Below are 57671 nucleotides of genomic sequence, written 5' to 3'. Positions count from 1 at the left end.
CTCTAAACTTTTTTCAAGGAAAGAGCTTGCTTTAGAGTGCTCTTCTTTTAAGGTGTAAATTGTCCCCATACCATAATAAACCTTGCCAGTATAGTAGCTATTAAGATTGAAATCCTTTGTTTTAAGTATTGAATTATAGTAATGTAATGAAGAGTCTGCATATTGATGCTTTTTTTTATCATTTTTGTATAAGGTTGCATAAATAGCAGCAACATTAAACATTCTTTTATATTTACTACTATAATACTTGTTAGAAAGAGCTTCCTTATTTTTTTCAATAAGTTTAAGTGTTTCTTTTGCTTTATTAAGAGCTTTATCTAGCTCTCCCATATCTTGATAAATAAGTGCTATATTCCCTTTTATTTTAATAGTTCGCCCAATATCTTTAGCTAACAAAGCATAATTTTCAGCTGTTATATAATTTTGTAAAGCAGGTTTAATTAGTTTTTTCCTTTTATTAGAATTACCTAATAATATATGGATGTCGAATAGTAAAGAAAAGTTTTTTTTGCTCTTGGCTATCTTGGGCAGATACTTATTTATACTATCCTTAAAAGGAATATTCATGGGGCGTTTCTCTCTTACTTTTAAATACTCAATAGCAGCATATCCAAAAGTTTTATAGGGAATATTGTCACTTTGTAAAAGATTGTTCATGTAGTAAAGAGAGCTATCAACACCTATTTCTCTATTCAAGTAAAACTTTCTTTTGAAATTTTTTAAATCACTCTCGTTATATTTCTTTGTTGTTTGAGAATAGGATACAAAACAAGAAAAAAATACTAGGAAGAGAAACGAAATTTGTTTTAACATGATTTTCTAGAGGAGTTAAAGAATTAATAGGAGCTGCAAAATAAAAAATATTTAAATATTTTGAGCTATTAAGTAGTTCATTGTTTTGTTCTTTTTTAAGTGGTTTATAGAGTGTTAGTAGTGTGATAATAGATTGATAAAGTAATTATAATTGTGTAAAAGAAAAGATCTTAGCTAATAATTAAAAATGATAAAATACTTTTTACAATTAAAAAACGTTGTTGTTTTAGTTATATTTAAAAAATTAAAAACAATATCAAATTTAAACCCTTAAATTTTATGAAAAAACTACTTTTATTAACAGGGCTTTTATTCTCTGTAGCCTCGTATTCTCAAATTGAATTTATTGAAACTACTAAAACTGAAATAGTAGGAAAGATAGAGTATGTTTATTTAGAGAAAATAGGAGATGAAGCTTATAACTTTTATTATAAGAATATTAATGACCCTATTCACGAGTACGTTCATTTTTCTTTTAAAAACTTAGACAATGATGTAGAAAAACTGCACCAAATAATTGTAAAAGGTTTTGAAGAAAATCCAAGAGACCCTTATAAAATTAAAGCAAACGGGGATGTAATTTGGTTAAAATATACTAAAGTTGATGGAGTTGTTATGTTACAAATTCAGCAGTATGTGAGTAGAGATCCAGATATTATGACAGTTTCTAAATTACTTACTTATGAAGAAGTAAATAAGTTATTTAGCAAGTAATAATTAAGATAATAAGTAAAAAAGCAGCCTTAAAGGCTGCTTTTTTTATGACTAGGCTTTTGGTAAAACCTTATTAATTTTTAGCTTTATTTTTAAAAGCATCAAATTTGTTTGTTGTTTGTTTAGGCCAGCTGTTATTTGAAGTATCAATATCAGCAGTTTCTAAATCAGGGTCTACAACAATACTTTTTATTTCTTGTGAAGAAGTAAATACTCTGAATACTTTACGTTCATCTTTTTTCCATATTTGAGCAGGGAAAGTTTCACGTTTTTTAGTACCATCAGCATATGTTAATTCTACAATAATAGGCATAACTAAACCACCTGGCTTTTCAAACTCAACCTGATACATATAGTTAGGAATATCTTTTAAGCTGGCTTTTTTATCTGAAGGTAAGCTTTTAATATATGCTTCTACATCAGATTTATCAGCATCTTCTTTATTAGTAGTTAAGTATACTAATTTACCTAATCGAGCAAAGTAAGAAGGGTATTGTTGTTGTAACTTCTTAGTTTCTTCATTTGGTTTGTTAGTTAAATATAAAGGCTTAACCTCTTTAATACCAATGTCGGTATAATCAGTTGTATAGAACCAACCTCTCCAAAACCAATCTAAGTCCATACCAGAAGCATCTTCCATTGTTCTAAAGAAGTCAGCAGGAGTAGGGTGCTTAAACATCCATCTTTTAGAGTATGTTCTAAAAGCATAGTCGAATAATTCAGGACCCATAATTGTTTGACGTAACATATATAAACCAGCAGCTGGCTTAGTATAAGCATTAGGTCCAAAATTATGTACATAATCACCTTGAGACATAATTGGACTTAACCTGTCTTGATCTAAACTCATGTAACGAACAATATCTTTAGGTAAGTTACCAGTGTTAAAATTTGGATCGTAATCTAATTCAGCTAAAATCTCTACAAAAGAGTTTAATCCTTCATCCATCCAAGTCCACTGACGCTCATCAGAGTTTACAATCATAGGGAAGAAGTTATGACCAACCTCGTGAGTAATTACTCCAATCATTCCGTTTTTAACTCTATCAGAATACGTTCCATCAGGATTTGGACGACCGTAGTTAAAACAAATCATAGGATACTCCATTCCTTGACGCTTTGCGTGTACTGATACAGCTTTAGAATATGGATAATCGAAAGTCATTTTAGAATACTCTTCTAAAGTATTAGCAACAACACGAGTTGAGTGCTCTTCCCATAACGGATTTCCTTCTTTTGGGTATAAAGACACAGCCATAACAGTTTTACCGTTAATGTTTACTGCCATAGCATCCCAAATATATTTTCTTGATGAAGCAAAAGCAAAGTCACGTACTTTGTTAGCTTTAAAGTGCCAAGTCTTAGTTTTAGTAGTACCTTGTTTTTCGTTTTCTTCAGCTTCTTTTTGAGTTACAATAAATACAGGGTTTTTATAAGACTTTCTAGCCTTTTCAAAACGTTTGCGTTGTTCTCTACTTAATACCTCTTTTTCGTTTTGTAATTCACCTGTTGCATCTAAAATATGGTCAGCTGGAACTGTGATTTTTACATCGTAATCTCCAAACTCTAAAGCCCATTCACTACGACCCCAGAATTGCATGTTTTGCCACCCTTCAACATTATTATAAACACATAACCTTGGGAAAAACTGAGCAATGGTATAGTTTTTATTTCCATCAGGGAAAGATTCAAAACCAGAGCGACCACCATCTTCAACAGAATTGTTGATTAAGTAGTTCCACTTAATTTTAAATTTAAAGATTTCACCAGGAGCTAAAGGTTTAGGTAAGTTAATACGCATCATAGTGCGATTAATAGTGTGAGGTAAATCTCTACCATCAGCATATTTTACGGCTTCAATGTTAAAACCGAATGCTTTTGGTTTGTCCATGTTTTCACTCACAAACTTATCAGGAGTTTGAAATCCAGTTGCTCCTTTAGATTCAGCTAATGGAGATTTAGAATCTGGAGCTCGCATATTTTGATCTAACTGTAACCATAAATACTCTAAATGGTCTTTAGAGTTATTGTGGTAAGTAATATCTTCATCTCCGTACAATCTATCTGTAGCTTCATCTAAGCGTAAGTTCATAACATAATCAACTTTCTGTTGTGTGTATGCATGACCTGGTGCTCCTGATGCAGTACGTTGATCGTTAGGAGTTGCTAGTACATCTTTTAATTGTCGAAATTTGTTTTGGTCGGTATGACCTTGCTGACGTTCTTTTTTGGGGGCTTCTTGAGCAAATAAAGAAGCTGATACAAAGAGTGCCGAAAATAATAGCGTAGAATATTTTCTCATTATATGCTTATTGGTTTTTGAATAAATAAGCGGAAAGTTAATGAAATCTTATTATTAAAAAAGAAGGTTTATTAAAAATTTAACAAACCTTTATAATTATCACTTGATAAAAACAAACTTTTGCGTTCTTTTTTAACGGTTGCTTTAATTAGGTTTTGTTGATCAGGGAAGTGGTTTACTAAAATATCGTTTTCTATTTTTATTGATTTTGGTAACGAAACATTTTCAATTTCTAAATAAAAGTAAACAATATTACCATCGTATTCTTTACCTATAAATTTATAGGTTTTTTCTTCATTGTTAATAATTACTTTAAAATGAGTTTTTAAGTATTTGTAAAAATGTTCATCAATTGACTTTAACTCATCTTTTGTAGCTATCTTTAGGTTGGTATTATGGTCTTTATTTATGGCAAGCTCAATATCATCCATAAAAACATTCATAATCATTTGTACGCTTTGTGTATCTTCTCTGTATTCAATTTCAGTTAATGCAACATAGTATTTATGCAGGGTAAATGATAGTAAAGGAAGTACAAGTAGAAGGACAAAAAGTTTTTTCATGGTTGATTAAAAATCAATTATTGCGCCAAATTAGTGTTTTTCAATAATTTTAAGGTATTCTGTATGCTCTTTTCTAAAGATTTTAATGACTTTTAACACTTCACGATTTTGGTAGAGTTTTTCTATACCTAACGGATTGCAATATTCTAAAAAGTGATAGTATTTATCTACGGGAATTTTAAGCTCAACAAAAAAGAAATCTTCACCTAACTCATTAAGCAATTTTGCTGGCATGCTTTCTTTAAAAGCTAATTCTTTACGAAGCTTCCATAGTTTTTCTGAATCTTTTACAGGAAACGTATTGGTAGTACCCATACCTTCAAAAGCTTTAGTTGGATCAACTCTAACCACATTAGGCTTTACGTGTTTGCTTATATGGTCGTTTGAATGATAATTAGTGTAGTTAACATTAGAAAAGTCGGTAGCATTACTAGCAATTTCTAAGTTTTTATCTCGTTTTACTTTTTTAAGATCTTTGGCTAACTCACCTGATAGTTCGTTGTTTCTTAGTAAAACCTCATCTAACTCATAATCTTGTTTTTCAAGAGTAGTTCTTTTTCTATAGGTATTAAAATCTTCTTTGGTAAGCTTTTCATAAATGGTTTTATAACCTATACTACTGTATCTAATAGAATCAGTAGGTCTAGCAAAAAGTCTATATTCTCCTTTTTCATTTGAAAATGTAGCTTGATTTGTTGAAAAGTTAACAATATGAGCATTTTCTAACACACCGTTTTCATCATATACAATTCCAAAAAGTGTTTTTCGTTCTTCTTGTGAGAATACTAATTGAGATAAAAACAATAGGGTTATTAGAACTTTTTTCATGGTACTTTATTAGGTTAGATTAGTATACACCTAAAGGTACGAAATATTTTAAGAAAGCGTAACCAAAATAACCAAATAGGGAAGAGGTTTTAATTGTACTTTTCAGGGTTAAGTTTCTTAAATTCTTCTGATTTCTTTTGTAAAAATGTAATCATTGCTACTTCATTATTTAAATAAAGAGTATTGAAGTCATCGGCAGATTCGGCAAAGTAAATGAACCTGTCAATATCCTCTTTTAATATTTTTATTTCATGCTCAATAACTATATGGTAGTTGTTACGTATATTTTCTATTCTTTTTTCTCTGTCTTCAATGGCTTTAAACTTTTTTAGTTTTTTTATTCTACCAGAAATCCAATTTAGTAAAGGGTCAATTGCTATACCTCCATAACTTGAAGTAGCCGTATGTAACCTCCTTTCAGCAGTAGTAAGTATTCTAGAACCTGCAAAAGGTAGGTTTAGTGTTTCAGCATTTATTTCTTCTTCAGACTTTATATGTTTTGTATCCGAGGAAATATGCCCGAGTAAATTATGTTTTTTTATCGCTACTTCATCCAGTTCAATAGGTACTTTTTTTAATTGAATGTAATTTTCTTGCATTCCGAAGTGATTGACATCTACTACAAAGTTTTTAGTTTCATAGCCCACAAACGAAATTTGTAAAGTATCATTTACTTTGGCTAAAATCCTAAACTCACCATTATTATTAGTAAAAGTTCCCTGTTTAGTGTTAAGGTTTATAACATGTGCGTTAGGAACAGTACTTACTTCATCTTGTATGGTAGCATAAAAGAATTTTCTACTTTCTTGTGCTGTAGCTTTTATTATAAAAAACAGACAAATAATTGAAGGGAGTATATTTTTCATGTGTTTAGTTACTAATTACTTTTAAATAGCTCTTACTTTCTTGTTGTAAGATAGCAATCACTTTTAAAAGTTGTTTTTGCTTATATAATTTTTCTATTCCTAACGGATTACAATATTCTAAAAAATGAAGATACTTGTCTTTAGGTATGTTAAGCTCTTTAAAAAAGAAGGATTCTCCAAATTCTGAGAGGAGCATTTTAGGAAAGCTTTCTTTAAACTGTATTGTTTTTCGAGTTCTTTTTAGTTGTTGTGAGTATTTATCAAGACCAGAACTAAAGCCTGTACCTGCGCCAGCAAACTTTGCTGTAGGGTCTGTTATTTTTAACATATTAGGAGCTTTCATTCTATCAATTTCATCAATATCTAAAATTACTTTTTCACTAAAATCAATCATGGAAAAATCTAGAGCGCTTTTAGCTTTTTCCATGCCAATATCTTTAGGAGTTTGTTTAGCATCAATAGCAATAGAACCTATTAAGTTGTGCTTTTTTACTTCCACTTCATCTAATTCAAAAGGAACTTTAATTAGTTTAATTTCGTTTTCTTCCATTCCAAAATGAAGACTCGTAACCTTAATTTTTTTAGTTTTATATCCTACAAAGGAAACTTGTAAGGTATCGTTAGGCTTTGCTAAAATTCTAAATTTACCAAAGTCGGTACTAAATGTACCTTGTTGGGTATTTAGGTTGATAATATGAGCATTGGGTATAGCACCAAGTTCATCATTTAAAGTTCCGTATACGAATTTTCGTTTTTGTTGAGCCGTAGCTCCTACAGTAATAAGAAGTAAAAGTGTGATGGGTAGTTGTTTTATCATGCAATTATTTTTTGGTAACTCTTATATTTTCATTTTCTAGTAGGTAAGGGGAGGTTTTACTATTTTCAATTAAAACAGCTGTAAGTTCTAAAACCTTGTCTTTATTATATAGGTTTATAATTCCTTTAGAAATACAGGCTTGTAAAAACTGATTGATATTTTCTTTCTTTATTTTTAGTTGATATACAAAAAAGCCATCTGTAAAGTGTTTTCTAATTTTTTCAATACTTCTATCTTCAACAGTAATCTTTTTTAATTGCTTTTTTCGTTTGTTTGTTCCGTTAAGAGCATTAATAAGTCCCGTTAAACTAACAGCAACACCCGATTCTATCTTTACTGTTTTTTCATCTTTTGGTTGTATAACATTAGCATAAGGTAGTTTTAAGGTTTTGGCATTCACTATAGGGGTATTGGTAAGAATATTAGTATCAATTTCTAAAATACTTTTTTGTTTTTCTAGCACAACTTCATCTAGCATGTGTGTTTTACTATCAACAAAAATTACAATGTTTTTAGTTTTAATATGCTCTTTGGTAAGGGTAACCTCTTTATACTCTAAATTAAGGTGAGAAATAAGTAAGACATTGTTCTCAGTAGCTAAAATTTCAAAGCGTCCGTTTTCATTAGAAACAGCTCCAATAGCCATTTTTTTATTAATAATATGTACATCTTGCGTGGCAATACTATCTATAAATACAGTACCCGTAATAATTTTTGGTGTGTTTTGTGCGATAGTTACACAAGAAAAACAAATAAAAAGAACAAGTAACAATTTTCTCATATCACAAATAAACCACCAAGCAGTCTTAAAAATGTTTTAAGAACATGGTAAATTTTTGTTAATTTGAAATATAGAAAGCATAATTAAGGGGAGATTTTAAGGAATTAACCCCCAAGTAAACAATCTCGGTGTAAGCACACGAGGCATTTATAAGAAAACAATTTTTGATTTCGAGGCAAGCCTCAGGGTATTATACCCTTTGGCGGTGCCAATAAACTAAACTTAAATAGATAGTAAAAAAATGAAAAAACTACTTATAGCTAGCACATCTACCGTTCATGGTAGTGGATACCTAGAATATATTTTACCAACTTTAACTAACTTTTTTAAAGAAGCCTCTACTATATTATTTATACCCTATGCACGTGCAAGTGGTAAAACCTACGATGAATATACTGAAATAGCTCGTAAGGCTTTTGCAACAATTAACAAAGAGGTAAAAGGGATTCACGAGTTTAATAATCCGAAAGAAGCTGTTCAGCAAGCGGAGGCTATTTTTACAGGAGGAGGTAATACGTTTGAGTTAGTAAACCAACTATATAAAAATGATATTATTCCTGATTTAACAAAAGCGATTGAAAACGGAATCCCGTATTTAGGTACCAGTGCAGGAAGTAATATTTGTGGAGTAACGATGATGAATACGAACGATATGCCTATTGTATATCCACCAAGTTTTAAAACCTTAGGGTTTATTCCGTTTAATATCAACGCACATTATTTAGATCCTAATCCAGATTCTACGCACATGGGTGAAACACGTGAAACACGTATTAAAGAGTACCATATATTTAATGGAACACCTGTGCTAGGGTTACGTGAAGGTAGTTGGCTAGAAGTTAACGGAGACTCAATTGTATTACGAGGAAATTATACCGCACGTTTATTTAAACAAGGAAAGGAAGCTGAAGAGCTAGAAACAAATACAGAGGTTAGCCAGTATTTTTTACAGTAATTAGCTTACAAAGGAAAACTCCAAACTATTGTTTGGAGTTTTTTTGTTATAAAAATTATTTACTAACTGTTTTCTTGTCTACGTTCGCAAGCTAATAAAGTGTTTTTTAGTAACATTGCAATCGTCATAGGACCTACACCACCCGGTACAGGTGTAATGTGCGATGCTTTTTCTGCTACTTCGTTAAAAGCAACATCACCTACTAATCTAAATCCTCTTTTCTTAGAAGGGTCAGCAACACGAGTAATTCCTACATCAATAATTACTACATCGTCTTTTACCATGTCACCTTTTAAAAATTCAGGAATACCAATAGCAGCTATAATAATATCTGCTCTTTTAGTCACCTCTTTTAAGTTTTTGGTTCTACTGTGTGTAAGGGTAACTGTTGCGTTTCCTACTTTTCTTTTTTGAGATAGTAAAATACTCATTGGGCTTCCTACAATATGACTACGACCAATAACTACAACATCTTTACCAGAGGTTTCAATATTGTAACGATCTAACAATTCTAAAATACCGAAAGGAGTTGCAGAAATATACGTAGGTAAGTTTAACGCTAATTTACCAACATTCATAGGATGGAAACCGTCTACATCTTTATCAGGATTTACAGCCATTAATACCTTTTGTTCATCAATATGATCGGGTAGGGGTAATTGTACTATAAAACCATCAATATCATTATCTATATTTAAAATAGCAATTTCGTTTAATAGTTCTTCTTCAGTAGTTTCTTCAGGAAGACGAAGTAAAGTAGATTCAAAACCTACGCGTTCGCATGCCTTTACTTTTGCATTTACATAGGTTAAACTAGCTCCGTCATTACCTACGATAACCGCTGCTAAATGCGGTGTTTTTTTATCGATAGCTTTTAATGCTGCTACTTCTAAAGCAATTTCTTCTTTAATGTCTGCTGATGTCTTTTTACCGTCTAGTAAAATCATAGTCTTGTTAAGTTTTCAGTATACAGTCTTCAGTATACAGTTGTTGTGTTGTAATTGTTGTGTTGTTATATTCCAAATTTATCAGGATTTTTAATCATATAATTGATTAGTTTCCCAACTTCTTTGCTTTTGTTTTTAATAGTAATATTTTAAAGGTTACTTCAGTAGAAGTATTATTTATTAATCATAAATTAAGTTAAAATACTATATGTCAGTTCGAGTATCGACCGGAGGGAGATGTATCGAGAACCAGTTCCAAATGTCTCGATACAATTTATCTTCCTTTTAGTCAGAAAAATCACTCGACATGACATAGAAAGAACTTAATAGTTTTAAAACTCATAAATACAGCTTACTGAATACTGTTTACTTTGGTACTGTAAACTAAATAAAAAAAGACAGGCAGAAGCCTATCTTTTTAATATTATCTCATGCCTTTCATCATTTGCATCATTTTTCTTCCGCCACCACCTTGCATCATCTTCATCATTTTGCTCATTTGGTTGAATTGCTTCATCAACTGGTTAACTTCTTGTACCGAAGTTCCGGAACCTTTGGCAATTCGTTTTTTACGACTCGCATTAATAACAGAAGGAGTACTTCTTTCTTCAGGAGTCATAGAGTGTATAATAGCTTCAATTCCTTTAAAAGCATCGTCGTCAATATCAACATCTTTTAAGGCCTTACCAGCACCAGGAATCATACCCACTAAATCTTTCATGCTACCCATCTTTTTGATCTGATTGATTTGATTTAAGAAATCATCAAAACCAAACTGATTTTTAGCAATCTTCTTTTGTAATTTTCTAGCTTCTTCTTCATCGTATTGTTCTTGGGCACGCTCTACTAACGAAACAACGTCTCCCATTCCTAAAATACGATCAGCCATACGACTAGGATGGAATACATCAATTGCATCCATTTTTTCACCCGTACCTATAAATTTAATAGGCTTGTCTACTACCGATTTAATAGATAAAGCAGCTCCACCACGAGTATCACCATCTAACTTAGTTAATACAACTCCGTCAAAATTTAATACATCGTTAAAGGCTTTGGCAGTATTTACAGCATCTTGCCCTGTCATAGAGTCTACCACAAATAAAGTTTCTTGTGGGCTTACAGCTTTGTGGATGTTAGAAATTTCAGTCATCATTTCTTCGTCAACAGCTAAACGACCCGCGGTATCAATAATCACCACGTTTTTACCGTTTGCTTTTGCATGCTTAATAGCATTTTGAGAAATTTCTACAGGATTTTGATTTCCTTCTTCAGCGTATACTTCAACACCTATTTGCTCTCCAACAACACGTAACTGGTTAATAGCGGCAGGACGATATACATCACATCCTACTAATAAAACTTGTTTAGTTTTCTTAGTTTTAAGATAGTTAGCTAGCTTACCAGAAAAGGTTGTTTTACCCGAACCTTGTAAACCAGACATTAAAATTACAGTAGGTGAACCACCTAAGTTAATACCAACGGTATCACCACCCATTAATTCGGTTAATTCATCCTTAACCAATTTTACCATTAATTGCCCAGGGTTTAACGTTGTTAATACGTCTTGACCTAAGGCTTTTTCTTTTACTGTTTTGGTAAAATTCTTTGCTATTTTAAAGTTAACATCGGCATCTAATAAAGCTCTACGAACTTCTTTTAAAGTTTCTGCAACGTTAACTTCGGTAATTTTTCCGTGTCCTTTCAGCGTATGTAACGCCTTATCTAACTTTTCGCTTAAATTATTAAACATGTATCGGCTTCATTTTTTAGAGGCACAAATTTAGTTATTAGTTGTTAGTTTTTAGCAATTTGTTAGTAGATTTTTTCTGCATTATTGTATAAAAGTGTCCGATTTTTAATAATTAGTAAGAGTAGTAGTCACTTTTTTTAGTTTTTGTATTGGTAACAAGAGGAGTAAATACTATAAATCATCCGTAAAATGTTTGCGGCTTTTCTCTTGACTAAATTTTTCTTGATTGAAGTTTTTAGAAGCATTTTTAGGAATGGATAGCGATACCCATTTTTCGTTTTGTAGCATTTTGCCTAAAAATACAATTTGCCCGATGTGATACGGATAATGACAAATTTGACGGTTAATTGCTTCGGTTACTGTGTGTCCTTGGTTTCTTATATAGATGATTTTTTCCAAATCAGTTTCTTCTAAAGAGTTAATAGTGTTTAAAAAGCAATCCCAACCTTTTTCCCAATAGGCAATCATTTCTTCTTTGGTTGTAAAAGTATTTACAAACTCATCATCTCTATTTCTCCACGATTTTTCTCCATCTTCAGTAAAAAAGTTAGTCCAACGTGATAGCATATTACCAGCAATATGCTTTGCTATCACAGCAATAGAGTTGCTTTCTTGATTGTATTGGTAAAATAGCTCTTCTTGGGTAAGTTGAGTAAAAGTTTTATCACCTAAACTTTTATAATAGGTTATTTGTTTTTTTATACTTTCTAAATAAGAGTTTTGCATGGTATAATTTTTTAGTAAACTACCTCGGGGAAAGCTCACGAGGCAATTATAGGAAAAAAGTTCTCTGTGCCAATAAAAAAGACTGGTTAAAACCAGCCTTAATTTACAATTTTATTTATTAGGGATGAACTCTAAAGCAACTCCATTAATGCAGTGACGTTTACCAGTAGTTTTTTTAGGACCATCGTTAAAAGAGTGTCCTAAATGTCCGCCACAAGTATTACACTTTAATTCTGTTCGAGCATATCCTAGTTTATAATCTGTATCTAGTTCTACATTTCCTTTAATGGCTCTATCAAAAGAAGGCCATCCACTACCTGAATCGTATTTGTTTTCAGATTTATATAATGGGGTTTTACAGGCTGCACATACATAAGTTCCTTCTTTCTTGTTAAAGTTTAAAGGACTTGAGTTTGGACGTTCTGTGCCCGCTTCTCTAAGTACAAAATACTGTTTTGGAGTTAATAACTTTTTCCATTCATTGTTGGTTTTGTCTACCGCGTACTTTTTCTTGTTTTGGGCATTTACAGTAGTGCTAACTGTTATTGCTAAAAGGAATAAAACAACTAATTTTCTCATGGTTCTTTACTTATAAAATCAACAATTTTGGAAGCAACTTTCGGATTACGAAGAATTTTGGTGTGTCCTAAGCCTTCCGTAATTAAAAGTTTTCCATTCTGTAAGTTTTGACGTATTGCTATTGCACAACTTACATCAACATCGCCATCAAATGAATCATGAACAACTAGCGTAGGTATTTTTACATTTTTAGCTTTTACGCTAGAGGAGTGTATATCAATATCTCGTTGCCATTTTTTATCAAACAAGCGTTTCATTTTATGAGCTATAACTGGTTTTACTTGTAAGTTTTTAGTAAAGTTTAAAATAACATCCGATATTTTATCAGCTGCACCAACAGTAACTAGTTTGTTTACAGCAAAATTTTCTGAAAGAGCGTTATACAAACATACTCCACCAAAAGAGTGCCCTATAGCAGCATCAAAAGGTCCAAATTGTTTGTTGAGTTCAGTAATGGTTTCTAAGAACTCTGGCATTTCGGTAGTTTTTCCTGTAGACTTTCCATGCGCAGGTCCGTCAAAAGAAATAACCATGTAGCCTTTTTCCAATAGTTTGTCAGCAATCATATATAATTGAGTACTTCTTCCTGCCCAACCATGTACCCATAATACTTTTTTAGTTGAATAACCATATGATAGTACTTGAATATCTCTTGAAATGGATGGCACATTTATTGTTTTCTTTTGAGCACTCTCTAACATTACTTTTTCTCTCTTAGGAATAGGAAAGTTAACAGGAGTTGTAAAAAGCCTTGTACCAAATTTAGCTGCTTTATTAGTAGATATAAACTGTAAAGCCTTAGCTGAAAGGATGACAGGTTTAGGAATTTTAATACTTGGTAAAGCTGTTTTTGAATGCGTAAAATTCATGAATTAGTTTTTAAGATAAAGATAGAATTTGTAGCTTTAAAGACATAATATATTATCAAGTTTGTGACAAATAAGTTAATTTCGTGTCATAAAAGATACAACCAAGAACATAGAATTTTAAACTATTGAACAATGAAAAAAATTATAGCCCTAACATTTTTAGCTGCTTTTTTAGTAGAGTGTAGCACTGTGCCAATTACGGGAAGAAAAAGATTAAATTTTGTAAACGATGCTCAAATCTTACCTGCAAGTTTTGCGCAATACAAAGGGTTTTTAGAAGAGAATAAATTGTCTACTAACACAAAACAAACAAATCAGATAAGACGTGTAGGAAAAAATATTTCAGCAGCAGTAGATCGTTTTATGCGTGCTAATGGAATGACTGCAGAAGCAAATTCTTATGAATGGGAATTTAATTTAGTAGAAGATAAAACAGTTAACGCTTGGTGTTTGCCTGGTGGAAAAGTTGTGTTTTATACAGGAATTATGCCTATTTGTGCTAATGAAGATGGGGTTGCTGCTGTGATGGGGCATGAGGTAGCTCATGCTTTTGCAAAACACGGACAAGAACGTATGTCTACAGGACAATTACAACAGTTAGGAGGAGTCGCTTTGGCTTTAAGTACTCAGAATAGTAAAAATGCTGAAATGTGGAATATGGCTTACGGTTTAGGAACGCAAGTAGGAGTAATGTTACCATTTAGTAGAGAGCATGAAACCGAAGCAGATAAGTTAGGGTTAGTTTTTATGATTATGGCAGGATATAAAGGAGAAGAAGCTGCTGAAGTATGGGTACGAATGAGTGAACGCTCAGGAGGAGGAGCTCCACCAGAATTTATGAGTACACACCCATCTAATCAAACTCGTATTCAGACTTTAAGAAACTTTTTACCAGAAGCTAAAAAGTTAGCAGCAAAATACAACGTGCCTACGAGTAAATAAGATTGATAAATTATAGTATATTGCAAACCGTTCATGTTACATGAGCGGTTTTTTTATTATAATTTATATGTACAAAATAGGAGATAAGAAGTTAATTAACGGATGGGCATTTTACGATTGGGCCAACTCAGTATATTCATTGGTAATTAGCACAGCTGTTTTTCCGTTGTATTACAGCGGAGTAACAGAAGGTAAAATTGTAAGCTTTTTAGGAATGGACTGGGAGCATCCAGATAGTTTATATAGCTATGCATTGTCTTTTTCGTTTTTAGTAGTAGCTTTTATTTCTCCAATATTATCGGGTATTGCAGATTATACTGGTAGTAAGAAAAAGTTTATGAAGTTTTTCTGTACTCTAGGAGCATTATCGGTAATGAGTTTGTACTTTTTTGATGGAATTGATACTGTATGGATAGGTATTTTATTTACTGTTTTAGCAAGTATAGGCTTTTGGGCAAGTTTGGTGTTTTATAATGCTTATTTACCTGAGGTAGCACATCCAGAACAACAAGATAGAGCTAGTGCTAAAGGTTTTGTATATGGGTATATTGGTTCTGTAATTTTATTACTCATCAATTTGGCGATGATTATGTTTCCTGAAATTTTAGGAATCAGTGCAGGAATGGCGTCTAGAATTTCTTTTGTTATGGTAGGTTTATGGTGGCTTGGATTTGCCCAAGTAACCTTTAAGCGATTGCCAGGAAACGTTTATAACAAAAAACCTGAAAAAGATTATATATGGAAAGGGTACAAAGAGTTACAAATAGTGATAAAAGAAGTATTAAACTATCCAACTTTAAAACGTTTTTTAATTTCTTTCTTTTTGTTAAGTATTAGTGTGCAAACTATTATTTTAATGGCTGCTATTTTTGGTTCTTCGGAATTAGGTTTGTCATCTACGAGTTTAATAATTACCATTTTATTAGTACAAATAGTAGCAATTTTAGGAGCGATTTTATTTTCAAGGTTTTCAGAAAAATGGGGAAATATTACTGCTTTGAAAGTAACTATTGTAGTGTGGATGTTAGTTTGTTTTTGTGCTTTTATGTTAGATAAATCTCAAGAAAATGTAGCAGTTTATTTTTATGGACTAGGTGGTTTATTAGGGCTGGTACAAGGAGCTATTCAAACCTTAACACGCTCTACATACTCTAAGTTGTTACCAGAAACAGAAGATCATGCTACTTATTTTAGTTTTTATGATGTTACTGAAAAAATAGCCATTGTTTTAGGAACTGCTGTATATGGAGCATTAAACGCTATTACAGGCTCTATGCAATGGAGTGTATTGTGTCTAGCAATTTTCTTTTTAGCCTCGTTTATCATTTTAAGCACACTTAAAAAGACAAAATACGTAGTATAAAATTGTGCAATATTAGCTACACAAATAATACTTAAAACTATTTTAAAATAAGTTTAAGGAATTTTTTGGCTATCTATCGCCCTGCGATTAAAAAGGTGCAGGGGAAGTAAAACTTACTTGTTTTTTTGAAGTAGGATGTACAAATGTGATTTTTTCAGCATGTAAATATAACCTATCTGCTTTGTTTCCGTATAAATCATCACCTATAATTGGAGTATTTAACCCTAAATTATGTGCAGCATGTACACGTAACTGGTGTGTACGTCCTGTTATAGGATAAAAGTAAACTTTAGTTTTATTGTCTACAGTTTCTATGGTTTCCCATTGAGTTAGTGCTTTCTTTCCGTGTTCATAACACACAAGCTGTTTAGGGCGGTCGTTTAAATCTACTCTAAGTGGTAACTCAATTTTTCCTTTATCTTCTTTTAAAATACCATCTAATAAAGCCACATAGCGTTTTTGTATAGTTTTATGAACAAATTGTGCTTGTAAAGCTTTATAAGTTTCTTCATTTTTAGCAACTAAGAGAATTCCAGAGGTTGACATGTCTAATCGATGCACAACTAACGGACCTGTTGCTTTTGGATATAGTTTTTGAATACGACTAAACACAGAGTCTTTTATTTCTTTTCCAGCTACCGATAATAACTCATGTGGTTTGTTGATGACTAACAAATCAGAATCCTCATGAATAATTGTAATTTCTTTTTCTTCCTTTAATAGAGCAACTGACGGATTCTCTTCTACAGTCACTCCTTGTAACATATGCGTTAGAATAGGTTTGCATTTACCAGTACAAGCAGGGTAATAATTTTGATGTTTTCTTATGGAAGTTTTTAAAGGTTTTCCCCACCAAAATTCAGCCATACAAATAGGTTTTAATTGATGTTTGTATGCATATTGAAGTAATTTAGGAGCGCAACAATCACCAGCACCAGCAGGAATGTTTTGAGTGGAGTCTGTAAAAATATCTAATAAGTTTTTAGTTTCTCCTTGATAGTTAAGAAACACATACTTTTTAAATATTTCTTGTTGCGCCCAAGCTGAAAGGTTTATACGTTGTTGTTTCAACTCCTCAATTTGATGTTGCTTTACTTGGTACGCTTTTTTTGATGTTGCTATTTTATCGTTTAAATACACTTCGTATTCACGTAAGTAAAACTCTTCATTTATGTTTAGTTGATTGTTTTGTTGCCCTAGCTTTTTTCTAAGTTTTCTTCGTTGTTTAATTTTTGATTGTTCTTCAGCTAAAAGCTTTTCGTGCAGTTGTTGCGTTTTTTGATATGCTTTTTTTGTTTCAATAAAACCAGCGGAACTTTCTAGACTTTCTATTTTATGGGTTAACTCATTAAGTCGTTCTTCTGTTGTAAGGTAGAATTCATTTTTATCTAAAACATCAAAAACAGGCGGAACAAAATGTTTGTGTTGTGTGCTTTCAGCAAGTTTACCAGAGAATGCAGCTAAATAGCCTAAAGTTCCATTTTGATCTTGCACGACTAAGACTCCAAACATTTTTCCTAGTGAGTTATTATCCACAGGGTTTTTAATTCCAAAGTTGTGCGAAAAATCAGTTTGATTTGTTAAATATTCTTGTAATTCTTTAGCAGCTATTTGTGCTAGAGTATGAGGTGAATAATTATAAGGATAATCGAATTTTTTAGGTAATTCAATAGTAGAAACATCCGAAGAAAAAGAAATAATTTTGGTCATAATAAAAAGAAAAAGTGTTGCTCTCACAACACTTTTTTAAACGATTAGTCTCTATAAATTTTATCGTATAAGTCTTTATACATTTCTTTGATAATGTTTCGTTTCATTTTCATGGTAGGGGTGAGTTGTCCTCCATCAATAGACCATTCTTCTTCAGTTAATTCAAACTTTTTAATAGTTTCCCACTTACCAAATTTAGTATTGGCATAGTCTACTTCTTCTTGAATTCGTTCTATTACTTTAGGGTTGTTTACCAAGTCTTTATTGTCTCCTACAGTAACGTTATGTCTTTGTGCCCATTCACGTACAAACTCAAAGTTTGGTTGAATAAATGCAGCAGCCATTTTTTCGCCTTCACCAATCACCATAACTTGCTCAATAAAGCGAGATTGTTTTAATTGACCTTCTAATAATGGTGGAATAATATATTTACCTCCAGACGTTTTAAACATTTCTTTGGTACGTCCGGTTATTTTTAAGAAACCATCTTCACATAATTCACCTTTATCACCTGTATGGAAGTATCCGTTTTGTAAAGCTTCAGCAGTTTTTTCAGGATCTTTATAATATCCTTGCATTATGTTTGGTCCCTTTACTAAAATCTCTCCATTATCAGCTATTTTAACCTCAACACCGTCAATCAGTCTACCAACAGTTCCTAGTTTAAACCCACCATCACGCATATCGTTTACAGCAATTACAGGAGAAGTCTCAGTAAGACCATAACCTTCCATTACAGGCATTCCAGCGGCTGTAAATACTCTAGTTAAACGTGGTTGTAATGCAGCGGAACCAGAAACCATAATTTTTAACTCTCCACCTAAAGCGGCTTGCCATTTTGAGAAAATAAGTTTTCTGGCAATGCTTAGTTTCTTTTCATACCACCATCCATTAGCTCCATAAGGCTCGTATTGTAAACCTAATTCTATCGCCCAAAAGAATAACTTCTTTTTAATTCCTGTTAAATCAGCTCCCTTGGCATAAATCTTATCGTAAATCTTTTCATACAGCCTTGGCACTGCAGTCATGACATGCGGCTTTATTTCTTGAGCATTTTCACTCAATTTATCAATAGCCTCAGCAAAATAGATAGAAATACCACAGTATTGATATAAATACAAAATCATACGTTCAAAGATGTGGCAAACAGGTAAGAAGCTTAGAGCTCTTCCTTGGCCATATTCTAGCGGAACACGTTTTTCACTGCTCAGTACATTTGAAACTACATTTTTATGACTTAACATTACTCCTTTTGGACGTCCTGTTGTTCCAGAGGTGTAAATTAAGGTAGCTAAATCATCAGTTTGAATAGCATTTTTACGCTCTTCAACTTCATTCTGATTGCTTTCATCTTTTCCTAAATCTAAAACTTCTTGCCAGCTTTTTTCTCCTTGGATATCATCAAAAGTAAAAACCTCTTTTAGCTTAGTATTCGCTTTTATTTGATTTAGTTTTTCTAGAATGGTATTATCAGAAACAAAACAATAAGTAGCTTCAGAATGGTTTAAAATATATTCGTAGTCTTCTTTAGAAATAGTTGGATAGATAGGAACGTTTTGAGCTCCTGTTTGTAATATTCCAATATCACAAACATTCCATTCAGTTCTATTATTAGTTGAAATTACAGCAATTTTATCGTTAGGTTGTACTCCTAATCGTAACAAACCTCTACTTATAGCATTAGCTTGTTTAATATATTCACTTGTTGAAATAGACTGCCATTTTCCATCTTTTTTTGTGGTAAATGCTTTATCTAATTTATATTTTTCTTGTTGATAATAAGGAAAGTCAAAAAGACGCGTAATTTCAATCGACATATGTTCAAATTTTTGGGCTTTGCAAAGTATGAAAAATACCTCGATTGCACAAGTTGTAGTTTACTGGTTGATTTATTGAGGATTATATATTTTTTGACACAAACTATTGTATTTTTCTAAGATTATTTTTCGTCTCATTTTCAATGTCGGAGTTAAATGACCCGAATTGGTCGTCCATTCATCAGGAGTGATTTCAAAGCGTTTTATTTGTTCCCACTTCCCAAATTTTTCATTGCAAATATCAATCTCTTTTTGAATTCGTTTGAGTAGTTTCTCATCTGTAGTAATATCCGCAATTGTATGGTTGTGTCTTTTTGACCATTCTTGAACAAATTCAGAAGCAACTTGAATTAATGCGGCTGGCATTTTTTCGCCTTCACCAATTACCATAACTTGCTCTATAAAACGTGATTTCTTCAACTCACTTTCTAAGATAGCAGGAGCTATATATTTACCTCCAGAAGTTTTGAAGATTTCTTTTTTTCGATCCGTAATTTTTAAAAATCCTTCATTGTCTAGTTCTCCAATGTCTCCTGTATGGAAATAGCTATTTATAATTGATTCGTTAGTTTTTTCTGAATCTTTATAGTAGCCCATCATTACATTAGGTCCTTTCACTAAAATTTCCCCATCCTCAGCTATTTTTACAGTTACATTTTCAATTACCTTCCCAACAGTTCCTATTTTAAATCCATTGTTTCGCATATCGGTAACAGAAATTGCAGGAGAGGTTTCGGTAAGTCCGTAGCCTTCAAAAACAGGAATGCCTGCCGCAGTAAAGATTCTTACAAGCCTAGCTTGAGTTGGAGCGCTACCTGCTAGCATAAATTCTAATTGTCCTCCTAAAGCTTCTTTCCATTTAGAAAAAATAAGTTTTCGAGCTATAGAAAGCTTGAATTCGTACCACCAACCGTTTGCTTTATAGGGTTGATATTGTTCACCTAATTGTAATGCCCAAAAGAACAATCTTTTTTTTAGACCAGATAAGTTACTGCCTTTATCTATAATTTTATCAAAAACTTTTTCTAATAATCGAGGAACTACAGCCATAAAATGAGGTTGAATTTCCCGTAAATTATCTCCAACCTTATCAATACTCTCAGCAAAATGAATTTCGAAGCCCATATATTGACAATAATAAGAGGCGGCACGTTCAAAAATGTGACAAATAGGAAGGTAGCTTATCACTTTTTTTTGATTGCCTTGTAGATTAAGTCTTTTTCCAACAGCAAAAACATTACTAACAATGTTATTATGAGAGAGCATTACTCCTTTTGGGGTACCTGTGGTACCAGAAGTGTAGATAATGGTAGCTAAATCAGATGGGTTTATAGACTCTTTTAATTCGTTTACTTTTGTTTGAAGAGCTGTTTCGTTACCAAGACTTAAGAAAGAACTCCACCCATAATCTACATCTAATTCTTCAAAAGTGAATACTTTTTTGAGCTGTGTTTGTCCTTGAATTTTGATTACTTTTTGATAGAGTTCATCATCAGAAACAAAACAATACACACTATCAGAATGGTTTAAGATATATGCATAATCTTTTTCTGAAAAAGTAGGGTATAAAGGAACATTTACTGCACCAATTTGCATAACTCCAATATCTAACAAATGCCATTTTGGTTGATTTACAGAAGTAATTACCGCTATTTTATCTCCTGGGTTCACTCCAAGACTTAATAAAGCTTTACTTATGATGTTAGCATCTTCAATATATTTTTTAGTAGAAATACTTTTCCATTCATTATTCTCTTTTGAAACTAAGCAATGTTGTTGTGGATAGTTTTCTAGTTGGTGATATGGGAAATCAAAAAGACGTGTAACTGTTGAAGATATATGCATGTAAATGGTTTTGTTGATGCATAAATCTATGAAAATAAAAGAGATAAAAGAAAAATAAAATAGATGTTAGTTGTAAAGTTTACTAACTAGGCTTTTATAGGTTTGACCAATAGGAACCTTATGCTCATGAATTATAATACGATTCCCCTCTATAAACTTTATTTTATCTACAGCAACAATAAACGATTTATGTACTCTTAGGAAATTGTTTTCATTTAAGATAGTTTCATAATGAGAAATCTTTTCGTGGCTTACAATCATTTCATCTATTAAAAATAGTTTAGTATAGTTTCCGTAAGCTTCTATAAATAACAAATCATTTAAATCAACTTGATGGTGTTTTTTATCTCCTTTGATAAAAATACGAGTATTGATTTGACTTGTCTGTATACTTTCTTTGTTGATTGTTTTAGTAGACACAGTATCAGATACTTTATTTACAGCTTTTACCAAACGATCAAAACTAAAAGGTTTTAAAAGATAATCTACAACATTGAGTTCAAATCCCTCAAGTGCATATTCTTTGTAGGCAGTAGTGATAATAGTTTTAGGTGGATTTGAAAGTGTTTTTAAAAAATCTAAGCCTTTCAATTTGGGCATATTGATGTCTAAAAACATAAAATCAACAGTATGTTCATTTAGAAATAGCATAGCCTCCATAGCATTATAGCAACTTTTTACTAATTGAACATGAGGGAGCATGCTACAAAATTCTGTTATAATTTCATGAGCTAAAGGCTCATCATCAATAATTATATATTTAAGCATGCTTTGGTATTTTTAACTGTGTTTTATAGATATTATTTTTAGAACTAATACTGAGCTCATGTTGTTGGTTGTATAGCAAAGATAATCTTCGCTCTAGGTTTTGTAATCCAATTCCTTTAGAATTATTGAGTTCACTAGCATCAAAATTGTTTTCTATGTCAAAGTAAATAAAATTATTGTCTTCATATAAATTGATATGTATAAAAGCATTTTCAGCTAGTGTTTCTATACCGTGCTTAAAGGCATTCTCAAGTAAGATTATATACAGTAGAGGCGGAATATTTAAATTAGTATCAATGTCATGATTAAAGGTGATTTCTACAGACTTTTTATATCGGATTTTATGAAGTTCGATGTAATTATTTAAGTATTCAATTTCTTCTGAAATTTTTACTGTTTCTTTTTCTCCATCGTAAATGGTATAGCGCATCATGTCAGATAGTTTTAAAATAACTTCTGGTGCTTGAGGGGAATTTTTGACTGTAAGCGCGTACAAGTTATTTAATGTGTTGAAGAAAAAGTGAGGATTTATTTGTGTTTTTAATAATGATAATTCAGTTTTAGATTTTTCTTTTTTTAACTCTTGTACCCATTTCCATTGTTCAAAAATCCAAAGAAAAAAGAAAATAGGAATAGGTAAAAAGAATATATAAAAAGGAGTTTCTTGTTTTACTTTTAAATAAGCTTCTAAATCACCAGAAAATAATCTGAGATAAAAAAAGTATAAGAGTAATGGTGTATATAGAAGGGCTATGAATTTCCAATATTTTTTAATGAAGTTAGGTACTAAAAAATAAGCCAATCCACACCAAAATATTATTAATAAAATAAATGTGATTGGATTATCTGGGAGCTTCATAAAAGAATCAATAACTATTGTAATAAAAAATAGCACAAAAAGAGCAGTAATACCTATTACAGCTTTCTTTTTCCTTTTTAAATATTGATAATTATGTATGGGTAATCCTACAACTAACGCCCAAAAAACAGTAATTACAATAACCTCAACTGGCTGGTCATTGGGGATATTTAGAACATTTATGTAATCCAATAAAATAAATAATGGAATTATAATTAAAAAGCCAATAAGAAAAGCTTTGTATTTCTTTAAAAAATCAATCATACTTCAAAATTACTCATGTAAAATTGTTCTCACAATTATATTGACAAACACTATTGTTTTTTAGATGAACAAGTAGCTTTTTTAGTTGAGTTTTAGTTAGTACTTAAATAAATATTATGTGTGTTAAAAATAAGCTGATATATCATTTTTAATTTATCAGAAAGGTAAGGTATTGGAGATTTGTAGAAAACAAATACCTAACCACATATGAATACATTAACAATTAGAAATCTTACAAAAACATATCCTAACGGAGTTAAAGCATTAAACGGAATTAACTTAAAAATTTCGAACGGAATGTTTGGCTTGTTAGGTGCCAATGGAGCAGGTAAATCTTCTTTAATGCGTACTATCGCTTCTTTACAAGAGCCTTCTTCTGGAGAGCTTGTGTTTAACGACTGTAATATTATCAATAAGCCAGAAGAAATACGAAAACACTTAGGGTATTTACCTCAAGAATTTGGTGTATACCCTAAAATATCAGCCGAAAGATTGTTAGATCATTTAGCCATTTTGAAAGGTATTACTAATAACTCAGCGCGAAAAGAGCAAGTAACTTCTTTATTACAGCAAGTAAACCTATACCAACACAGAAAAAAAGCAGTACATACGTTCTCTGGAGGAATGCGGCAACGTTTTGGAATTGCGCAAGCTTTGTTGGCAAATCCTCAAATAATTATTGTAGATGAGCCTACTGCTGGTTTAGATCCAGAAGAAAGCAATCGTTTTTTAAATCTTTTAAGTGAAATAGGAGAGAATGTGATAGTCATCTTATCTACACACATAGTAGAAGATGTTAGAAACCTGTGTACGAAAATGGCAATATTATCTGAAGGACAAATTATATCTCAAGGAAATCCAAAAGAGTTGGTAGCGAGTATTCAAAACAATATTTGGACTAAAATTATAGCTAAAAATGATATTAAACACTATAAAAAGACATATGATATAATTTCAACCAAATTAGTATCAGGCGAAACACAGATAAGAGTTTTTTCAGAAACTACATTACCAAATGGATTTGAAAGAATTACTCCAAACTTAGAGGATTACTATTTCACTACTTTGTTTCACCATAAAAAAGCCTAGTCTATGTTTAAGAAATTATTACAATTTGAAACGTATTATCAATTAAAACAACGAGCCTTTCCAATATTTTCAATATTATTTTTAGGATTAGGCTATTTTACGGGGAGTCAAGGTTATGCGCCTACAGGAGTAAACTTCAATTCTGTTTATCAAGTTTATTTTCATGCAGGTATTTTTACTCTAGGTAGTGTATTTATCATCATGTTTTTTACGGTGACTGCTATTCTAAGAGATAAGCAACATAACATGGAAGGCTTAATTTATAGTTCTTCAATAACAAAGGTTAATTACTTTTGGAGTCGTTTTTTGGGTACTTTCATTTTCAGTGTCTTGGCTTTTTCTCCTTTTATTATTGGTTATATTTTTGGAAATCATTTTTCGGGTTTAGATGAGGAAAGGTTAGGAGCTTTCAATCTACTTAACTACTTACAACCTTGGTTGTATTTAGTATTACCTAATATTTTTATTTGTACTGCTTTAATATTCTCAGTAAGTGTTCTAACTAAAAATAGTATTGCTACTTATGCAAGTGCAGTATGTATTTATATGCTATATTTTGTAAGTTCTATTTTCTTAAACTCACCATTATTAGCACAATCTGTTCCTGCATCACCTGAAATGATGTCGGTAGCTGCAATAGCAGATTCTTTTGGAATAGCCGCTTTTTTTGAACAAACTCAATATTGGACCGCTTATCAAAAAAATACGCAGTTGCTTTCTTTTTCAGGATTGTTTTTATGGAATAGAATACTTTGGATAGTTCTCTCTGTAGGGATATTGTTTATTACTTACAAGAGCTTTTCTTTTAGGAAAATTACGAAGAAAGTAAAGAAAGAGAAAACACTAAAAAATGAGACAAGACCACTAATTTCTTATAAACCAATAAAGGGAATATATGGTTTTACAGCACAAATAAAGTCGCTTTTGTCTTTAATTCGATTAGAATTAAAAAGTGTGTTTAAAAGCTTACCTTTTTTAGTAATTATAACTATTTGGTTGATAATTGTTTTTTCTGAATTGTATGCAAACGTTGTAGAGGGGCGCGAGTATGGAGTAAGTATATACCCATTAACAAATCAGTTGATAGAACTTATAACAAGTCCGTTAACCTTTTTCGGGCTAGTGTTACTAATTTTTTATGGTTCGGAAATTGTTTGGAGAGAGCATAGCGTAAATTTCAACTTAATTATTGGTGCTGCTCCAACCAAAAATTGGGTGTTTTTTACAGCTAAGTTTATCAGTTTGTCATTATTACCTATGTTACTAATTGCTTTGGGAATATTTATGTGTATTGCTTTTCAAATTAGTTTAGGTTTTGAAAGTATAAACATTGGTATGTATGCTTCTATGTTTTACTATTATGGTTTACAGCTTATTATATACGCTATGCTAGCCGTGTTTATAAATAGTATAGTTAAAAGCAAGTATGTAGGAATGGGAGCTTTTGGTTTGTTAGTTATAGTAAATATGAAAGCAAATCTTTTAGGCTTAGAACATCCTCTAACAAGTTTAGGTTTTATGCCTAGAGTAACTTTTGGAGATATGGCTATATACAGTAAAAATGCTAAACTTTTTAATGATTTGACTTTATACTGGTTGAGCATTGGTATCCTGTTAGTTTTATTAGCTTTTAAAATATGGAATAGAGGGATGATAAAAGGGTTTTCATATAAGTTAAAACAACTGAAACAAGGATATAATCATACAGAAAAAATATTGTTTTCAACATTTTCTTTATTGATTATTGGTGCTGCAAGCTTAGTGTTTTACAACACAAATATTGTTTCTGATTATCAAACCAATAATGATAACTTAAATTTTAGTGAAAACTATGAACGTACGTATAAACAGTATGAAACATTAGAAAAGTTATATCCAATTTCACAAAAAACAGAAGTAGCTATTTTTCCGAAGAAAAGAAAATATACTATCAAAGCGAACTATGTTTTAAAGAACAAGAGTAATAAAGCTTTATCTAAATTATTAATAACAGAAAGAATTCCTGTAAAACACATCAATATAGAAAACACTCGTTTGATTGTAAAAGATACGGTGAATGGAGCCTATGTGTTTGATTTTAAGAAGAAATTACAACCTAACGATTCAGTACAATATACTTTTACTATAGAAAAAGAAGTGAAAGGGTATGAGGAAGATAAAAGTATTGTTCATAACGGAACTTATATTACATCTAGGAATTTTAAACCTATTATAGGGTATGCTTCAGGATTGGAAATTAGGGATAGAATTGAACGCAAAAAGAGAGGTTTACCTAAACGTGAAGAAGAAGATAGTTCAGATTCACATATAGCATTAGAAGATATAAAAAATGAGAAAATACAATTTGAAACGGTTGTATCTACAAGTAACGATCAGACAGCTATAAGCTCAGGAGAATTACTACGAACTTGGTCTGAGAATAATAGAAACTATTACCACTACAAATCAAAAGGTAAAATATTTCCTGTAGCAGCTTATTTTTCGGCACAATATCAAACTCAAAAAACAACATATAACGGAATTGCAATAGAACAGTATTACAATTCGAGTCATAGTTTTAATATCAACACAATTGAAAATAGCGCAAAAGAAGCTTTAGCGTATTGCCAAGAGAACTTTGGTTCATATAATTTTAATTATGTGCGTATAGCAGAAGTGCCTTCACATTGGGGATTTGGTGGATTTGCACATCCGGGAGTTATTAGCATGACTGAAGATCGTCTGTATTTGTCAGATATACGAGATGAAAACACCTTTAATTTAGTCGCTAAAAGAACGATTCATGAAGTGGCTCATCAATGGTGGGGACATACATTAACAGCCAAACCAGTTGCAGGAGGTTCTTTATTAGTGGAAGGATTAGCAAAATATACTGAAGCTGTTGTGATGGAAAAGATGTACGGAAAGCGCGCTTTATACGAACTAGCTGAAGATGCACGACGAAGGTACTTTTTAGGAAGAGCATTTGGAGGAAATCCTGAACCTCCAATTTATAAAGTACAAGAAGAAGGTTATATTTCTTATGGTAAAGCTTATACCGTATTAATGGCATTGAGAGATTTACTAGGAGAGGAACAAGTAAATCAGGTTTTAAAAAACATTACAGAAAAACACCGATTAGATAGCACTCCTAAAGCACATACAATAGAGTTACTTGAGGAAATATATAAGGCTACTCCTAAAGAATATCATCACCTGGTAAATGATTGGTTTAAAAAAGTAATTACTTACGATATAGCTGTAGAAAAAAGTTCGTATAAGGAGTTATTTGATGGAACCTATGAAGTTAAAGCAACAATAAAAGCGAAACGTTTTGAAACAATAGAAAACGGAGAGACTAAAGAAATTGGTATTAATGAACCTATAAAAATAGGAATCTTTACAACGCATCCTTCGCAAGTAAAAGATAATAGTACTGTGTTGTCTTATGAGTCTAAACAAATCAACCGAGAACTTATAGAAGTTTCGTTCATAGTAAATGAAAAGCCTAATTATATTGCGATAGATCCTTATGGAACTAGAAATGATGAAAATTTAGTAGATAATGTGATAGAGCTTTAATTTTAGTTAAAGTATTTATAAAAAAGCTCAAATGTTAATTATATGGCAATCATATTTTTACATTTGAGTTTAAACTTTTTATCAAATGACTAAACATATTACGCTATTACTCACTTTATTTTGGTCCCTCTATTTATTTTCTCAAACACCAGAAAGAAAGGTAACCATAGGAACTAATTATACTATTAAATCAACTATTTTAAATCAAGATAGAGAGATTCAGGTTTATTTACCCGATAGTTATACTACTTCAAAAGAAGCATATCCTGTTTTGTACATTTTAGATGGTCAGTGGTTTTTTACCAATGGTGTAGCTATTCAGAAATCATTGAGAACACCTGGAGCAATTCCAGAAATGATTGTTGTAGGAATAAAAAATGAAAATCCTTTAAGAAGAACATTATTTAATAGAGAGAGACAAAAGTTCACCTCTTTTTTAAAAGACGAAGTAATCAAATTTATAGATGATAAATTTAGAACTACGAACGAACGTGTTATTTATGGTTGGGAGGCTGCTGCATATTATATAAGTAAACTTATTTTAGAGGAAAACGATTTATTTCAAGGAGCAATTATAACGGATGGAGGTTATGCTTCTGAAAAGCTAGTTGAAAATTTTAAATCAGATAGTGATATGTATTTATACATGGCTAATTCTAAAAGAGATATATATTATATTGAATCTACAGAAGAGTTTAATAAAATATTAAAAAAGCACAATCCTAAAAATTTACTTTGGAAGTATGAGTTGTTTAATGATGAGGTACATGAAACAATGCCTCATTTAGCTATGTACAAGGGAATCATGTATTATTATCACAACTACGATTCATTGGTGTTTGAAAGTATTGATGCCTATGAAAAAGCAGGAGGAATCCCTTATCTAAAATCTTATTTCAAAGAAAGAGCTAAACGTTTTGGTGGTGACGGAAAAATAGATAATAGCACGAAAAACGCATTGATTTGGTTAGCATGGAAACGTGATAACTTTAAATACTTCAGTTTTTTTATGGAAGAATTTAAAGACGTTTTAGAAACCAATAGATATAAAAGCGCATACTGGCAAAACAGGTTAGGACAATTTTATTTAAAGTATAAGGATTATAAAAATGCCAGCAAGTATTTTGAAAGAGGGATAAAAGACTATCCAAACTCTCAATTTAATGAAGTTATGAAAGAAGGCTTACAAGAAGCAAAGAGCAAATTATAAAAGAATTATATAGAAATTTAAAATGCCTCACATGTGAGGCATTTTTTTTTATTAAGCATTTAAAAAATCTTTCAATTCTTGATAGGAACTAATTTGTATAGCTTCTTTTTGTTTATCTATTACGGATACTATTTGAGGTGGAATTTCAACAGTTACATTTAATACATTTTCAACAACATCTAAAAACTTTACAGGATGGGCTGTTTCTAAGAATATTCCAAACTCGTTTTGTAATCCGTATTTTTTCAAACCTAAATATCCAACAGCTCCGTGTGGATCAGCAATATAATTAGAGTTCTTGTAAATACTTTTCATAGCTTCACGAGTTTCATCATCAGAAAAAGAAAAAGAAGAAAATGTAGTTTTTAAAAGCGCTAAATCGTTATTGAATAATTCTTGAATTCTGATAAAATTACTCGGATTCCCAACATCCATAGCATTCGATATGGTTGCTTTAGATGGTTTAGGGTGGTATTCACCACTAGTCAAATAATTAGGAACAGTATCATTTACATTGGTCGAAGCCACAAAATGTTTGATAGGTAACCCTAGTTTTTGCGCCATAATTCCTGCGCAAATGTTTCCGAAATTTCCACTAGGTACCGAAAAAACTATTTCTTTATGCTTTTTATAAACTTGTTTATAGGCAAAGAAAAAGTAAAACATTTGCGGTAACCAACGTGCAATATTGATAGAATTTGCTGAGGTTAACGTACGATTGATTTCAGCATCTAAAAAAGCAGTTTTAACCATGTCTTGACAATCGTCAAAAACACCATCAACCTCTAAAGCAGTAATGTTTTGTCCTAAAGTAGTCAATTGCTTCTCTTGAATATCACTTACTTTTCCGCTAGGGTAGAGGATGACCACATCTACACCTTTTACTCCTAAAAATCCATTAGCAACAGCACCTCCAGTATCGCCTGAAGTAGCTACCAATACGGTTACTTGTTGATTTTTATCGCGATTAAAGTACCCCAAGCAACGAGCCATAAAACGAGCTCCCACATCCTTAAAAGCCATGGTAGGTCCGTGAAATAATTCTAGTGTACCGATATTTTCTTCAATAGATACCACAGGAAACTCAAAATTGATGGTTTCTTTGATGATTTTTTGTAAAATGCCTTGCGGAATTTCATCACCTACAAATTGTTTAATGGCTTCATACGCAATTTCTTCATTAGAATACTCATCAATGTTTTCAATAAATTCTTTAGGTAATGGAGTTATGTTTTCAGGGAAATACAATCCTCTATCTGGAGCTAATCCGTTTACTACAGCTTTTTCAAAGCTAACGTTAGGTGATGTATGATTGAGACTATAATAGTTCATAATTTTGTGTTTGTTTTTCACTTCGACTACGCTTAGTGAACATTTAATATTAGTTAGTTTCTAAAATTTTAATTCCTTTTGTGTTGATTTTTGAAAGAATCATGTTAAAATCAATTTGTTTGTCTTGATACGTGTTTTGAATGGTTTTATAAACATTTTCAGCAGTTGCATCCCCTTTACATAAAGTGAAAATTGTAGGGCCAGAACCTGAAATTCCTGCCCCCAAAGCCCCTGCCTTAATTGCTTGCTGCTTCACTTCATCAAAATGAGGAATCAGATGTTTACGAGCAGGTTCAACAATGATATCTGTTAAAGAGTCTGCGATTAATTGATAATCGTTGGTATACAATCCACTAATCAATCCGCCAACATTGGCCCATTGTGTAACTGCATCTTTTAAAGGAACTTCTTTCGGCAATACCTCTCTGGCATCTTTGGTTTTTACTTCAACTTGAGGATGGATTGCCACCACTTTTAAATCAGCAGGTACAGGAATCTTTACTATACTCAAAGGTTCGTAACTACGTACCAATGTAAATCCACCATAAATAGCCGCAGAAACATTATCAGCTATCGGAGTTCCGCAAGTGGCTTCTTCTCCTAACATAGCAAATTGTGTCAATTCAAGAGGGGAGAAAATGTTCCCTAACAATTGATTTATACCAAAAGCAGCTCCGGCAGCACTGGCAGCGCTACTTCCTAAACCACTTCCAGGAGTAAATCCTTTGTGAATGGTGATGTCGATACCAAAATCAACTGGATGTTTTTCTAACATCGCTAAAGCGACTACTCCCGCAGCATTTATTTGTGGATCCAATGGTAAATCAGCCCCAGTTATTTGGGTAATTTTTACACCTTTTGTAGCTGTTTTGGTAAAAGTCATAGTATCACCAACCGTTTCGAGCGCTAAACCTAAAGCGTCAAATCCGCAGGAAACATTGGCTACAGTTGCAGGTGAAAATATTTTTAAATAGTTCATTTTTTTGCGATTAAAAACAAGTCGGTATCACCACCTTCTTGATATAGTTTGGTGTAATTTTCTAAAATTTTAAATCCTTGTGCTTCTAGAGCTTCAATCAAGTATTCTGGTTCATGATAAAGGATAAACATTGAGTTTTTTCCATCTGAGCTAGCAGTGATACGAGAGTCTTTTTTGTAATCTCCAATCATGGTACTGATGTATAGTAATCCGTTTGGATGTAATATCGTAGCGGCATCCTTTATAAGTTTTAGAGCATCCTCTTTGGTAAGATACGGAAAACAAAATCCGAAGATAATAACATCAAAACCTTGTTGTAAACTGTTAATTTCTCTACAATCTAGTACTTTAAATGAAGCTTTTGGATTGTTTTGTTTTGCTAAATCCACCATATTTTCAGCAGCATCCACTCCTAAAATACTAAGTGCAGGGTTGTGATGTAAGAGGTAATTCGTAATCTTTCCAAAACCACAAGCTACATCCAACACATTATGGTGAGTCGGTTCTATATGCTTTAAAAGGAGATCATAACTATGATTGTACACGGTATCATTGGCAAATTTATCTTGATACGCCTGTGCTACATTGTTATAGACCTGTATAATATTTTGATAACGTTTTTCCATACACTATTGATTTCCAATTCGTATCACGTCAGCAAAAATTCCTGAAGCAGTTACTTCAGCACCAGCACCAGCTCCTTTTATTTGTAGCGGATTTACAGGATACCTATCTGTAAAAAACAATACGATGTTGTCGCTTCCTTCTAAATTATAAAAAGGATGATCAAACGGAATGTGTTGTAAGCCAACACTTGCTTTTCCATCATTAAATTCAGCAACATATTTTAAGCGACAATTTTTATCGGCAGCTTCTTTGTATAATTGTTGAAATTGCGCCTCAAACTCAGTCAAAGAAGCATAAAAATCATCATTATTGGTAGTTTCTAAACTCTTTTTAGGTAAAAACGAATTGTTTTCTATCCCTGAAAGCTCTAAATCATAACCGCTTTCACGAGCAAGAATTAATATTTTTCTGGCCACATCAACACCACTTAAATCAATTTTAGGATCTGGTTCGGTGTATCCTTGTTCTTGTGCTTGTTGTACCACATCGTGAAATGAAGTATTCTCATTAAAATTATTGAAAACAAAGTTTAGAGAACCTGATAACACGGCTTGTATTTTATGTACTCGATCACCAGAAGCAATTAAGTTTTTAAGCGTATCAATAATAGGCAAACCAGCACCCACATTGGTTTCAAATAAAAATGGAACACTGTACTTTCTTGAGATGTGCTTTAACTTTTTATAATTATCTAATTCAGAAGCACAAGCTATTTTATTACAAGTAACCACCCCAATATTATTGGCTAAATAGTGTTCGTATATTTCAGAAACTTTCTGATTAGCCGTATTGTCAATAAAAACTGAATTACGAAGGTTTAACGCTTTTGTTCTTTCAAAAAAACGCTCTAATGAACTCGCTTCTCCGTTTTGCAATTGCTCTTTCCATGATTTTAAGCTGATACCACCTTCATCAAAAACCATTTGTTTAGAATTGGAAATCCCTACAACACGCACATTCAGTTTTAACTGTTCTTTTAAGTACTTTTTTTGTTGATGGATTTGCGCTAAAAAGCGTTCACCCACATTTCCTACACCCGTAACAAACAAGTTTAATTGTTTTACTTTTTCTTCAAAAAACTGCTCATGCAGCGTATTCAATGCTTTTTTGGCATCTGAACTATTGATAACAGCAGAAATATTTTTTTCTGAAGCACCTTGGGCAATGGCACGAATATTTACGTTGTTTTTGCCTAAAGAGCTGAACATTTGTCCGCTTAGTCCTTGGTGATTTCTCATTTTATCACCTACCAAAGCGATAATTGCCAAGCCTTGTTCTACAATAATCGGGTCTATTTTATGACGCTCTATTTCAAAGGCAAAAGCTTCGTTAATTTTTAAAGCTGCTTTTTCAGCATCTTCATCATAAATACCCACACAAATAGAGTGTTCTGAAGAAGCTTGTGTAATTAATACCACATTGATATTGTGTGTAGATAAAGTTTCGAACAAACGTTTAGAAATGCCAGAAACGCCTACCATGCCACTTCCTTCTAGTGTTAGTAAGGTAATATTCTCGATATGAGAAATTCCTTTTACAGGTTTTCCGTTTTCTGTAATTTTAGAAATGAGTGTTCCTACATTTTCGGGTTCAAATGTATTTTTTATTCGAATAGGAATCTCCTTTTCCAACACCGGTTGAATGGTAGGAGGGTAGATAACCTTTGCCCCAAAATGTGATAATTCCATGGCTTCTTGATACGAAATATGTGGAATAGGAAATGCCTGCTTTACCATATGCGGATTTGCAGTATACATACCACTAACATCTGTCCATATTTGTAATTCATCAGCATTGACAGCAGCGGCATAAATAGCCGCAGAATAATCGGAACCTCCACGTCCTAAAGTAGTTGATTTTCCTTCTTTTGTACGAGCTATAAATCCAGGTAACAAAGTTACTTGGTGCTTATTATTGTCAAAATAGGCTTTACAATTGGCATTGGTTAGCTGAAAATCAACTTGTGCTTTATCAAAAGCGTTGGAAGTGATGATTAATTCTCTACTGTCTTTATATACGACATCGAGTAGCTTACTAGCTATACTTGCTATGATATAAGATGATAACAACTCACCAAAACCACTAATGGTAGCTAAAGTCTTGGATGTAATTTCGTTTAGTAACAAACAACCTTCTAACAAGGTTTTTAACTGCTTAAAAAGCGATGTTATGTATGTTTTGACTTCTTCTTGCTGATTATCAGGAACTAATTTTTCAATTACTTCAAAATGCAATTGCTCAACTTCTTGGTAGTTTTCAAGGTAGTTAGTATTGTTTTGAGCAGCTTGTTCTGCCGATGCAATGAGTTTATTGGTTGTTTTTCCAAAAGCAGAAACTACCACAATAAGTGGACTGTTTACAGATGCATTGGCAATGATTTGTACTACTTTTTCTATGTTTTGAGGGTTGGCTACCGATGAACCACCAAATTTTAAAACGTTCATTTTAAAATGAATAATAAATTAAAAATAAGATTTTTTAAGCTATTTATCTGTTTTCAAGTCTTTTGAAAAAATAAATATATACGGAAATGATATGTAGAAAAATAACCCCTAAAGGGTTGTAGTAGTAATTGTAGTTGTAGTGCCAACAAAAGAAGCCGTAATATTTACAGCTGGAATAGAGATAATATGTCTTTTGTTGTTTAACATTGAGTCAAATGTATAAATTATGTTCTAAAAAACAAGAAAAGTTGTTCTTTTTTTAAGAAAACCTTTTTTGACAGTTTCTAAAATACAACTATATTGCTAAAAAATAAAGCGCATAATAATGGCTATAAGTAATTGCTTGTACTTGCTTGTTTCTTAAAATCCTAGTAAGTTTTTGTTTGGGAGGACTTTCAAAATTAATTACTCATATTTCACTAAATTTTGTGTAACAATTAATTAATTTTATTGTCTTTTAAAAAAAACGTTACTCACAATATGAAAAAATCATTAATTATTCTTTTTAGCTTTTTGTTTTTGGGAAACTCATTCTCTCAAATAGAGTCATCGAATACAACATCTTCTCAAGAGATGAATCAATCAATAGTACCTATAAAAACAGAAAATGTAATTTTTGAGAGTGAAGGAATTAAGCTGGTAGGTACAATTTACAGTCCTGAATATCCATACGCAGCCGTTGTGATTGTTCACGGTTCTGACAGAGTACCTCGAATGGCTAAATTTGCTCAACTTTTAGCTCAAAAAGGCATTTTGGTATTGACTTATGATAAACGAGGAGTAGGAGAGTCTGGAGGAGTTTATGCGGGACCTGAAGTAGGGACAAATAATATAAGTATTGAAAATCTAAACTTGTTGGCAAAAGATGCAAGCGCTGCTGTTAATGTAATCCATAAAAAAGAGAAAAATTTGCCTATTGGTCTAGTAGGTGCGAGTCAAGCAGGGTGGATAATTCCTATTACTGCAACTAATAACCCTTTGGTAGAGTTTATGGTTTTATTCAGCAGTCCTACAATAACTACACTTGAACAATTAAGATTTCAGTTTTATACAAATGGTAGAACAGATTTTTGGGAAAATCATACAGAAGAAGACGCACGTGAACATATTAAGAATGATCCTGACCGATATCAGTTTAAAGCTACTGACCCTAAAGATACTTTAAAAGAACTTTCAATTCCTGGTCTTTGGCTTTTTGGAGAAAAAGATATTCAAATTCCTGTAAAAATGTGTATTGAACATCTTAACACGTTAAAATTACAAAACAAACCTTTTGAATATGTTTTGTTTCCATCGCTAGATCATAACACAAATAAAGCAGAACCAATTGATATTTCTGTTAATTGGATAAAACAAAAATCATTAAATATCAAGAATCGTAAGGTAAGAGAACTCAAAGTAGAATGATAAGGAATTGTCTACAATAAGCTGTATAAATAATAACAAATATTAACTCAACTACAGTTTATCCAACTCTCCTAAAATAAGATTACACCCTTTTTCTAATTCTTCGTCAGAAATAGTTAATGGAGGTGTAATACGAATTGCTTTTCCTTCAAAAAGTAACCAGAATAAAATTAGTCCTTTGTCTAAACAGTTTAAAATTACTTGTGAGGCTACTTCTGGTGTATCTACCAATAGAGCTAGCATCAATCCTTTTCCTCTAATTTCTTTAACAGCAGGGTGGTTTTTAAATTTATTACGAATAATTTTTTCTTTTCGTAAGGTTTCTTCCATTAAGTTAGAAGTAGTAATTTCTTGTACGGTAGCTAAACCAGCACTTGCAATAACAGGATGCCCTCCAAACGTAGTAATATGTCCTAATTTTGGGTGCTCTTTTAAACAATCCATTACTTCAAAAGAAGCAATAAAAGCGCCGATTGGCATTCCGCCACCTAAACCTTTCCCCGTGATGATAATATCTGGAGTAACGTTATAATTTTCAAATCCCCAAAATTTCCCTGTACGTCCAATTCCAGATTGGATTTCATCCAAAATTAACAAGGCACCAACTTCATCACAACGTTGTTTTACTTTTAATAAGTAATCATTTTTAGGTTCGATAAATCCTGCACCTCCTTGAATGGTTTCTAGGATAACACCAGCTGTTTTAGACGTTATTTTTTCTAAATCTATTTCGTTGTTGTATTCAATAAACTTACTTCCTGGAATTAATGGACGAAATGCACGATTTTGTTGTTCGGCACCACAAACACTCATAGCACCTTGTGTATTTCCGTGATACGCATTTTTAGCGGCAAGAATTTCACTTCTACCTGTAAAACGTTTGGCTAATTTTAAAGCACCTTCAGTAGCTTCAGTACCAGAATTTACCAAATAAACTGACGATAGACTAGGAGGTAAGGTAGCTACCAATGTTTTGCACAATTCTAATTGTGGTTTTTGTATAAACTCACCATACACCATTACATGTGTATATTGTTCCAATTGATTTTTTATGGCTTCATTTACTTTAGGGTGATTATGTCCTAAACTATTTGCAGAAACTCCTGCAACAAAATCTAACATCGCTTTTCCGTTGCTATCATAAATATAACTTCCTTTGGCATGTGAAATTTCAATAGCTAAAGGATGTGGGGTTGTTTGCCCTTGATATTTAAAAAAATCGTCTTTCACAGAAATTATTTTAATTCTTTGAGGTTTGGCTTTTTTTGGTTCTCTTTCTTTTTTGTAGTTTCATTAATAAACTGCTCTCTAGCTTCTTTTACAACATCAGGTTGTTTTTTTGTTTTTGAAGAAGTTGTAGAACTGGAATCTTTTACAAAAATATCTTCTACTGTTTTAGGCTGTTCGTCACCACGCCATAAGAAACCTTTAAATTTTTTCTCTTCAGAAGGGAATTCGGAGGGAGGATATGTTTTTCCTTCAGACTTTTTAAAATAGGTAGTTTGAATAATCTCTCCATCTTCTAAAATGAATTCAATATCACTTGCAATTTCTTTGGTAATTGTTTCTAATTCTTGTGTTTTTTCGTTGTTACTGTAGTATAAAGACTCTGCATTCCCTTTAACCATCATGGTTCGTAAATCATCATCTTCAAACTTACCATAAATATTTCTTCCTTTAATTTGATTAAAGTTATCTTTATGAATAGAATCCTGTTGAATCATAAATGCATTTTGTAATACTTTTAAAGAATCTAACTTATTACTCTCTTTATGGGTAAGTAACTGAATACTATCACCTGTTATTTGACTGTTATTAGACCATAAAATAGGTCTGTTAAACATTCTGGTTAACCCTGTTTCTTGACTGGTATGAATAGAGTCGCATTTACCTTGTAAATCAGACTTAAATATTTTTACGTTGTTAAAAATGCGGGCAATACGTTTTTCTGGTTTTCCAGTAAGTAAAATTTTGTCGCCTGCTACATACATAGAGTCTTTTTCTAATACTGAAATGGCAACGGCCCTATCAATAATAAATAAAGAGTCTTTATGTTCATATAATTCAGCATAATTTCCTTTAGCTACCATATTTTGTACAGTATCTACCACTTTTATATTGTTGGTTGCTGAAGCAAAACCGTTTCGTTTATCATAATACAAACTATCAGCAGAAACAGTTCTTTCTTTTAAAAACAGTTTTGCGCGTTTTACAAAATAAGAAACATCAGTATTCGTGTCGTAAAAGCCTCTTTCAGAATATACTTTAGTACTATCTTTTAAATTGGTAATGGTACTTGGTCCGTATAAATAAGCCAAGTTTGTATTGGTATAATAATCTAAATGGTCAGATTCTAAATGATTCTCAGGATTTACAACTGTTACTTTAGACTGGGCAGTAAACTTTTTTTCTCTTAAAAGGTAGGTTCCTTTTACACTTTTCAAAGTGTTTTTTGTATCACGGATAGTTCCTCCGTTAGGGTAGTATAATACTTGGTTGATTCTGTCAAAATGAAGCGTATCAGTTTTTAACGTCATTTCTTTATCATTAATTTCTACGTTTCCCCAAGATTTTGCCTTTTTTGTATTTCCGTTATAAGTAGCAAAATCACTGTATTGAATAATACTATCTCCTTGTTCAATAATTACTTCACCAATGGCCTTAAATAAGTTTTTGTCTTTATAAAGCAATGCTCTTTTACAGTCTAGAGTAGCACCTTCGTGTGACATTTTAACTTTTCCTATCAGTATAGTAGCTCCAGGGTACTTACTTTCATCTGCAGTACTTAGTTCGGTAGAAAGGATTTTGATTTTTTTTGTTTGAGAAAAACTTACAACAGAAAATAATATAAAAGTTAGTAGAAATAGTTTTTTCAAAATAATACGATTTAATGCACAAAAATAATGAAAAGAATATGCCAAAATCTTAATAAAGAAATAAAATTATCAAGATAAATAAAAGGTTGTCATTTAGTAAATGGTTAATTTTGTAGCAAATTAAAAAATTATAAAGATATGAGCGCTCATTTTGATTTATCAAAAGAAGAGATGAAGTCTTACGGATATAAAATTGTAGATATAATTGCAGAACATTGGGCTACTTTAGAGCAAAAAAAGCCTGTTGCTAGTGCTTCTAGAAAAGAAATGGATAGTATTTTCTTACAAGAAGCCCCAAACAATGGTATGCCTGCTGAAAAGGTACTAGATTTTGTAATGGATAATGTAATACCTAACAGTACAGTTATTTCTCACCCTAAAGCTTATTCATTTGTTCCAGGACCTAGTAATTTTATCAGTACTATGGCTGATAGTTTAGCTACTGGATTCAATATTTTTTCTGGTGGATGGATGGTTTCTCCAGCAGCAGCTGAGTTAGAAATTGTAACAATGAACTGGTTACTAAAAATGTATAATTTCCCTGTTGAAAAAGGAGGGGGAATTTTTACGAGTGGTGGTTCTATGGCAAACTTAACAGCTTTGGTTACAGCAAGACGCTTAAAATGTGGTGATGACTTTTCTAAAGCGGTGATTTATTTGTCTGATCAGGCACACTCTTCAAATATTAAAGCAATTCGCGTTTTAGGGTTTAAAAAAGAGCAAATTAGAATTTTACCAACCGATTTAGAGTTTAGAATAAGTATAAACAAACTAAAGAATGCTATAGCAAAAGACCGACTAGAAGGGTTACAACCATTTTGTTACATCGCCTCTGCGGGAACCACCAACACAGGTACTGTAGATCCTTTAAATGAAATAGCAGACATTTGTGAAGAGGAAGATTTATGGTTTCATATTGATGGAGCTTATGGTGGAGCAGCTATTTTAGCTGAAAAAGGAGCAAAAGCTTTACGAGGAATTGAAAGAGCTGACTCTCTTACTGTAGATCCACATAAGTGGTTTTACCAACCTTATGAAATTGGATGTTTATTAGTAAAAGATGCTTCTTGGTTAAGTGGTACTTTTAGTGAAAAACCAGAATATTTACGTGATATTGAAGGAAATGAATCTGAGATTAACTTTTACGATTATGGAATCCAGTTAACAAGACGTTTTAGAGCCTTAAAGTTTTATATGTCTATTAAAACATATGGACTAGATGCTTTTAAAGAAGCTGTTACTTACAACATCCAATTAGCTGATGACGTAGAAAAAATGTTACGAAAAAGTAGAAATTGGGAAATTATTTCACCAGCTACGTTGGCAGTAATTAATTTTAGATATAATCCTATTGGACTAAACTTATCAGAAAAAGAAATTGATGAATTAAATCAGAAAATTTCTCAAAAGATAATGGAATCAAGGGAAGCGTTTTTAGTAACTACAATATTAAATAAGCAAGTAGTGCTTAGAATGTGTCTGATAAATCCAAAAACAACTATGGATGATGTGAAAGAAACCTTGGAGTTGTGTCATCAATTTGGTGAAGAAATTTTAAAAGAAAATAGATTAAAAGGAGCTTAGAGCTCCTTTTTTTGTTTTTATGATAAAAGTCATATTTCAAAAGCTTTTCTCTTAGTAGCTTTGTTTACATAAAAGATAAAAAAGTCTTTTATGTTAGATTATTAATAACTACATCAATAGAAGAGATGAAACAAGTGAAAACAATTTCAATGGTTTTAGCAGCTATGTTTTTAATGGCAAGTTGCAAGAATGAAAAATCTGAAAGTATTGCAATGAAAAGTGCTTCAGATATAGCAGTTAAGGGAACGATAGAAGCAGAATTAACAGCTCCGCCTTATGTTCCAGCACCTGTTGGTAATAGATCAGCTAAAAAGTTACTGGTAAATATGGAAATTCTTGAAAAAGAAGGAACTATGACTGATGGTGTAGAGTATGTTTATTGGACGTTTGGAGGTTCTGTTCCAGGTAGCTTTATAAGAACTAGAGTAGGAGATGAAGTAGAATTTACCTTATCTAACCACCCAGATAATAGATTACCTCATAATATCGATTTGCATGCCGTAACAGGTCCAGGTGGGGGAGCAACTTCATCATTTGTAGCGCCTGGTCATGAAAAAACATTCTCATTTAAAACATTAAATCCTGGATTATATGTATATCACTGTGCTACTGCGCCTGTGGGAATGCATATTGCTAACGGAATGTATGGTTTAATTTTAGTAGAGCCTGAAGGAGGTTTACCAAAAGTAGATAAGGAATACTATATTATGCAAGGAGATTTTTATACAAAAGGAGAAAACGGAGAACCTGGTTTACAAGCTTTTGATATGAGAAAAGCAGTAGACGAAGATGCAGATTATGTAGTGTTTAACGGAAGTGTAGGAGCCTTAACAGGAGATAATGCAATTACCGCTAATGTTGGCGAAACAGTACGTTTATTTGTAGGTAACGGAGGTCCTAACTTAACATCATCTTTCCATGTTATTGGTGAAATTTTTGACAATGTTCATGTTGAAGGCGGTTCTGTGATTAATAAAGATGTACAAACAACTTCTATTCCGGCAGGAGGAGCTGCAATAGTAGACTTTAAGGTAGATGTTCCAGGTACTTTTATTTTAGTAGACCATGCTATTTTTAGAGCGTTTAATAAAGGTGCTTTAGGAATGCTAAAGGTAAAGGGAGAAGAAAGCAAAAAGATTTATTCAGGAGTAAAACAAGAAGGTATTTACAATCCAGAAGGAGGTACTATTCAAGAAATGCCAAATGGTAAAGAAGATAAAGCAGTAGCTTCTAAGCAAGAAAAATCTTTAGCGCAAAAAATAGCAGACGGTAAACAGATTTATACGAAAACGTGTTTTGCTTGTCACCAAGCTAATGGTGAAGGAATTCCAAATGCATTTCCTCCTTTAGCTAAATCAGATTATTTAAATGCTGATGTAAAGAGAGCTATAGATATTATTTTACATGGTAAGACAGGAGAAATTACAGTAAACGGTCAAAAATATAATAGTGTAATGACCAAACAAGCGTTGAACGATCAAGAAGTAGCAGATGTACTAACCTATGTTTATAATTCTTGGGGCAATAATAAAACCAACGTTAGTGTAAATACTGTAATGGAAGTAAAAAGTACTCACTAAAATTGTAGTTAAACTCTAAATTATAAGAAATGAAAACTATTTTAAGATTGACAATTTGTATATTTTTCTTAGGCATTTCCAATATGAATTGTCAATCTAAAATGGTTCCTATTAAAGGAGGTAGTTATATTCCTTTGTACGGAAGAGATTCAGCAAGAGTAACGATTCAAGATTTTTTAATGGATGTATATCCTGTAACTAATGAAGATTTTTTACAGTTTGTAAAAGAAAACCCAAAGTGGAGAAAATCTAAAGTAATTAAACTTTTTGCAGATAAAAGTTACCTGATTAATTGGAAAAATGATACAGAAATAGGGGAGAAGGTTAACTTAAAATCACCTGTAACCAATGTTTCATGGTTTGCAGCAAAATGTTACTGTGAAAAGCAAGGAAAACGATTACCTACTGTAGATGAATGGGAATATGTGGGAATGGCAAATCAAAAACTATCAGATGCAAGAACTTTAAAAACGTATAATGAATACATTTTAGGATGGTATGAAAAACCAAGAACATTTAATAATGTTATAGGGTCAACATTTAAAAACTATTGGGGAGTGTATGATATGCACGGATTGGTTTGGGAATGGACCTCTGATTTTAATTCAGTATTAGTATCAGGAGAATCTAGAAAAGATGTTGATAATGATAGTAATTTATTTTGTGGTAGTGCAGCAGTAGGATCAACAGATTTAATGAATTATGCAGCTTTTATGCGTTATGCTACCCGTGGAAGTTTAAAAGCTAAATACACAATGAGAAACTTAGGTTTTAGATGTGTAAAAGATAAAAATATAGCACAATGAAAGTAGTAAAATATATAACGATACTTCTTTTCTCAATTACTTTATTAAGTTCTTGTAAAAAAGAGAAAAACAATACGAGTTTGGCAATAGTATATGAATGCCCTATGCTTTGTGAGGGAGGTAAAACATATACAGAAGAAGGTAGCTGTCCTGTTTGTAAAATGGATTTAACACAGAAAGATAAAAAAGAGGCTAAAGAGTTAGCTTTGGCTACTGATATTTCTGAAAGTTCTATATTCAATTTAGCATCAGAATGGAAAACCGAAGAGAATAAAACTATTCATTTAGAAGACTTAAGAGGGAAAACCTTGGTAATGGTTATGATTTATACTACGTGTAAAGCTGCTTGCCCAAGATTGGTTGCTGATATGCGTAATATTGAGGCTAAAATACCTAAAGCATACAACGAAGACTTACAATATGTTTTAATTAGTATTGACCCTAAAAATGATACTCCTGAACGATTAAAAGCTTTTGCGAAAGAAAACTTTATGGATGATGAGCATTGGACTTTTTTACAAGGTACAGAAGAATCTGTTAGAGAGTTTGCCAATGTACTAGCTGTGAAATACAAACAAATTTCTCCATTAGATTTTTCACACTCAAATATCATAAGTGTATTTAATCCGGAAGGGGAGTTAGTGCACCAACAAGAAGGTTTAGGTGTAGATAATAAAGAAACTATAGCGAGTATTTTGGAAACAGTAAAAAATTAGTTGCCATAAACATGTTTCCTATTAAAAACGTCTTTTAGAAATTTCTAAAAGGCGTTTTTTTATGAGTTGTTTTTTTCAAATTCAGCCTGTATAAACTCTTTAGATTTTCCTTTGGCAATAGAAGCTGTTTGCCATTTATCGTTTAAAATCATTTTACCTACATAAGCAATTTGACCAATATGATAAGGAAAATGAGCTATTTGCCTCGTAATACTTTCAAGTAACTTAACTTGTTTATTTCTGATAAGAATAGGTTGATTGAAGTTTTCTTCGTTTAAAGAGTTTAAAGCAGCAAAAAGACAGTTCCAACCCTTTTCCCATTGAGCAATCAATTCTTTTTTTGATAAATCATGAGTTTCAAACTCAGCATCTCTATCTCTCCATTCTTTTTCTCCATCAGAAGTAAAAAAGTCCGTCCAACGCGACAACATATTTTCAGATACATGAACAATAATAGCAGCTATACTGTTACTTTCTTCATTGTATTTCCAGTGTAAGTCTTTTTCTTCTAATTGAGCAATCGTTTTATCAGCAACTTCTTTATACGATTTAAACTGGGTAGTGATATTCTCTAAGTATTCTTTTACCATCATAAAAAAGGAGCTCAATTGAGCTCCTCTAAATTTTTATCTATTAATTGTTTGTTTTCTATCAGGTCCTACTGAAACTATTTTTACAGGTACACCAGTTTCTTTTTCAATAAACGCGATGTAGTCTAATAAGTTTTGAGGTAATTCATCAGCAGAAGTCATTTTTGTCAAATCATCTTCCCAACCTTTGAATTCTGTATAGTTAACACTTACATTTTCTGGTTCAATATTATAAGGTAAGTGAGAAATTTCTTCTCCTTTATAGTTGTATGAAGTACAAACTTTTAAAGTATCAAAACCAGATAATACATCACCTTTCATCATCATTAATTGCGTAACACCGTTTACATCAACAGCATACTTTAAAGCAACTAGATCTAACCATCCACAACGACGAGCACGTCCAGTTGTAGCTCCAAATTCATGACCAACTTTCGCCATAGTAGCTCCATCTTCATCAAATAATTCAGTTGGGAAAGGTCCAGAACCTACACGAGTAGTGTATGCTTTAAAAATCCCGAAAACCTCACCAATTCTATTAGGAGCAACCCCTAAACCAGTACAAGCCCCAGCAGCGGTAGTATTGGATGAAGTTACAAAAGGGTATGTTCCAAAATCAATATCTAATAATGATCCTTGAGCCCCTTCAGCTAAAATAGTTTTACCTTCTTTAATAGCATTGTTTAAAAACTCTTCAGAATCAATAAATTGTAATGTTTTTAATTTTTCAATTCCTCTAGAAAATTCAGCTTCTAACTCGTCTAAATCGTAATCGATTTGAACATCAAAGTATGCTAACATACTTAAATGCTTTTCAGTTAAAGCTCTATATTTTTCTTTCCAGTTATCTAATTCTAAATCACCAACACGCATTCCGTTTCTACCAGTTTTGTCCATATAAGTAGGTCCAATTCCTTTTAAAGTAGAACCGATTTTTGCTTTTCCTTTTGAAGTTTCAGAAGCTGCGTCTAATAATCGGTGTGTAGGTAAAATTAAATGTGCTTTACGAGAAATTAATAATTTAGAAGTATAATCAATATTATGCTTATCTAAGTTTTCTAATTCTTTTTTAAAGATAACAGGGTCAATAACCACTCCGTTACCTACTACGTTTAAAGCTGTTTTATGAAAAATTCCTGAAGGAATGGTGTGTAATACATGTTTGTTTCCATCAAAAATTAGTGTGTGACCAGCATTTGGACCTCCTTGAAAACGCGCGATTATATCGTAGTTTTTTGTTAAAACGTCTACAATCTTACCTTTTCCTTCGTCTCCCCATTGTAGTCCGAGTAATAAATCTACTGCCATTTAGTGTGTTGTTAAGTGTGTTTTTATTTGTTGTTTCTTTTTGTTCCGTAGAAATAAAGTGAATGGTTGTGAATGTCTATATCAAAAACATCTTCAATAGTTTTTTTGATAATTTGAATTCTTGGATCGCAAAACTCTTTTACTTCGCCACTATCAGTTAGTATTACATGGTCGTGATTTTTATCGAAGTAACTTTTTTCGTAACGCGCCATTGATTGACCTTCAAACTGGTGTTTACGAACCAAACCACAGTCTAACAATAAATCCATCGTATTATAAAGAGTAGCTCTACTTACACGATAGTTTTTGTTTTTCATTTTAATGTATAAAGATTCGATATCAAAATGCTCATCAGCATCATAAATCTCTTGTAAAATAGCGTAACGTTCTGGTGTTTTACGATGCTTGTTCTCTTCTAAAAAAGAAGTGAATACTTTTTTTACAATTTCTTGATTTTCGGCTGAATTACTCATTTATTTTTAAATTTTACGAAAGGACAAATTTACGTTTATTTCTTGATAAAATACAAGGATGTTAAAAACGAAATTTACAAAGTATTCACACGTTCAACTTTTTGAACGCCTTCTACTTGTTTCATGTTATTAATTAATTTATTGAGCTGTGTCTTATTTTTTACACTTAACGATAGTTTTCCTTCAAATACACCGTTATCTCCAGATATATTAATACTATGTATAAATACATCCATACTATTGGAAATTATCTTAGTAATATTATTTACTATTCCTTTATTATCAATTCCCGAAAGGTGTAAAATGGCTGTAAATTCTTGCTTTGTAGAATCAATCCATTTTGCAGGCATAATTCTATAAGCATAGTTTGATTGTAACGAAATAGCATTCGGGCAATCGTTCTTATGCACTTTAATACCTTCATTAATAGTTACAAAACCAAAAACTTTATCACCAGGAATAGGAGAGCAGCATTTAGCTAAAGTATAATCTAGTGTTTGTTCTTCTTTACCAAAAACTAAAGCATCGTATTGGTTGGTAACTTCTTCTTTTTCAGATATTTCTTTTGAAGGAGAACGCCTAAATGTACTTTTAATGAAGCCCATGAAACGATTACTTCTCTGAGCAACAAAGTCTTTAAGTTGTGTGTTGTCTATGGCTCCATTACCAACTCGATAGAATAAATCGAAACTAGTTTTTAGTCCAAAATAACTTGCTAATTCGTGAATAACCTTTTCACTAGAGTTGATTTTTAAATGACGCAGTTTTCGTTGTAAAATAGCTTTTCCTTCTTCTGCTATTTTCTTTTCTTCTGCCTTTAAAGCTGATTTAATTTTAGCTCGTGCTCTTGCAGTAATAACAAAATCTAACCAACGTACATTGGGCTTATTATTAGAAGCGGTAAGTACTTCTACTTGGTCTCCACTTTTTAATTCGTGACTTAACGGAACTAATTTTCCATTTACTTTAGCTCCACGACATTTTAATCCAACATCGGTATGTACAGAAAAGGCAAAATCTAATGCTGAAGCTCCTTTTGGAAGTGATTTTAAATCTCCTTTAGGAGTAAATACATAAATCTCTTTAGCATAAAGGTTCAGTTTAAAATCTTCGACAAAATCTACAGCATCTAAACTTTGATTTTCTAAACTTTCTTTTAAACGATTTAACCATCCTTCTAAACCATTTTCTTTAACAGACCCTTGTTTATATTTAAAGTGAGCTGCATAACCTTTTTCGGCTATTTCATCCATTCTTTCAGAACGGATTTGAACTTCTACCCATTTAGCTTGAGGACCAATTACAGTTATATGCAAAGCTTCGTATCCAGTTGATTTTGGCTGAGAAATCCAATCTCTTAATCTGGCAGGATTTGGCTTAAAAAAGTCTGTAACGATAGAATATATTTTCCAAGCATCAAACTTTTCATCGTCAGAAGTTGGTTTGTATATAATACGAATAGCAAACTTGTCGTAAACTTCATCAAAGGTTACATTTTGTTTACGCATTTTTCTACGGATAGAAAAAATAGATTTAAAACGTCCTTTTATTTCATAAGCAAATCCTTCTTTGTTTAAAGCTTCTTTTAAAACACTAGTAAAGCTATCAATATATCTTTGTTGATCTTCTTTGCTTTCTTTTATTTTATTGGCAATATCTCTATACACATCAGGTTCAGTGTATTTTAAGCCAAGATCTTCAAGTTCAGTTTTAATATTATAAAGTCCTAAACGATGTGCAAGAGGAGCATAAATATACAAGGTTTCAGATGCTATTTTTACCTGCTTATGAGGCGGCATAGAATCCATGGTTTGCATATTGTGTAACCTATCAGCAATTTTAATAAGTATTACTCTAACGTCATCATGTAGTGTAAGTAACATCTTTCTAAAATTCTCTGCTTGGATAGAATAGTCTTGCTCTTGTTTTAAGTTTGATATTTTAGTCAATCCGCTTACAATACGAGCGATATTTTCCCCAAATAGGCGCTCCATATCATCCAAAGTATAATGCGTGTCCTCAACAACATCGTGTAGTAGAGCAGCAGCAATAGATGTTGCGCCTAAACCAATTTCGTCTGCAACTATTTTTGCTACAGCTATTGGGTGATAAATATAAGGTTCTCCTGACTTTCTACGTTGTTCAGAATGTGCTTCTACAGCAATATCAAAAGCTTTACGTATCAATTTTTTATCATCTTCTGATAATGTTTGATATGTACCTTTTAATAAGTTTTTATATCTATTGGCTATCTCTTTGTTTTCCTCTTCTATCGTTACATTATAATTCATATAATAAAAACTCTTTTGCTTATTTAGGTTTAAAATAAAAGTAGTACAAAGAATTATATTGGGCAAGTTTTGCAGGAAAATGTTTTTTAATGCATATCTAGGCTTTTTCCTGTATATATATATGTTGATATAACATAACTTTGCATCATAATTCAGAGGAGACACAAAAAGAGCTAGTCCCCCTGAAATATCATTTAATTATGGTATTTGAACCTCCGGTCTTACAATAAGTTCGGAGGTTTTTTTATTCTTCAGGCAACCTTTTTTCAAATCAGGTAGTCTTTATATTTGTAAGGCTATAAAAACGTAACTATTGATTTGAAAATTATTTCATTACATAACAAAGAAGCTTCGCTTATAAAACAAGCAAAAAAACAAAGCAGAGAAGCTCAGCAACAAATATTTGAGCAGTATTCTCCAAAAATGTTAGGAGTTTGTAGACAGTATGTTAAAGATTTACATCATGCGGAAGATTTAATGTTACAAGGTTTTTTTAAAGTTTTTACGAATATTGAAAAATTTAAAGGAGAGGGAAGTTTTGAAGGTTGGATTCGTAGAATTATGGTAAATACTAGTATTAGTTATTTACGAAAAAAGAATCCAGTTCAAGTATCAGATGAAGACTTTGTTTTTAATGATGCTGCAACGGAAAGCCTTGAAAACACATCGGCAGAAGATATACAAAAGTTAATAGATGAGTTACCTGAAGGGTATAAGTTAGTTTTTAACTTATATGCTATTGAAGGATATAAGCATTCAGAAATAGCAGAAAAATTACAAATTTCTGAAAGTACCTCTAAGTCACAATTATTTAAAGCTCGTAAATGTTTACAAGCTAGTTACGAGAAAATTAATCAAGTAAGAAATGTCAAGCAATAATATTGATAAACATATAGCAGAAAAGCTAAAGAACAGAGAGCTTAAGCCATCCAACTCAGCATGGGAAAGGTTAGAGACTCGTTTAGATAATCAGGAGGCAACAAAGAAAAGAAACTGGTTTTTATATCTAGGTTATGCAGCTGGTTTAGCTTTATTAATAAGTTTTGTAGCTTTCTATTTTACAGGTTCAGATTCAAAAACGCCAATAGAAGAAGTTATAGTTAATACTTCAATAGATACACTAAAAATTAATAATAAAGGTATAGAGGAATTTATTAAGAACACAGATGAAGCTGTGGTGGAGTTAGAAAAAAAGAAGCAAGAGAAACAGTTACAAAACAAAAAGAAAACAATTACGGAAACAAAGACTCCCATACTAAAAGAAGAAATAGCTTTTAAAAATATTCAGAAAGAAGAACTCCCAAAAGAAGAGGTAGTAGCAGAATTGAATAAACCTGTAAAACAAAAAAAGAAAAACTCAATTTCAAGAATAAAAGTAAATAGTGATGATTTATTATTTTCAGTAACACATACTCCAAATGAAGTCAAAGAATATTATGCAAAGCATAAGTTAAAAAGAGAAGATGTGCTAAAAACTATTGAAGACGAGTTAAAAAAGTCAAACTTAAAAATAGACCCTAATACCATTTTAGCAGAAGTTGAAAGAACGATTGATGATGAGGAGTACAAAGGAGACTTTATGCAAAAACTAAAATCAAAAATATCAGACATTGCTGTAGCAATTGTTGATAGAAATAAATAAAGCGCTTATTAATTATCGATAATTAACCATTCCAAAGTATTATCAGTTAAATTTAAAATTACAAAAATGAAAAGAATACTATTATTAGTGTTGTTTGTAACGACTATTGCCCAATCTCAAGAAAAAGTATTTGAAAAAGAAGTAAAAAAAATATCAATGAGTATTGATAGTATTACTAAGCAGCAAAAAGACTCTTTAAAGATTAAAGTAAAAGAGATTAATAAAAAGTTAGAAAAGAACAAAATAACGTTTGATGAAGCTGCGACATTAAAAAAGGAAGCAGCGGCCTACCATGCGGCTCAAATAGAGAACAAAGTTAGTTTTCAGGAACAAAAACTACAACAACTAGTACAAGACAAAATTGATGGTAAAATATTTAGCGAAGAAGAAGAATCACGAGAGCAAACTTTTGAAATAGCAAAGCTTAAGTTCAGACTAAACTTTTCTGACGACGAAGAAGATAAAATTGAAAGAGAAAAGAAAAGAAGAAGAAAAAGAACCACAACACAGTTTGTTTTTGCTTTAGGAGCAAATAATACATTAACGGATAATAAACTAAGTTCTTTAGACGAATCAGACTACAAATTTTGGCAATCACATTTTTATGAGTTAGGTTTTACTTGGAAAACACGTTTATCAAAAGAACCTTCAAAAGCATACTTTAAATATGGTTTCTCTTTTTTGTGGAATAATTTAAGAGCTAAAAACAATCAATATCATATTGTAAATGGAAATGAAACAAACTTAAGTATTCATCCAGAACAACTTTCAGAAAGTAGGTTAAGACATGTACAAATGACATTTCCAATGCATTTAGAGTTTGATTTTTCAAAGAATAAAAAATATTCCGACGGAGAAATTGTAGATAGAACACATCAAAGCTTTCAGATAGGAGTAGGTGGTTTCTTTGGTTTTAAACTAGGAACTCGTCAATATTTAGAGTATAAAAATGCACAAGGAGTTACAGTTGAAGAAGTTCAGAAGAATAATTTTAATATGAATAAATATAACTATGGGTTAAGTGCTTATGTTGCTTATCAAGGAATCGGATTATATGCTAAATATGATTTAAACCCTTTATTCAAAAATACTGACACTAGGAACATCTCATTAGGTCTTCGATTTGATATTAATTAATAAAAAAGGAGAAGTTTAAACTTCTCCTTTTTTATTTTCTTCCCATTCTTTACGTAAATCCATTGAAAGCTTTCCAGTGCCATCATGTTTCCAACCAGGAGGTTTAAAAAGGTATAGAAACCTTTTACCAAGTGTGGTTTTACTGGTAAAAACATCGGTAAACATATTATACCATTCAATAAAAGCTACTTTAATAGGATTGTAAGTGTTTATATTGGTAACCAAACCATATACTGGTTTTTCAACTTCAGGTTCAAAAGTACCAAAAAGCTTATCCCAAATAATAAAAATCCCAGCATGGTTTCTATCTAGATATTGAGGATTGGTTGCATGATGAACTCTATGATGGCTAGGTGTATTAAAAACTGCCTCAAACCACTTAGGCATTTTGTCAATAAGTTCGGTATGAATCCAGTATTGATACAACAAACTAATACTCATTTGGGTCACGATCATTAGTGGATGAAAACCTATAATTGCTAACGGTGCCCAAAATATAAACGTATAAAAGCTTCCTGACCAAGTTTGACGTAAAGCAGTACTTAAATTGTATTTTGTAGAAGAATGATGCACCACATGGCTAGCCCAAAACAGTCTACTTTCGTGTGCAATCCTATGATTCCAGTAATAGGCAAAATCTTCAGCAAATAACAAAATAAACCAAGCCCACCAAGTAAACGGAATAGTAAACAGGCGGTATTGATATAGAAATAAAAATACTCCGAATATTAATCCTTTTGTAAACAGTCCTATAAAAACATTACCTAATCCCATAGTTATAGATGTGGCAGCATCTTTAAACTCATAATCTTCTAATTTTACTTTAACTGTTAATATTACCTCTATAATAACTGTTAAAACAAAAAAAGGAATAGCATAATGGACTAGATTAGGTATTTCAGGGATTTGCATAAAAAAGAGTGTTTAGTTACAAACTTACACAAAATCATTAAATTATTTAAGCTATAGAGTTTGTTTATGGATTAAAAAGCAGTATATTTGCAGGCTTAAAAATAAATTTTAAATAATTTAATTATGAATCATTACGAAACTGTTTTCATTTTGAATCCCGTTTTATCTGAAACTCAGATAAAGGAAGCAGTAAAGAAGTTTGAGGACTATTTACTTTCTAAAGGTGCAGAAATGATTTCTAAAGAAGATTGGGGCTTAAAAAAATTAGCATATCCAATCGAAAAGAAAAAAAGTGGATTTTACCACTTATTTGAGTACAAAGTAGCAGGTGATGCAATTGCTCCGTTTGAATTAGAATTTAGACGTGACGATAGCGTTATGCGTTATTTAACTGTAAAGTTAGATAAGCATGCTGCAGCTTGGGCTGAAAAGAGAAGAAACCGTGTTAAATCTGCAAAAAAGTAAGAAATGGCATCTATAGAACAACAAGCAAAAGGAAATAAGCAAGGGGAAGTACGTTACTTAACTCCGCTTGATATTGAAACTAAAAAAGAAGCTAAATACTGTCGTTTCAAGAAAAACGGTATTAAGTACATCGATTACAAAGATGCAGACTTCTTAATGTATTTAGTAAACGAGCAAGGTAAAATTTTACCAAGACGTTTAACAGGAACATCATTAAAATATCAACGTAAAGTGGCACAAGCTATTAAAAGAGCTCGTCACTTAGCTTTAATGCCTTACGTTGGAGATATGTTAAAATAATAAAGAAGTAGAAACATGGAATTGATATTAAAACAAGACGTAGAAAACTTAGGTTTTAAAGACGATGTTGTAACCGTTAAGAATGGTTACGGACGTAACTACCTAATACCTCAAGGATATGCAATTTTAGCTACTTCTTCAGCTAAAAAAGTATTAGCAGAAAACTTAAAGCAACGTGCTTTTAAAGAAGCTAAATTAATAGAAGATGCTAACAAAGTAGCAGAAACTATTAAAGGTTATGAAATCAAAATAGCTTCTAAAGTAGGTTCAGGAGATAAATTATTTGGTTCAGTAAACAACATTGATGTTGCTGCAGCTTTAGCTAAGGCTGGTACTGAAGTAGATAAGAAATTTATCAAAGTTACTGGAGGTAACGTAAAAAGATTAGGAAAATACAACGCTGCTGTACGTTTACACAGAACTGTTGTAGCTGACATCGTATTTGAAGTAGTTGCTGAATAGTAACTAAATTGTTAAATACATGTTAATAAAGTATAAATCCGCTCTGTCGAGCGGATTTTTTTTATGCTTAAATTTGAGTTGTAACATAAACAAAATCAGAACTATTATGAAGAAATTAATAATTTTTTCTTTTGTTTTTTTGAGTTTATCCATCTATTCCCAGGTAACCACATCAAAAATAAAAGGAACTGTAACAGACAATCAGGGAGAACCTTTGTTTGGTGCTAACATTGTTGTTTTACATGAGCCAACAGGTACCATATCTGGAGCCGTAGCTCAAGACAATGGAAGATACACCATACCTAACTTAAGAGTAGGAGGACCTTATAAAGTAACGTTTAGCTATATTGGGTTTCAATCACAAGAAGTAACCAATATCTACTTAACTTTAGGTAAGACAACCAATATTGATGGTGTTTTATCCGAGGATGGAGAGCAATTAGAAGAAGTTGTTATATCAACAACAAGAAGTAAAGTTTTTAATAATGACAGAACGGGAGCACAAACTAGTGTAAGTGCTGTTCAGCTAAAAACCTTACCAACTATTTCACGTTCCGCTGCAGATTTTACACGTTTAGAACCAACTGCAAGTGGAAACTCTTTTGGAGGGAGAAATGACCAGTTCAACAACTTTTCTTTAGATGGATCTATTTTCAATAACCCTTTTGGTTTAGATTCGCCAACACCAGGAGGTCAAACAGGTTCACAACCAATTTCGTTAGATGCAATTGAACAAATTTCGGTTTCTACTGCACCATACGATGTTACTTTGTCCGGGTTTACAGGAGCTTCGGTAGATGCAGTAACCAAAAGTGGTACAAACGAATTTACAGGTACAGTTTATGGGTTTTACAGAAACCAAGATATGACTGGAGGCAAAATTAAAGGTCAAGAAGTTGTAAAACCTAAGTTAAGTCAAAGCCAATACGGAGTAAGCTTAGGAGGTCCAATTATTAAGGATAAATTATTCTTTTTTGCAAATTTTGAAAAAGATGACAGAGAAGATTTAGGAACAGCAGGTTGGATACCAAATACTGGTAGTGGAGCTGTTAATGAATCGAGAGTATTAGAATCGGATATGATAGCTGTTCGTGATGCTTTAGCAGCCTTAGGGTATGATACAGGAGCTTATGAGGGGTTCACTTATGGTTCGGAATCTACTAAAGGAATTTTTAAATTAGATTGGAATATTAATGATAAAAATAGATTAGCGTTAATTTATAATTTCTTAAGAGCATCCAAAGAAACACCAGCACATCCAACAGCTCTAGGTATTAGAGGACCAAGTTTTTCTACATTACAGTTTGAAAATTCAGGATATGAAATCAATAACAACTTAAATTCATTTCAGTTAGAATTAAACTCTAACTTATCAGAAACAACTACTAACAAGTTACAAATAGGTTATACACATTTTGATGATTTTAGAAATCCGTTATCTGCACCAGCACCGGTAATTACAATTCAAGATGGTAATGGTAGTAATTATATTATAGCAGGTCATGAGCCGTTTTCTATCAATAACAAGCTAGATCAGCGAGTTTTTCAGTTGACAAATAACATGAACTTTTATAAGGGAGATCATACGTATACCGTTGGTTTTTCATTTGAACAATTTGAGTTTGAAAACTCATTTAATTTAACAAATTATGAATCTTTCAATTTTGGAATTTTCCCTTATTACGGATTATTTAACCCATACCCAGATGTAGCAACTTTTTTATCAGCAGCACAACCAGGTGGAGTAGTAGAGCAGTATTTAGCAGCTACTCAAAATGCTTACAATTCATTTAATGCTAATGGAGATGGTAATGATGGTGGTTGGAAACTATCTGAGTTAAATGTAGGTCAGCTGGCTTTTTATGTCCAAGATGAGTGGGAAATGAATGACAATTTTAAGTTAACTTATGGAGTTCGTTTTGATAAGCCGCTGTATTTCAATACATCCAGTTTAATTCAGAAGTTTATAGATACTGATAATGGAGCAACCAGAGATAACTCAGTACTGTACTACAACCCAAATACAGGAGAAGAACAACAGTTACTTTCAACTAAAATGCCTACAAACCAATGGTTAATTTCACCAAGAGTAGGTTTTAACTGGGATGTAAAAGGAAATAATACAATGCAACTTCGTGGAGGTTCAGGGGTTTTTACTGGACGTTTACCTTTTGTATGGATTGGAAACCAAGTAAGTGGAGCTGATGATGGTTTCTTCCAATTGGTTGATCCAGATTTTAAATTTCCTCAAGTATGGAGAACAAACTTAGGTTTAGACTGGAAATTTGAAAATGGAATTATAGCAACTACAGATATTTCTTATACAAAAGACATTAATGGTGCCCATGTACAAAACTGGGGGCTAAGAGAGCCTACTGCTACTTTAAATACACCATTTGATAATAGAGAAATATACGACGGAAGTGATAAAGGAAATAATGCTTATGTATTTACAAATTCAGATAAAGGTCGTGTATGGAATGCCTCTTTAAAACTTCAAAAAACTTTTGATAACGGATTATATACAAGTGTTGCCTATAACTATTTAAATGCTAAAGATGTAAACTCTATTGAGGCAGAAATTACTGGAGATGCTTTTGCTTTTAATCCAGTGGTAGGAAATGCTAATAATGATGTTTTATCATATTCTAAATATGGTGACACTCATAGAATTATTGGTGTAGCTTCTAAGAAGTTTACTTATGGAGGAGATAAGTTTGCTACTACTATTTCTACATTTTTTGAGTATGCCCAAGGAGGAAGGTTTAATTACACTTATGGAGGAGACATTAATAATGATGGTTCTACTGTAAATGACTTATTATACGTTCCGACTAGTTCAGAACTTAATCAAATGCAATTTAGTGACCCTGCTCATGCAGCAGCTTTTGAAAGCTATATACAACAAGATGATTATTTAAGTGAAAGAAGAGGACAGTATGTAGAGCGTTATGGAGCTTTAGCACCATGGAGAGGTAAATGGGATTTAAAAATATTACAAGATTTTAATTTTAACGTGTCTGAAGAAAAGCAAAATACAATACAATTAAGTCTTGATATTTTAAATGTAGGAAACTTAATTAATTCTGACTGGGGAGTAGTACAACAGCCTAATAATTTACAACCTTTAGGTATTAGATTCCCTGATGTAGATCCTGCAAACACTGATCCAGCGAATTATGTACCAGATTATTCTCAGGCACCTACGTATTCATTCACTCCTAACTCAACAAAAACATTTGGTTTCGATTCTAGTTTACTTTCTCGTTGGCAAATGCAAATAGGTTTACGTTATATTTTTTAATAAATAAGAACAAAAAAACTTATAAAACCACTCAAAAAATGAGTGGTTTTTTTGTTTTTTTATTGAATATTTTGTAAGAAAGGGGGGTTTTCCTGTGAAACTTTTAAAATAAATGGGTGATATTTGTAATCGTAAATAAAGATAGGGGACTTTAATTACAACGTTTTAAAATATAGTCTTTGAGGGGTTGATTATATTTTAAAAAAACTCTGGCCTTATTAAGGTCAGAGTTTTTAAGTGTTTTATTATAGTGTAACGCTTTCTTGATTCTTAAGAATATCTTCCATAGTTTCCCTTTTTCTAATCAAATAATCTTTTCCTTTGTAAATCATAACTTCTGCAGGTCTAAACCTTGAGTTATAATTTGAAGCCATAGAGAAACAATAAGCACCTGCATTATGGAAACATAATATATCGTCTTCAGATATTTCATTGATTCTTCTATTAGATCCAAAGGTGTCATTTTCACAAATATATCCAACAATACTATAAAAACGCTCTCTTCCTTTAGGATTAGATAAGTTTTCTATATAGTGATAAGAGTTGTAAAACATAGGACGAATTAAGTGGTTTAAACCACTATCAATACCAGCAAAAACAGTTGAAGTTGTTTGTTTAATAACATTTACTTTTGCTAAAAAATATCCAGCTTCACTAACTAAAAACTTTCCAGGCTCAAACATTAGGGTAACTTCCTTTCCGTAGTTTTTACAAAATTCATTAAATCGTGTAGATAGCTTTTTACCTAGCTCATTTATATCAGTTGAAATATCGTCTTTTTTGTAAGGAACCTTAAATCCACTACCAAAATCAATAAAATCAATATTTTTAAACTGTCTTGCAACATCAAATAAAATTTCGGTAGCCCTTATAAAAGTATCAATATCTAAAATATCAGAACCAGTATGCATGTGAATTCCATTAATGTGCATTCCTGTATTTTCAACAACTCTTTTTATATGAGGTACTTGATGAATTGAAATTCCAAATTTAGAATCAATATGTCCTACTGATATTTTACTATTACCACCAGCCATTACATGCGGGTTAATACGAATACAAACGGGGATTTTAGGATGCTTTTGCCCAAATAATTCTAATATTGATAAGTTATCAATATTAATTTGAACACCTAATTTAGCAACTTCTTCTATTTCCTGTAAAGAAACTCCGTTAGGTGTATATATAATTTCATGAGGCTCAAAACCTGCTAATAAACCAAGTTTTACTTCTTGAATAGAAACCGTATCCAAACCACTGTTAAGCTTATTAAAAACCTTTAGTATATTAATGTTTGATAATGCTTTAACAGCATAATTAATTTTTACATTTTTAACTTTAGAAAAAGCAGATGTTATCTTTTTATACTGAGATATAATTTTTTCAGTGTCGTAAACATACAAAGGTGACTGATATTTGTCAGCTAGCTTTAAAAGGTCTTGTCTATTCATTTACTTTAATATTTGCAGGCAAAAGTATAGAGGTGAATGATTAC

General features: G+C 31.9%; 48 protein-coding genes (1 of these 48 cut by a window edge). 19 read left to right on the top strand and 29 right to left on the bottom strand.

What is annotated here, in order from left to right:
- On the bottom strand, positions 1–696 hold the start of the coding sequence (locus tag D6T69_RS10560) for a helix-turn-helix domain-containing protein (protein WP_164506715.1). Its footprint begins 891 nt before the window's first position; only the first 696 of its 1587 coding nucleotides appear in the window; its start codon is at positions 694–696; its stop codon lies off the left edge, out of view.
- Between the two features lie 396 nt (positions 697–1092).
- Between D6T69_RS10560 and D6T69_RS10555 the strand changes: the two genes are divergently transcribed.
- Positions 1093–1527 (top strand): hypothetical protein, encoded by a 435-nt coding sequence (locus D6T69_RS10555; protein WP_125067701.1) that lies wholly within the window; start codon positions 1093–1095, stop codon positions 1525–1527.
- A 73-nt stretch (positions 1528–1600) separates the two neighbouring features.
- Here the strand turns inward: D6T69_RS10555 and D6T69_RS10550 are convergent, their stop codons facing one another.
- The 6 genes from D6T69_RS10550 to D6T69_RS10525 all read right to left on the bottom strand — a co-directional run bounded on the left by D6T69_RS10550 (position 1601) and on the right by D6T69_RS10525 (position 7684).
- Positions 1601–3829 carry a M1 family metallopeptidase gene (locus tag D6T69_RS10550; protein WP_125067700.1) on the bottom strand — a complete coding sequence of 743 codons (2229 nt, stop codon included), beginning with the start codon at positions 3827–3829 and terminating at the stop codon, positions 1601–1603.
- Positions 3830–3900: 71 nt separating this feature from the next.
- On the bottom strand, positions 3901–4392 hold the full coding sequence (locus D6T69_RS10545) for a DUF6702 family protein (RefSeq protein ID WP_125067699.1): 492 nt from the start codon (positions 4390–4392) through the stop codon (positions 3901–3903).
- 30 nt (positions 4393–4422) lie between these two features.
- Positions 4423–5220, bottom strand: a complete 798-nt coding sequence (locus D6T69_RS10540; RefSeq protein ID WP_125067698.1) for a carboxypeptidase-like regulatory domain-containing protein — start codon at positions 5218–5220, stop codon at positions 4423–4425.
- An 89-nt stretch (positions 5221–5309) separates the two neighbouring features.
- Entirely contained in the window at positions 5310–6086 is a 777-nt protein-coding gene (locus D6T69_RS10535; protein ID WP_125067697.1) for a carboxypeptidase-like regulatory domain-containing protein, read from the bottom strand.
- 4 nt (positions 6087–6090) lie between these two features.
- Positions 6091–6903 carry a carboxypeptidase-like regulatory domain-containing protein gene (locus tag D6T69_RS10530; RefSeq protein ID WP_125067696.1) on the bottom strand — a complete coding sequence of 271 codons (813 nt, stop codon included), beginning with the start codon at positions 6901–6903 and terminating at the stop codon, positions 6091–6093.
- Positions 6904–6907: 4 nt separating this feature from the next.
- A complete protein-coding gene (locus D6T69_RS10525; RefSeq protein WP_125067695.1) occupies positions 6908–7684 on the bottom strand; it encodes a carboxypeptidase-like regulatory domain-containing protein in 777 nt (258 codons plus the stop codon).
- Between the two features lie 241 nt (positions 7685–7925).
- On the opposite strand from D6T69_RS10525, the gene pepE reads away from it, so the two are divergent.
- Positions 7926–8639, top strand: coding sequence for a dipeptidase PepE (gene pepE, locus D6T69_RS10520; protein WP_125067694.1), 714 nt, complete (start codon positions 7926–7928; stop codon positions 8637–8639).
- Between the two features lie 62 nt (positions 8640–8701).
- On the opposite strand, the gene folD is transcribed toward pepE, so the two are convergent.
- The 5 genes from folD to D6T69_RS10495 form a co-directional block, all read right to left on the bottom strand.
- A complete protein-coding gene (folD, locus tag D6T69_RS10515; protein WP_125067693.1) occupies positions 8702–9586 on the bottom strand; it encodes a bifunctional methylenetetrahydrofolate dehydrogenase/methenyltetrahydrofolate cyclohydrolase FolD in 885 nt (294 codons plus the stop codon).
- Positions 9587–10010: 424 nt separating this feature from the next.
- The gene (ffh, locus tag D6T69_RS10510; protein WP_125067692.1) at positions 10011–11339 is read right to left on the bottom strand and encodes a signal recognition particle protein; all 1329 of its coding nucleotides are present in this window, start codon (positions 11337–11339) and stop codon (positions 10011–10013) included.
- Between the two features lie 171 nt (positions 11340–11510).
- Positions 11511–12065 (bottom strand): DUF1572 family protein, encoded by a 555-nt coding sequence (locus tag D6T69_RS10505; protein ID WP_125067691.1) that lies wholly within the window; start codon positions 12063–12065, stop codon positions 11511–11513.
- Positions 12066–12176: 111 nt separating this feature from the next.
- A complete protein-coding gene (gene msrB / locus D6T69_RS10500; protein WP_125067690.1) occupies positions 12177–12644 on the bottom strand; it encodes a peptide-methionine (R)-S-oxide reductase MsrB in 468 nt (155 codons plus the stop codon).
- Positions 12641–13513: an alpha/beta hydrolase gene (locus D6T69_RS10495; protein WP_125067689.1), complete on the bottom strand. Its 873-nt coding sequence runs from the start codon at positions 13511–13513 to the stop codon at positions 12641–12643. The genes msrB and D6T69_RS10495 overlap by 4 nt, the downstream gene beginning before the upstream one ends.
- A gap of 132 nt (positions 13514–13645) precedes the next feature.
- On the opposite strand from D6T69_RS10495, the gene D6T69_RS10490 reads away from it, so the two are divergent.
- Positions 13646–14455 carry a M48 family metallopeptidase gene (locus D6T69_RS10490; protein WP_125067688.1) on the top strand — a complete coding sequence of 270 codons (810 nt, stop codon included), beginning with the start codon at positions 13646–13648 and terminating at the stop codon, positions 14453–14455.
- Positions 14456–14522: 67 nt separating this feature from the next.
- Positions 14523–15818, top strand: a complete 1296-nt coding sequence (locus tag D6T69_RS10485; protein WP_125067687.1) for an MFS transporter — start codon at positions 14523–14525, stop codon at positions 15816–15818.
- An 87-nt stretch (positions 15819–15905) separates the two neighbouring features.
- On the opposite strand, the gene D6T69_RS10480 is transcribed toward D6T69_RS10485, so the two are convergent.
- From D6T69_RS10480 to D6T69_RS10460, 5 genes are all read right to left on the bottom strand, one after another.
- The gene (locus D6T69_RS10480; protein WP_125067686.1) at positions 15906–17528 is read right to left on the bottom strand and encodes an RluA family pseudouridine synthase; all 1623 of its coding nucleotides are present in this window, start codon (positions 17526–17528) and stop codon (positions 15906–15908) included.
- A gap of 44 nt (positions 17529–17572) precedes the next feature.
- The gene (locus D6T69_RS10475) at positions 17573–19345 is read right to left on the bottom strand and encodes an AMP-dependent synthetase/ligase (protein ID WP_125067685.1); all 1773 of its coding nucleotides are present in this window, start codon (positions 19343–19345) and stop codon (positions 17573–17575) included.
- A gap of 72 nt (positions 19346–19417) precedes the next feature.
- A complete protein-coding gene (locus D6T69_RS10470; RefSeq protein ID WP_125067684.1) occupies positions 19418–21190 on the bottom strand; it encodes an AMP-dependent synthetase/ligase in 1773 nt (590 codons plus the stop codon).
- Positions 21191–21256: 66 nt separating this feature from the next.
- Entirely contained in the window at positions 21257–21958 is a 702-nt protein-coding gene (locus D6T69_RS10465) for a LytR/AlgR family response regulator transcription factor (RefSeq protein WP_125067683.1), read from the bottom strand.
- Positions 21951–23081, bottom strand: coding sequence for a sensor histidine kinase (locus tag D6T69_RS10460; protein WP_125067682.1), 1131 nt, complete (start codon positions 23079–23081; stop codon positions 21951–21953). Before D6T69_RS10460 ends, D6T69_RS10465 begins: the two co-directional genes overlap by 8 nt.
- A 207-nt stretch (positions 23082–23288) precedes the next feature.
- Between D6T69_RS10460 and D6T69_RS10455 the strand changes: the two genes are divergently transcribed.
- From D6T69_RS10455 to D6T69_RS10445, 3 genes are all read left to right on the top strand, one after another.
- Positions 23289–24170, top strand: coding sequence for an ABC transporter ATP-binding protein (locus tag D6T69_RS10455; RefSeq protein WP_125067681.1), 882 nt, complete (start codon positions 23289–23291; stop codon positions 24168–24170).
- 3 nt (positions 24171–24173) lie between these two features.
- Positions 24174–27731, top strand: coding sequence for an ABC transporter permease/M1 family aminopeptidase (locus D6T69_RS10450; protein ID WP_125067680.1), 3558 nt, complete (start codon positions 24174–24176; stop codon positions 27729–27731).
- 85 nt (positions 27732–27816) lie between these two features.
- Positions 27817–28941 (top strand): alpha/beta hydrolase-fold protein, encoded by a 1125-nt coding sequence (locus D6T69_RS10445; RefSeq protein WP_125067679.1) that lies wholly within the window; start codon positions 27817–27819, stop codon positions 28939–28941.
- 51 nt (positions 28942–28992) lie between these two features.
- On the opposite strand, the gene thrC is transcribed toward D6T69_RS10445, so the two are convergent.
- From thrC to thrA, 4 genes are read right to left on the bottom strand one after another with little or no spacing between them, the layout of a single operon-like run.
- On the bottom strand, positions 28993–30273 hold the full coding sequence (gene thrC / locus D6T69_RS10440) for a threonine synthase (protein ID WP_125067678.1): 1281 nt from the start codon (positions 30271–30273) through the stop codon (positions 28993–28995).
- A 49-nt stretch (positions 30274–30322) separates the two neighbouring features.
- Positions 30323–31252 (bottom strand): homoserine kinase, encoded by a 930-nt coding sequence (locus D6T69_RS10435; protein ID WP_125067677.1) that lies wholly within the window; start codon positions 31250–31252, stop codon positions 30323–30325.
- Positions 31249–31878 (bottom strand): class I SAM-dependent methyltransferase, encoded by a 630-nt coding sequence (locus tag D6T69_RS10430; RefSeq protein ID WP_125067676.1) that lies wholly within the window; start codon positions 31876–31878, stop codon positions 31249–31251. The genes D6T69_RS10435 and D6T69_RS10430 overlap by 4 nt, the downstream gene beginning before the upstream one ends.
- Positions 31879–31881: 3 nt before the next feature.
- Positions 31882–34323, bottom strand: coding sequence for a bifunctional aspartate kinase/homoserine dehydrogenase I (thrA, locus tag D6T69_RS10425; RefSeq protein WP_125067675.1), 2442 nt, complete (start codon positions 34321–34323; stop codon positions 31882–31884).
- A gap of 480 nt (positions 34324–34803) precedes the next feature.
- On the opposite strand from thrA, the gene D6T69_RS10420 reads away from it, so the two are divergent.
- Complete coding sequence (locus D6T69_RS10420) at positions 34804–35730, top strand: alpha/beta hydrolase family protein (protein WP_125067674.1); 927 nt, start codon at positions 34804–34806, stop codon at positions 35728–35730.
- 51 nt (positions 35731–35781) lie between these two features.
- Here the strand turns inward: D6T69_RS10420 and D6T69_RS10415 are convergent, their stop codons facing one another.
- Both D6T69_RS10415 and D6T69_RS10410 read right to left on the bottom strand, forming a co-directional pair.
- Positions 35782–36960, bottom strand: a complete 1179-nt coding sequence (locus tag D6T69_RS10415) for an aspartate aminotransferase family protein (RefSeq protein ID WP_125067673.1) — start codon at positions 36958–36960, stop codon at positions 35782–35784.
- Positions 36961–36965: 5 nt separating this feature from the next.
- The gene (locus tag D6T69_RS10410; RefSeq protein WP_125067672.1) at positions 36966–38606 is read right to left on the bottom strand and encodes an OstA-like protein; all 1641 of its coding nucleotides are present in this window, start codon (positions 38604–38606) and stop codon (positions 36966–36968) included.
- Positions 38607–38744: 138 nt separating this feature from the next.
- On the opposite strand from D6T69_RS10410, the gene D6T69_RS10405 reads away from it, so the two are divergent.
- The 4 genes from D6T69_RS10405 (at position 38745) to D6T69_RS10390 (ending at position 43292) form a co-directional block, all read left to right on the top strand.
- Entirely contained in the window at positions 38745–40190 is a 1446-nt protein-coding gene (locus D6T69_RS10405; RefSeq protein WP_125067671.1) for a pyridoxal phosphate-dependent decarboxylase family protein, read from the top strand.
- Positions 40191–40315: 125 nt separating this feature from the next.
- Complete coding sequence (nirK, locus tag D6T69_RS10400; protein WP_125067670.1) at positions 40316–41770, top strand: copper-containing nitrite reductase; 1455 nt, start codon at positions 40316–40318, stop codon at positions 41768–41770.
- A gap of 29 nt (positions 41771–41799) precedes the next feature.
- Complete coding sequence (locus tag D6T69_RS10395; protein WP_125067669.1) at positions 41800–42576, top strand: formylglycine-generating enzyme family protein; 777 nt, start codon at positions 41800–41802, stop codon at positions 42574–42576.
- A complete protein-coding gene (locus D6T69_RS10390; protein ID WP_125067668.1) occupies positions 42573–43292 on the top strand; it encodes an SCO family protein in 720 nt (239 codons plus the stop codon). The genes D6T69_RS10395 and D6T69_RS10390 overlap by 4 nt, the downstream gene beginning before the upstream one ends.
- Before the next feature lie 59 nt (positions 43293–43351).
- On the opposite strand, the gene D6T69_RS10385 is transcribed toward D6T69_RS10390, so the two are convergent.
- The 4 genes from D6T69_RS10385 to D6T69_RS10370 form a co-directional block, all read right to left on the bottom strand.
- Positions 43352–43885, bottom strand: coding sequence for a DUF1572 family protein (locus D6T69_RS10385; protein ID WP_240628298.1), 534 nt, complete (start codon positions 43883–43885; stop codon positions 43352–43354).
- A 33-nt stretch (positions 43886–43918) separates the two neighbouring features.
- On the bottom strand, positions 43919–45190 hold the full coding sequence (locus D6T69_RS10380) for an adenylosuccinate synthase (protein ID WP_125067667.1): 1272 nt from the start codon (positions 45188–45190) through the stop codon (positions 43919–43921).
- A gap of 23 nt (positions 45191–45213) precedes the next feature.
- The gene (locus D6T69_RS10375; protein ID WP_125067666.1) at positions 45214–45663 is read right to left on the bottom strand and encodes a Fur family transcriptional regulator; all 450 of its coding nucleotides are present in this window, start codon (positions 45661–45663) and stop codon (positions 45214–45216) included.
- A gap of 74 nt (positions 45664–45737) precedes the next feature.
- Complete coding sequence (locus D6T69_RS10370; protein ID WP_125067665.1) at positions 45738–47954, bottom strand: RelA/SpoT family protein; 2217 nt, start codon at positions 47952–47954, stop codon at positions 45738–45740.
- Positions 47955–48272: 318 nt separating this feature from the next.
- Here D6T69_RS10370 and D6T69_RS10365 point away from each other — a divergent pair, with 318 nt between their 5' ends.
- The 3 genes from D6T69_RS10365 (at position 48273) to D6T69_RS10355 (ending at position 50733) form a co-directional block, all read left to right on the top strand.
- Entirely contained in the window at positions 48273–48833 is a 561-nt protein-coding gene (locus tag D6T69_RS10365) for an RNA polymerase sigma factor (protein WP_125067664.1), read from the top strand.
- Entirely contained in the window at positions 48820–49596 is a 777-nt protein-coding gene (locus tag D6T69_RS10360; protein WP_125067663.1) for a type 2 periplasmic-binding domain-containing protein, read from the top strand. The genes D6T69_RS10365 and D6T69_RS10360 overlap by 14 nt, the downstream gene beginning before the upstream one ends.
- Positions 49597–49662: 66 nt before the next feature.
- Complete coding sequence (locus D6T69_RS10355) at positions 49663–50733, top strand: hypothetical protein (RefSeq protein ID WP_206197808.1); 1071 nt, start codon at positions 49663–49665, stop codon at positions 50731–50733.
- Positions 50734–50748: 15 nt separating this feature from the next.
- On the opposite strand, the gene D6T69_RS10350 is transcribed toward D6T69_RS10355, so the two are convergent.
- Positions 50749–51645: a sterol desaturase family protein gene (locus tag D6T69_RS10350; protein WP_125067661.1), complete on the bottom strand. Its 897-nt coding sequence runs from the start codon at positions 51643–51645 to the stop codon at positions 50749–50751.
- A 123-nt stretch (positions 51646–51768) separates the two neighbouring features.
- Between D6T69_RS10350 and rpsF the strand changes: the two genes are divergently transcribed.
- The 4 genes from rpsF (at position 51769) to D6T69_RS10330 (ending at position 56176) form a co-directional block, all read left to right on the top strand.
- Complete coding sequence (rpsF, locus tag D6T69_RS10345; protein ID WP_099214475.1) at positions 51769–52110, top strand: 30S ribosomal protein S6; 342 nt, start codon at positions 51769–51771, stop codon at positions 52108–52110.
- A gap of 3 nt (positions 52111–52113) precedes the next feature.
- A complete protein-coding gene (gene rpsR / locus D6T69_RS10340; protein WP_028892048.1) occupies positions 52114–52410 on the top strand; it encodes a 30S ribosomal protein S18 in 297 nt (98 codons plus the stop codon).
- Between the two features lie 15 nt (positions 52411–52425).
- Positions 52426–52872 (top strand): 50S ribosomal protein L9, encoded by a 447-nt coding sequence (gene rplI, locus D6T69_RS10335; protein ID WP_047788887.1) that lies wholly within the window; start codon positions 52426–52428, stop codon positions 52870–52872.
- 106 nt (positions 52873–52978) lie between these two features.
- Entirely contained in the window at positions 52979–56176 is a 3198-nt protein-coding gene (locus D6T69_RS10330; RefSeq protein WP_206197807.1) for a TonB-dependent receptor, read from the top strand.
- 245 nt (positions 56177–56421) lie between these two features.
- Here D6T69_RS10330 and lysA read toward each other — a convergent pair whose 3' ends face one another.
- Positions 56422–57627: a diaminopimelate decarboxylase gene (gene lysA, locus D6T69_RS10325; protein ID WP_125067660.1), complete on the bottom strand. Its 1206-nt coding sequence runs from the start codon at positions 57625–57627 to the stop codon at positions 56422–56424.
- Positions 57628–57671 lie beyond the last annotated feature (44 nt).

It is taken from the genome of Tenacibaculum singaporense (assembly GCF_003867015.1).
Taxonomy (GTDB): Bacteria; Bacteroidota; Bacteroidia; order Flavobacteriales; family Flavobacteriaceae; genus Polaribacter; species Polaribacter singaporensis.
This window is presented reverse-complemented; position numbering and strand designations above follow the sequence as displayed.

Excerpts from the sequence above, each read along its gene's own strand:
- D6T69_RS10405 (WP_125067671.1), top strand. The coding sequence starts at position 38,745 with ATGAGCGCTCATTTTGATTTATCAAAAGAAGAGATGAAGTCTTACGGA.
- D6T69_RS10545 (WP_125067699.1), bottom strand. The coding sequence starts at position 4,392 with ATGAAAAAACTTTTTGTCCTTCTACTTGTACTTCCTTTACTATCATTT.
- D6T69_RS10355 (WP_206197808.1), top strand. The coding sequence starts at position 49,663 with ATGAAAAGAATACTATTATTAGTGTTGTTTGTAACGACTATTGCCCAA.
- D6T69_RS10555 (WP_125067701.1), top strand. The coding sequence starts at position 1,093 with ATGAAAAAACTACTTTTATTAACAGGGCTTTTATTCTCTGTAGCCTCG.
- D6T69_RS10495 (WP_125067689.1), bottom strand. The coding sequence starts at position 13,513 with ATGAATTTTACGCATTCAAAAACAGCTTTACCAAGTATTAAAATTCCT.
- D6T69_RS10390 (WP_125067668.1), top strand. The coding sequence starts at position 42,573 with ATGAAAGTAGTAAAATATATAACGATACTTCTTTTCTCAATTACTTTA.
- pepE (WP_125067694.1), top strand. The coding sequence starts at position 7,926 with ATGAAAAAACTACTTATAGCTAGCACATCTACCGTTCATGGTAGTGGA.
- D6T69_RS10375 (WP_125067666.1), bottom strand. The coding sequence starts at position 45,663 with ATGAGTAATTCAGCCGAAAATCAAGAAATTGTAAAAAAAGTATTCACT.
- lysA (WP_125067660.1), bottom strand. The coding sequence starts at position 57,627 with ATGAATAGACAAGACCTTTTAAAGCTAGCTGACAAATATCAGTCACCT.
- D6T69_RS10525 (WP_125067695.1), bottom strand. The coding sequence starts at position 7,684 with ATGAGAAAATTGTTACTTGTTCTTTTTATTTGTTTTTCTTGTGTAACT.
- D6T69_RS10470 (WP_125067684.1), bottom strand. The coding sequence starts at position 21,190 with ATGCATATATCTTCAACAGTTACACGTCTTTTTGATTTCCCATATCAC.
- D6T69_RS10435 (WP_125067677.1), bottom strand. The coding sequence starts at position 31,252 with ATGAACTATTTAAAAATATTTTCACCTGCAACTGTAGCCAATGTTTCC.
- D6T69_RS10450 (WP_125067680.1), top strand. The coding sequence starts at position 24,174 with ATGTTTAAGAAATTATTACAATTTGAAACGTATTATCAATTAAAACAA.
- D6T69_RS10360 (WP_125067663.1), top strand. The coding sequence starts at position 48,820 with ATGTCAAGCAATAATATTGATAAACATATAGCAGAAAAGCTAAAGAAC.
- D6T69_RS10490 (WP_125067688.1), top strand. The coding sequence starts at position 13,646 with ATGAAAAAAATTATAGCCCTAACATTTTTAGCTGCTTTTTTAGTAGAG.
- thrC (WP_125067678.1), bottom strand. The coding sequence starts at position 30,273 with ATGAACTATTATAGTCTCAATCATACATCACCTAACGTTAGCTTTGAA.
- D6T69_RS10505 (WP_125067691.1), bottom strand. The coding sequence starts at position 12,065 with ATGCAAAACTCTTATTTAGAAAGTATAAAAAAACAAATAACCTATTAT.
- D6T69_RS10395 (WP_125067669.1), top strand. The coding sequence starts at position 41,800 with ATGAAAACTATTTTAAGATTGACAATTTGTATATTTTTCTTAGGCATT.
- D6T69_RS10350 (WP_125067661.1), bottom strand. The coding sequence starts at position 51,645 with ATGCAAATCCCTGAAATACCTAATCTAGTCCATTATGCTATTCCTTTT.
- ffh (WP_125067692.1), bottom strand. The coding sequence starts at position 11,339 with ATGTTTAATAATTTAAGCGAAAAGTTAGATAAGGCGTTACATACGCTG.
- D6T69_RS10420 (WP_125067674.1), top strand. The coding sequence starts at position 34,804 with ATGAAAAAATCATTAATTATTCTTTTTAGCTTTTTGTTTTTGGGAAAC.
- D6T69_RS10385 (WP_240628298.1), bottom strand. The coding sequence starts at position 43,885 with ATGATGGTAAAAGAATACTTAGAGAATATCACTACCCAGTTTAAATCG.
- rplI (WP_047788887.1), top strand. The coding sequence starts at position 52,426 with ATGGAATTGATATTAAAACAAGACGTAGAAAACTTAGGTTTTAAAGAC.
- D6T69_RS10465 (WP_125067683.1), bottom strand. The coding sequence starts at position 21,958 with ATGCTTAAATATATAATTATTGATGATGAGCCTTTAGCTCATGAAATT.
- D6T69_RS10485 (WP_125067687.1), top strand. The coding sequence starts at position 14,523 with ATGTACAAAATAGGAGATAAGAAGTTAATTAACGGATGGGCATTTTAC.
- D6T69_RS10455 (WP_125067681.1), top strand. The coding sequence starts at position 23,289 with ATGAATACATTAACAATTAGAAATCTTACAAAAACATATCCTAACGGA.
- D6T69_RS10530 (WP_125067696.1), bottom strand. The coding sequence starts at position 6,903 with ATGATAAAACAACTACCCATCACACTTTTACTTCTTATTACTGTAGGA.
- D6T69_RS10380 (WP_125067667.1), bottom strand. The coding sequence starts at position 45,190 with ATGGCAGTAGATTTATTACTCGGACTACAATGGGGAGACGAAGGAAAA.
- D6T69_RS10540 (WP_125067698.1), bottom strand. The coding sequence starts at position 5,220 with ATGAAAAAAGTTCTAATAACCCTATTGTTTTTATCTCAATTAGTATTC.
- D6T69_RS10430 (WP_125067676.1), bottom strand. The coding sequence starts at position 31,878 with ATGGAAAAACGTTATCAAAATATTATACAGGTCTATAACAATGTAGCA.
- rpsF (WP_099214475.1), top strand. The coding sequence starts at position 51,769 with ATGAATCATTACGAAACTGTTTTCATTTTGAATCCCGTTTTATCTGAA.
- thrA (WP_125067675.1), bottom strand. The coding sequence starts at position 34,323 with ATGAACGTTTTAAAATTTGGTGGTTCATCGGTAGCCAACCCTCAAAAC.
- folD (WP_125067693.1), bottom strand. The coding sequence starts at position 9,586 with ATGATTTTACTAGACGGTAAAAAGACATCAGCAGACATTAAAGAAGAA.
- D6T69_RS10330 (WP_206197807.1), top strand. The coding sequence starts at position 52,979 with ATGAAGAAATTAATAATTTTTTCTTTTGTTTTTTTGAGTTTATCCATC.
- D6T69_RS10460 (WP_125067682.1), bottom strand. The coding sequence starts at position 23,081 with ATGATTGATTTTTTAAAGAAATACAAAGCTTTTCTTATTGGCTTTTTA.
- rpsR (WP_028892048.1), top strand. The coding sequence starts at position 52,114 with ATGGCATCTATAGAACAACAAGCAAAAGGAAATAAGCAAGGGGAAGTA.
- nirK (WP_125067670.1), top strand. The coding sequence starts at position 40,316 with ATGAAACAAGTGAAAACAATTTCAATGGTTTTAGCAGCTATGTTTTTA.
- D6T69_RS10475 (WP_125067685.1), bottom strand. The coding sequence starts at position 19,345 with ATGTCGATTGAAATTACGCGTCTTTTTGACTTTCCTTATTATCAACAA.
- D6T69_RS10480 (WP_125067686.1), bottom strand. The coding sequence starts at position 17,528 with ATGACCAAAATTATTTCTTTTTCTTCGGATGTTTCTACTATTGAATTA.
- D6T69_RS10445 (WP_125067679.1), top strand. The coding sequence starts at position 27,817 with ATGACTAAACATATTACGCTATTACTCACTTTATTTTGGTCCCTCTAT.
- msrB (WP_125067690.1), bottom strand. The coding sequence starts at position 12,644 with ATGAGAAAATTAGTTGTTTTATTCCTTTTAGCAATAACAGTTAGCACT.
- D6T69_RS10370 (WP_125067665.1), bottom strand. The coding sequence starts at position 47,954 with ATGAATTATAATGTAACGATAGAAGAGGAAAACAAAGAGATAGCCAAT.
- D6T69_RS10550 (WP_125067700.1), bottom strand. The coding sequence starts at position 3,829 with ATGAGAAAATATTCTACGCTATTATTTTCGGCACTCTTTGTATCAGCT.
- D6T69_RS10535 (WP_125067697.1), bottom strand. The coding sequence starts at position 6,086 with ATGAAAAATATACTCCCTTCAATTATTTGTCTGTTTTTTATAATAAAA.